The organism is Algoriphagus mannitolivorans DSM 15301, assembly GCF_000429425.1.
Lineage (GTDB): Bacteria > Bacteroidota > Bacteroidia > Cytophagales > Cyclobacteriaceae > Algoriphagus > Algoriphagus mannitolivorans.
Window position 1 is genome coordinate 7,071 of the sequence record NZ_KE386903.1, and the last position, 57,671, is coordinate 64,741.

Consider the following 57,671-nt stretch of genomic DNA (forward strand, 5'->3'; position numbering starts at 1 on the left):
CAATTCCTTAGATATGTAATAACCCATCCTAAGATCCTCCCTCGCTTTTTTCCTTGGTACTTTTGAAGGCCAAAAGTACCCAAAAGCCTTGGCCCAAGCCTAGACTTCAAATCGGCAAGCTTTCATTCCAAATTAGACCTTGGTTCGATTTGATTTTTGAGGTTCAATTCTTTCTAAAAATGGCCGGATCTCCCTCGCCCACTCGGGAGCTAGGCCATTTTCTTCACGAAAGAATTTTCACCTCAAAAACCGTCTATGCTTCAGGGCCGGCCTTCCAAACAAACTCCCTCCTATTTGAATGCTAAGATTTGAAAACGTGTGCGGTAGGAGGATTTGGCCGCGAGGTGTGGGTATGCCCTGCGCGGGGAACCCCGATCGCTATCGGGGCACATCTTGTCCCGATACCTATCGGGATGGGTACTTTTTTATCAAGAAAAAAGTACCGTGAGAAAAGCCTAAAGTATTTTCCCTCAAGGCCAATGGGGGAAAATTCCCTTGGCCTCAAAGCAACAGAATACCTATCTAATCAGAATTTACCTCCCTTCAAGCTCTGGTTTTAAAAGCAGAAAGATTTTACAATTCCTCTGTGACCTCTGTGGTTAAAAAAAACAGATATCATGACCCTCTAACAAAAAGATCCCTAAAACATTTCCAATCCCTCTAAGCTCTTTTCCAAGGGGTATTTGCGCCTAATGGGACTTTACCCCTTTTTATTAAGCTCCTTTATTTCTCGTACTCAATCTTCCTGATTTTCCAGGTCATCTGCATGACGGGAGTTTGGACCAGCACTTCGTCGCCTACTTCTTTTTTCAGCAGGGCCTGAGCCATAGGAGAATCGATGGAGATGTAATCCCTGCGTTCGATGATCTCCTCTCCTCCCACGATGCGGATGCGGATCTTATGTCCTTTGGCATTCTCGATCTCCACCCATGCTCCAAAAAGCACTTTTCCCTCCTGAAAGGGAGCATAAGAAATTACCTTCAGGTCATCGATGCATTTTCGCAGGTAGTGGACCCGTTTGTCAATTTCCCTTAATCTTTTTTTGTTGTAATGGTAATCGGCGTTTTCCGAGCGATCTCCCAAACTTGCCGCCCAGGCTACTTTTTGGGTAATTTCCGGGCGCTCCACCTTCCAGAGATGATCGAGTTCGGCCTTGAGCTTTACCAATCCTTCTGGAGTAATCCACATCGTTTTCATTTCGGTAATTCGGGTTGTATGGGCGAAAGGGTTTCTTGACTTTTTCTTAGAATAAGTCTGGAACCCAATTCCAAAAAAAGGGCAAATGTGTCAAATTCCCAATCGAAATTCCTATTTGCCTTTTGCTTCTTGCCTCTTGCCATTTACCTCTTCCCTATTGAAGAATAAATCCACTCAACTGGATTTGTAATCCACCCTAAAAAGTCTAATTTCCGCCGCATTCTTAAAAATTCCCCGATAATTATTCAGCTTGGGAATAACCCTGTCCGTTATTGCCTATTACATAGCCTAGAGAAAAGATGTTTTTATTTACCTATTTCCTGCTCTACTTTCTGCTTGTGTTTGTAGTAAGATCTGTTCTACTTTGGAAAAAGACAGGGATTAACCCATTGACTTTCAACAAGACTGATGATGCCCATGGATTCAACGGGAAGGTATTTACCGTAATTTCAATTATAGAACTGCTTGTTGTGGGGATATATGCCTTTCAGCCAGATTGGTATCAATACCTGCTTCCTTTTTGGTATTTGGAAAACCCCATCCTTCAAAAAATCGGATGGGGCCTCCTTATTTTATCCTTAGTGGTCGTTTGGATAGCCCAAACCCATATGGCAAATTCCTGGAGAATAGGCATTGACGAGTCCAACAAAGCAGAATTGGTAACCCATGGACTGTTCTCCGTTTCCAGAAATCCCATTTTTCTGGGGATTATGATCGCCAACATTGGGCTTTTTATGGTCATCCCGAATGCTTTTACCCTATTGATAATTTCACTGTCCACCATCAGCATCAACACCCAAATACGACTTGAAGAAGTTTTCCTAAAACAAGAATTTGGAAAAGATTACGAGGCATATTCCCAAAAAGTCAGGAGGTGGATCTAAAAATATTTCCGCACATTATTACTCTAAGGTTTAACAAGCTTGACTTTTGACAGTTCAAAAGCCATTTTTTTTCCCTAATCGCTTGCTGTCTCGAGAGAAATTAATCCCTCTCCAATTCTAACTATTAAGAATCAACGAAAAATCAACTAACCAAACCCCTTACCAGATAAGGAGAAGTTTGGGTCCCGGAAGAGTTATTCCCATAAACCCTTTGGTTGCTGTTTTGGGTTAATCTATTTGCTTTTTGCCTTTTGCTTATTGCCCATTGCCCTTTCCTCATTGCTCATTGCCATTTGCTCATTGCCCTTTGCTCTTTGCCTTTGCCTCAATCCCAACGAATTTTACCCATAGGATTATGCACGAATGAAGCCTAAATTGATATATGGGAAAATTGAAAATATTAATCATTGGCGCAAGTGGAAAAACCGGCATTGAACTGGTCAAACAAGGACTCGAAAGAGGCCATGAAGTCACAGCTTTGGTTCGAAATCCGGCTGATTTTAAATTGTCAGATCCCAGGTTGAAAGTCCTCCAAGGGAATGTCCTAGACCCCGAGAGCCTTCAAAGGGCAATTTCCGGTCAAGATGCCATACTTTCAGCTTTGGGACACAAACGATTTATTATCCCCAGTAGCATCCTGTCCGAAGGAACAAAAAACATGATCCAAGCCATGGAGAAAAGTCAAGTCAAGCGGCTGGTTTGCATCACTTCTTTGGGAGTCAATGACAGCAGATTTAAGCTTGGACTTTACTACACCCTTTTTACCATTCCTTTTATCCTTCTTTTTTACTTTTTGGATAAAGCCAAGCAAGAAAAGCTGATCATGAACAGCGATTTGGACTGGACCATTGTTCGCCCAGGCCAACTCACCAATGGGAAAAAACGAGCCAAGATCCATCATGGCACCCATGTGGGCAACTATATCCTCACCAAAATGATTTCCAGAGCCAGCGTGGCAAATTTCATGTTAAACCAATTAGAGGATGATTTTTATCTGAAAAAAGCGGTTGGAATCATAAACTAGAACCGCCAGCTATTCTATTTCTTCCAAGGAAAACCCTCGAATTGGTGCTGCCTGCCAGATACAATCCTATCATTTGCACATTTGCCTTTTTCCCTTTGCGTCTCCCCGTCTTTGCGAGAAATGACTTGTCCTGGAATGAGTTTACGCAATGTAAACTTCAATGAAACGACAAAAAGAAAAAAAGGCACGAGGAATTGGATCCTTGAGTTGGGCAGAACGAGAAGAAATGATCAAGGAGTATCTTTCTGGAAATTACTCTAAAGTTGAAATTTGGAGGAAGTATACCGGTCAAACTGTAGAACACGGGAAAATGCTTCACTGGATGCGGATGTTAGGTTATTCTGATCGAATCGAAAATCCAATTAAAAGACGATTATCTTTAGATTCTACTAAACAAGAACGATCAGTTTTGGCTACCGACGACAATCCGCAGGATCCCAAAGACCTTCAAAAACGCATTAAAGAACTGGAGCGTCAGCTTGAGAATGCCCAGCTGAAAGCCGAAGGCTATGAGCTGATGATCGAAATTGCAGAAAAGGAATTGAAAATTCCGATCAGAAAAAAGTCCGACACCAAGTAATTACCACCTTAAAGGAAAGGCATCAGCGACAGGCTCTGAGTCGTTTATGTTTATTATTTGGTATGACCAGACAGGCTTATTACCAGCACTATTGGCAAAAAGAAGAAACCAGCTTTGAGCAGGAGCTGGTGATCAAAGAAGTGTTACGAATCAGAAAAACCCATAAAAAAATGGGTTGCCGTAAGCTTCTGGTGAAGCTGGAAGTCTTCATGTTCGATCACCAGATCAAGATGGGTAGAGATGGGTTGTTTGATCTTTTGGCAGCAAATCAGTTGTTGATTCGCCGCCGAAACAGACGGGTAACTACAACTTATTCAAGTCATTGGCTTCGAAAATATCCCAATCTGATCCGTGAGTTTGTTGCTGATGGAATCCATCAGTTATGGGTTAGCGACATTACTTATTGGGGGTTTAAGGATAAGTTTCTATACATCAGTTTTGTAACCGATGTGTTCTCACATAAAATTATAGGCTACCATCTGAGTGAATCGCTGGAAGCTGAATCATCCATCCATGCCCTTCAAATGGCTTTGGATCAGTTAAAAAAACCAGTAGAAGGCTTGATCCATCATTCAGATCGAGGAATTCAATATTGCTGTAAAGAGTATGTCAAGCTATTACAGGACAATAGTATAGCGATTAGTATGACCGAAAACGGAGATCCGTTAGAAAACGCATTGGCTGAACGAATCAATGGAATTATAAAAGGAGAATACCTGGATTGCTATGAAGTGAATTCCATTCAAGAAGCCAAGGAGTTGCTTTCCCAAGTGGTCAACCTCTACAACCGAGAAAGACCTCACATGAGTATAGGCAACAAAACACCTGAAGAAGTCCACCAAACCAATCAAAAATCAGATCGATTGTGGAAAAACTATTATCCCAAAAACCGTACACTTGTAAACCAATAAAAGGACTAAGAGAAATAGTAAATCAGTATCAGGATTTAAACACTAACCTGTAAACTATTTTCAGGACGAGTCAAAATTAACCAATCCCCCTTACCCCTTTCCTGAAAGAGGGAGTTTGAGGCGTTGAATAATCTTGCCAATAAATCCCTTGGTAAAAACGATTTTGGCTTGATCTATTTGCCATTTGCCTTTTGCACTTTGTCCCTTGCGCCTTTTGCTCTTTGCAAGAAAAGCAATCCCTATGTGCCAATGTGGTTCAATTCTCTTTTTCCCTTTGCCTTTTGCTTTTTGCCACTGGTATCTTTGGTAATTGCACCCAGACTTTAGGTTAAGGAATATTTAAACCTGAAAAAGTATTTTTCGTTAGTCCTGAAAAAAAAACATAATGAGGAGCTTATTTATACTTTTTTTACTTGGTCTTTTATTCTCCTGTACAGAGAAAGCAGAAGATACCCGCAGTGATAAATTTCTTATTCAAACTCTGACCAGTGAGCCATGGAAGCTCGAGCTTTTCAAGGAAAATGGACTAGACCGAGTTGGGCCTTTCGAAGATGTCAATTTTGTTTTTCTGTCCATAGGTCGGGTAGAAGTCTACCGAGGCACCCAATTGCTGGGAGAAGGTACTTGGAAGACCAAAACAGCCAATCAGCGTGTAGAATTTGAACTTTCCTTTGGGGACAACCCAAACTTCATGGAACTCAATGGAGAATATTACCAGACTTTTTTAACCAACAGCAGGCTTATGTTCAGGGAAATCAATGTAAAAACAGACAAACAAATCAGTTTTAAACGCTTGTAATAACCGTCGCCCCCTAAGCTCCTTTCCTGAAAGGGGGAGTTTGAGGCGTTGAATAATCTTGCCAATAAATCCCTTGGTAAACACGTTTTTGGCTTGATCTATTTGCACTTTTCCTCTTGCACTTTGCCTTTTGCACCTTGTCATCTTTGCGAGAGAAGCAATCCCTATGTGCCAATGTGGTTCAATTCTCTTTTTTCAATTGCTTTTGCCCAAATCCCTCATTACCTCAAAATACCCTAAATAGGGTATTTCTAGGAATTCAAAAATCAGGTTTATTGGGATTCCCATTTTTTAAAAGGGAACAAAAACATCAACCTAAACAACCCAAACTATGCAAGAACAAAACTTCACCGATTCCTCTGAGCAAATCTCCAAACCTGACTTAGTCATCCCGAGAACCTCTCTTTACCTACTGATGGAAACCGCCAAATGGGGGAAATTCCTTTCCATTGTGGGGTTTGTATTTGTGGGAATAGTCTTGATCATGGCCTTCGGTTTTGGGTATATTTTTAATCAAATCCAGTCAGAATTGGCTCAAAGTACGCCTGTGCCCCTAGGTCCTATGATGACGGGAATTTACCTTTTGATGGCTGTCCTTTATTTTTTCCCATGCTTATACCTTTATCGGTATTCCCGAAAAACCAAAACTGCGGTACTAGAGAGGGATCAAATTCAATTAACCGAAGCTTTAGCAAATCAAAAGTCACTTTATAAATTCATGGGAATCCTGACTATAGTCGGATTGTGCTTTTATGCTTTTATTTTCCTGTTTGCCGCAGCCGGAGCCATGATTTCGTAATTCTCTAAATTGATTAGAAATCCCCATTGAAATCATTCCCCTTTTGATTTCAAAGAATATTTATGGACAGGGTTTAAAACTCCTTTAACTCGTAAGAACATCTTCCTAAATTGAAAACTTCAATCGTCTTTTCAGTTTCTTGATTTTTCCAAAAGGGGAATAGAAGAGCAATTCAATGTTTTATCCATCTAATTTTTCACACCAATGCAAATAAGCCTTGACCGGAAAAAATTTATTCCAGATCCAACCCATCCAACTATCTTTCCTTGGGAAGATGTCATGGATTGTTTTGATCAATCTTTAAAAAATGAGGATTTCGAACATCATCAAAAATGTCCAAAATGCAATCGTCCGGCTGAATACCTAGCCTGGATTGAGTTCTGTAGTCCTAAATGGACCTGGGAAAATCTATGTGGAAGAAAAGGTCCACTATCCATCTGCCCCGATTGTAAAATTCAGGTGAGTTTTTGGTCCACCATAATCAGTTGAAAGCTTTTCGATAAAACTAAAAAAGCGGCCCGATTTCGAGCCGCTTTCCATTTTTTATGAGGATTGGATTATTTCAAATCAAATCTATCCAAATTCATCACCTTGTTCCAGGCTTTGACAAAGTCTTTCACAAACTTCGCCTTGCCGTCCTCGCAGCCATATACTTCGGCATAGGCTCTCAGCTCGGAGTTGGAACCAAAGATCAAATCAGCGCGAGTTGCAGTCCACTTAGGCTCTCCGGTTCTACGGTCGCTTCCTACAAATACATTCTGCTGATCGGAAGTGGCTCTCCAAGTAGTACTCATGTCCAGTAGATTCACAAAGAAGTCATTGGTCAATTTACCAGGAGTCGAAGTAAAGACACCATGCTTAGAACCATCCCAGTTGGCACCCAAAGCTCTCATCCCTCCAACCAGAACTGTCATTTCCGGAGCGGTCAGGGTCATCAGCTGGGCTTTGTCCACCAATGCTTCTTCGGCCTTCACTTCACAATCTGCACTCACATAATTTCTAAATCCATCTGCCCAAGGCTTTAGGAATTCGAAAGAGTCGATCTCGGTCTCATCCTGAGCTGCATCTGCACGTCCAGGGGTAAATGGCACAGAAATATCAAAACCGGCATCTTTAGCGGCTTTTTCTACTGCTGCACAACCTCCCAAGACGATCAAATCAGCCATAGAAACTTTCTTACCACCTGAAGCATTGCTGTTGAATTCACCCTGAATACTTGTCAAAATGCCCAATACTTTGGACAATTGGGCTGGATTGTTCACTTCCCAATGCTTCTGAGGCTCCAATCGGATTCTCGCTCCATTTGCGCCACCTCGGAAGTCAGAACCTCTGAAAGTTGAAGCAGACGCCCAAGCGGTAGTTACTAATTCAGAAACGGTCAATCCTGAAGCCAGGATGTTGGCTTTCAGTCCTGCGATATCTTTTTCATCTACCAAAGGATGTGTTACTGCCGGAATTGGATCCTGCCAGATCAAGTCCTCAGCTGGTACTTCAGGTCCCAGGTAGCGGGACTTAGGTCCCATATCCCGGTGTGTTAGTTTAAACCAAGCTCTTGCAAATGCATCGGCAAACTCATCCGGATTTTCGTAGAATCTTCTGGATACTTTTTCATACTCAGGATCAAATCTCATGGACAAATCCGTGGTCAGCATGAAAGGCTTGTGAAACTTACCTGGAATGTGCGCATCAGGAATGATAGCTTCAGCATCCTTTGCTACCCACTGATGAGCTCCTGCCGGGCTTTTGGTCAACTCCCACTCGTATTCGAAAAGGAACTTGAAGTAATCATGTCCCCACTTCGCAGGAGTAGAAGTCCAAGCGCCTTCCAACCCAGAGGTAATGGTGTCGGCACCATTTCCTTTTCCATAGGAATTGTTCCAACCCATACTCATGTATTCAATGGAAGCAGCAGCTGGCTCAACACCCACGAATTTCTCAGGATCAGCAGCTCCGTGTGTTTTTCCGAAGGTATGACCACCGGCTATCAAGGCAACGGTTTCGTAGTCATTCATAGCCATTCGGCCAAAAGTCTCACGGATAGCTTTAGCCGCCAAAAGCGGATCTGGCACCTTATTAGGTCCTTCCGGATTCACATAGATCAAACCCATTTCTGTAGCTCCAAGAGGATTTTCCAAAGCCTCTGGGCTCCTGTGGGCAGTCCATTCTTTTTCCGAACCCCAATAAATATCCTGTTCTGGTTCCCAGATATCTGCTCTACCTCCACCGAAACCAAAAGTCTTGAAGCCCATGGATTCCAAAGCAACGTTACCGGTCAGGATCATCAAGTCAGCCCAGGAAAGTTTCTTCCCATATTTTTGTTTGACTGGCCATAGCAGGAGTCGAGCCTTGTCTAGATTGGCATTATCAGGCCAGGAGTTCAAAGGAGCAAAACGCTGGTTGCCTGTACCTCCTCCACCACGTCCATCCTGAACACGGTAGGTTCCGGCACTATGCCATGCCATTCGGATCATAAACGGACCGTAGTGTCCATAATCTGCAGGCCACCAATCCTGAGAGGTAGTCAATGCTTTTTCAATATCAGCCTTTACTTCTTTCAAGTCCAGAGACTGGAATTCTTTTGCATAATCAAATCCCTCATCCATAGGGTCGGAAAGAGAGGAGTGCTGGCGAAGAATATTGATGTTCAGCTGATTAGGCCACCAATCTACATTTTGAGTGCCTTTGCCTGCGGCGGCCGACATCGAGCCATTGTGGAAAGGACATTTGCTGATGTCTCCACTTTTCATATCATGATTTTCCATATGCTGTTTTGTTAGTATTAAATTCAACAACACTAATTTACCAAAAAGAAACTGTATTTAATTTTTTTTCCGATAGATAAAACCTATGACCCTTTCTTATTCTAGGAAAAAATTGGTTTCTAAAAAGAAAAAACCTCATTCCTGATAGGTGGAGTGAGGTTAAAGTTTGGATAGATAAAAATCCCTGATCAAAATCACCTATTAATTAAAGGTAAAGGATCCAGAAAAAAACCAGAATTCCAAAAGCCATCCCTAGGATAAAAACCATGTAGGCTTTATTCAAAAGGGAATATTTTCGGTTTAGTATTTTCCCCTGGTAATAAAGAGAAATGGACATCTGATCCATGATATCTTTTTTATCATTGAGGAGTCGATGTGTTTCTTCGAGAAATTCTTCCATGGAATAATATTCTGTGGACCCAAAAAACAGCACACTGAATTTGGGCTTTTCCCCCGGATTTTTGGGCTTGCCCAGAATTTTTGGCCTTGCTACCTGCACCGCCAGAATAGTGGAAGAGATGATAATTGCCAAAAACAACAGGATAGGAATCAAAACTTCAAAATTATCGACTTGGATTTGGGAGGAAATGCTCCCATAACTCACCAAAGCGATCATGGAAGAAATGACCAGCGCATTGATGCTGATGATAATATTGGCTTTATTATCAGCGATCTGCAGCAGATTGGCGGAATTTTGAAAAGCCACTCTGTAAAAGGTCTGCCTTTCCCTAGAGGTTTTATCCTTTGGTTCCTTGAAAATATTCTCTTCTGTCATTGGTTGCATGGCTGATTTGAAGTTAATTATTTTTTTGGAATGGAGGTATTCTAATCACCAGTAGATTGGAAGGCTCTTTTAAGCTTCTCTTTCCAAAATCAACCTTTTGTCTATCAAAAACCCGATCTTTGAAAAAAAACATCCTTTTATGAGTAACAATGATCTCCTCAAAACGCTTCGATATACATTTGATTTCAATGACTTTGTCATGATCGAAATATTTGGTCTTGGAGGTCTCGAGACTACCCGCGAAGAAGTCAGCAATTGGTTAAAAAAAGAAGATGATGAAGCGTTCAAGCCCATTTACGACAAGCAATTGGCTTCATTTTTAAACGGGCTGATCATTTTGAAAAGAGGAAAAAAGGATGACAACATCCCGGCAGCCGAAAAATCCCTGAATAACAACCTGATTCTTCGAAAACTCAAAATCGCTCTGAATTTTAAAGAAGAGGATATGTTGGAGGTATTCGCCTTAAGAAGTTTCAGAATCAGCAGACATGAATTGAGTGCCTTTTTCCGCAATCCTTCTCAACCCCAGTATCGGGTTTGCAAGGATCAAATTCTACGCAATTTCCTCATGGGCTTGCAGCAGAAGTTTCGTCCAAGTGCTTGAGAAACCCCATTCGTAGATCAAATTCAGGGTTTGGGCGATTTTAAGTTTTATTTTTCCTGAAATGCCCTAACTTTTAATTAACCAAAAAAGCCAAATCATGGAAAAACTCAAAAAAGAAGATATCCCTCAGGGAGCTTTTGATCTATACGATTACTACTGTCACAATCGATTGGACAGAAGAACTTTTGTCGAGAAGCTTTCTGCCTATGCCGTTGGAGGGATCACCGTCACTGCGCTGATGAGTTCGATGATGCCTGATTATGTCAACACCCGAACCATCGAACCCACGGATGAGCGGCTGCAAAGCTCGGATTATGTCATGTACAATTCCCCCAAGGGTGGTGGACAAATCAAAGGATTGTTATCAAAGCCGGCTGGTTCAGGAAAATTCCCCGGGATTGTTGTGGTACATGAAAACCGTGGATTAAATCCTTACATCGAAGATGTAGGAAGACGATGCGCTGCTGCCGGGTTTATTTCCATTGCTCCGGATGCCCTGACTCCTTTGGGAGGTTATCCGGGAAATGACGACGAGGGACGAGCTATGCAGTCCAAAAGAGGCCGAGATGAGATGCTCGAAGATTTTATAGCTGCATTTGAGTATTTGAAAAACCATCCGGATTGCGACGGAAATGTCGGGGTGGTTGGATTCTGCTTCGGAGGATGGATTTCCAACATGATGGCGGTAAGAATTCCAGATCTGAAAGCCGCTGTACCCTTCTATGGTGGACAGCCCGATGCGGCAGATGTTCCTAAAATCAATGCTCCTCTCCTAGTAATCTATGGAGAACTGGACGAAAGAGTCAATGCAGGCTGGCCGGCCTATGAAGCCGCACTCAAGGCAAATGGTAAAAAATATGAAATGATCAATTATCCGGGAGTGAACCATGGCTTTCACAACAATACCACACCGAGGTATGATGAAAAAGCTGCCACACAGGCTTGGGATAAGACCATAGCTTTTTTCAAGGCAAATCTCAAATAAAGAAAGGGGCTTCGGCCCTTTTCCTTTGATATCCCCATTTTATTCTTCAGTTCTGCAGGTCTAAATCATTTATTTTTTGGGAAAAGAAGAGTAGATTAGGAAATCACCTAAAAGACCCAAAGCCAATTTTGGAAACTTTACTGATCGATTTAGACTCTTTTTCACTGTCTCAGAGAGACTTCTTTATCCGTTTGGCGGTCGCATTGGGAATCGGAGCCGTCATAGGTCTGGAAAGACAATACAGTGCGATGAATGAAAACTCCACAGGATTTTCTGGAATCAGAACTTTTGTCATTCTTACCCTGATGGGCTTTACGTCCGGAATATTTTACCACCTTTTCTCGATTTGGATTTACGCCGCCATCCTTCTTGGAATCATGGCATTGATCGCATCCTCTTATTGGTACACTGCCAGTCAGGGGGATCGGGGCTTGACGACCGAGTTGACCTCGATTTTTGCATTTTTGATGGGAACCCTGGTCTTGCATGGCTATGTAGAAATCTGTCTGACTGTGACGGTGATTCTGGTGGTTGTACTTTCATCAAAGTTTAGATTGAAGGCGATCGTTGGCAAGATTACCCCCACAGAGCTTTATGATTTCATCCTTTTTGTAGTTTTGGCGCTTTTGGTTTTGCCTTTTCTACCCAATCAGACATTTGGACCTGCGCCCTTTGACGTCATCAATCCCCGGGAGATCGGCTGGGTCATTATTCTGACATCCGGATTGGGGCTATTAGGCCACATTCTGATCAAGTTTCTAGGGGCAAACAGTGGGATATTACTAAGCGGAATACTGGGTGGTTTGGTATCAAGCACTGCGGTAACTTGGATTTTTTCCAAAAAAAGCAAAGAAAACAAAAGCCTATCCTCCCAATGCGCAACAGCTATCCTTGCGGCATCCTCGATCATGTTTTTCCGGGTATTGATCTGGACCTTTATATTCAACGCTAATCTATTCACCAACCTACTGCCTGCCTTGGTCTTTATCCTAGGCTCCGGTATGGGTATCACATTTTACATTTATAAGAAAAAATACGCCACCGAAATCAAGGACGCTGAAATACCACTTGGCAAGCCCATGGATCTCAAAGGAGCATTAGTCTTCGGTTTGATCTATGTTGCCATTTTACTGATCGTCAGTTATGCCAATCAAAATCTCGGCACAGCCGGAACATTGATATCCAGTGCCATTGCCGGCCTATCGGATGTGGATGCCATCACGATATCAGCCTCTAAACTCGCCGAGGTCAAGCTCGATATCAACACGGCTTCCCTCGCGATCCTAATCGCTGTGATGACCAATACTCTTGTAAAACTTGGCATTGCCAGTTACGCGGGATCCAAAGAGCTTAGAAAGCTCCTGTTTCTCGGCTACGGCGTTCTCCTTGTATCTTCCCTAATTTCCATCTTACTCTTACTCTAAATTCTATGCCCTCCCACAAAACCAGCTTTCAGTTTATCAGCGAACCCGGAGACGTCAATTTTGGCGGAAAAGTCCATGGAGGCACTGTCATGAAATGGATCGATCAGGCTGCCTATACCTGCGCTAGAAACTGGGCAGAAAGCTATTGTGTCACGGTCTATGTGGGTGGAATCCGATTTTATAAGCCCATAGGGATTGGAGAATTGATCAAAATTGACAGTCAGGTGATCGTCACCGGTAGCTCCAGTATCCATATCATGGTGGAAGTCTATTCCAGAACCTTTGAGCAAAAGAAATTCGAGAAAAAGACTCACTGCATCATCATTTTTGTAGCCGTGGATCAGGAAGGAAATCCCAAGAAAGTTCGTCCCTGGGTACCAAAAACTGACCAGGAGAAAAAGCTGGAAGAATATGCTCTGAAGCTCAAAAAGCTACGGGAGGATATCCATGAGGAAATGAGGCCGTTTTTTAATGAATAAAAAAAGCCACTCGAAAGCGGCTTTGAAAAAGATTCAGATTGAATCTACCAGGTTGTATGTTTTAGGCTTGGAAATGCTCGTATTACATCACTTAAACTAATCTGACCCACGAGTCTTCCTTCTTTGAGCACCGGAAATCTTCTAATCTGATAATCCAGAAATTTTTGTGCGGCATCAAACAAGGAAATATCCGGGCTGAGAGTAATCACATCTTTGGTCATCAGCTCCTCCACCCGGGCAGGGAATCTCACTGTATTGGTGTATTTTCCTTTGATAATCTCTTTAAGACAATCCACTTCTGAAATGATTCCAACCAATGCTCCCGATTCATCCACAACGGGAGCACCAGAAATTTTTCTCTTGGTCAACTCCTCCATTACTTGGTCTATGGTCTGTGAAGGACGGAATGTCACGAGCTTTGTGCTCATGTGATCTTTTACCAAAATGGGTTGAACTTTAGACTTTGGTTCGACTACTCGAACACCTTGAAAACTTTTTACCATAGCATATATATTTAAAATCAGAATATATAAGCTACTGAAAAAAGCTAAAAAATAAAATTTAAATCACATAAAATTATCTAATTCAATTCTTTATTTCTTATTTATATCAAATTACGAAATTTTATTTCTTAGTATTTTTCAATATCAAAAAGGGCTTCCAGTTTTCACGAGGTGCTTGATAAAGTTGGTTAAACTCAAAACCACCAATAACCAGGTCCAAATCTCCATCTAAATCCAAATCTCCTTTGGTAATGGTCAACCAATGAAATTCAGCATTCTGAGCCAAAGAATAGGGCCGGAATCCGCCCGAAGTGTTTTCAAAATACACCAAGTCTTGCCGTGGCTTTTGCATAGGATCAGGAAAAAACGAAATCACAACCAAATCCTGGTCTCCATCCTGATCAAAGTCTCCTATTTCTAATCCGCTAGCTCCATACATGGGGTAAAACCAGTGCTCTTCAAATTTCCCTTTCCCATCATTTTTAAAAATCCTAACCCCATGGTAGTACTTCAGGATTTGAGACTGATCTGCGTTGTCCCCATTCACCAATACAATGTCTTTGAATCCATCTCCGTCCATGTCTTCAAACTTGAAATCACTGGATCCAAAAGCAGGCTGAAAAGCCAGCAAAGTCTCTTCCCGGAACTTCCCTTCTCCTTGGTTTTCAAAAAGTAAAATGGATTCTTTGGCCTGAGTCATTTGAACCAGAATATCCAGATCCCTGTCCTGATCAAAATCCACTGCTATAGATCGGCGTGCCCCCGGATCTTTTTTTAGATCTATTTCTGAATACCCCTGTGAACCGCTCAGAAACAAGCTGAATTTCCCTAGGTGATTCCCAAATTGAGCAACCGCGAAATCTTCCTTTCCATCTTTGTTCCAATCCGCTACCTCCACATGCACGGGACGCATCATATTGGATATGACTGGTTGAGAGTCCCATTTAATTCCTTTTTTCTGGAAGAGGGACAAAGTTCCCAAGGAATCATTGGCTGGATCCATTAGGCCCATGGTCAGCAATTGGAAGGAATTTTGGTCTTTCCAGAGTAATTCAGCTGGAGCTACATCAGTGGGGATTGAGTCCAATTGTCGAAAGTTGTTTTTCGGATCTAAAACAAACAATGCCCTGAATCTATGTCCCAACCACAAATGCCCCGTTTCAGGGTGGATTTTGAGCATCGTGGTCAAGCTTGGCCGGATAAATTCGAAAGAAGGAATTTGAACTTCAAATCCTGGTATCCCGGGAATCGGATTTAATTTTTTCTCCTGTGGAAGGGGATTTTCAGGGGCATTTTCAAGGTAATAAGCCACCAGCTTTTCCCAGTTTTCCCGGGAAATCATCTGAGTTTTGGAATAAATTCCTTCCGGAACTCCTTCGTCTTCTGGCAAGGTGGTGCCGAAATCCTCGGGAAGGTATAGCCCCATCCGCTTTCGCATATCCGGAAGAAGCTTTTCCCAGGTTTTCTTATCCAAAACCTGTGGCTCGGGCTTTACATGGCATGCTGCACAGTAGCCATTGGCCAACTGCTCCCCACTCAGATTGAGGTCAGACTGGGAAAGTTGGTACAAGCTCGGAGGGGGCTGCTTTCGCTCTCCGATCTGTCCACATCCTGCCAAAGACAGGAAGGCGAGCACTTTCCAAATTCTCCTCATCCTTTTGCTTACAATACTTGCTTAAAACCTTGGACCAATTCTGGATCTACACCCAGATGCTGGGAAAAATCTACAGGCTGGCCCGAGAAGTTCAGATCCGGATTGATGTATTCATTAGTGGAAGGCTTGGTCATCTTGCAGGAAGAATGCACTTCCTGAAGAAAACCTGTCTTTTTCAGCACTGGGATGTGTTCTGCTTTAGTCCCTCCTCCTGGCATAATAATGATACGATCCTGTGCTTTTTCCAATAAAGATAAAACTGTCTCCATTCCCTCAGAAAGAGAATTCTTACCTCCAGAAGTCAGGATTCTCTGAAATCCCAAGTCAATGATTTTCTCCAAAGAATCATGTAAATCTGCCGAAGCGTCAATGGCCCTATGGAAAGTACATGGCTTATCATTTGCAGCTCGAAGCAGCATTTTATTAGCCGATTCATTGACTTTTCCCTTCTCATCCAACACTCCAAACACAAACCCATCCGCACCCAACTCCGCCAGGAGCTGAATGTCCTGCTTCATGACAATGAGTTCCTTTTGAGAATAGACGAAATCACCTCCTCTGGGACGGATCATCACAAAAACAGGAATATCCACCTCACTCTTTAGAAAGCGAAGCATACCAGCGCTGGGAGTCTCGCCTCCTTCAGGAAAATTGGCACAAAGCTCCAATCGGTCTATCCCGTATTGAGCAGCTTCCAAGGCTCCCTGAAGGCTGAAAACCGGGGCTTCTAATAGAATGCGACTCATGGAGTAAAATGACTTTTGGAATCAATCAACACATTTCCTTGGGAAGTAGCCTGGGCATAATTGAACCCCGGGTGAACGGCATACGCACCGACTTCTCCATATTTATTGATCGCCAGGAAACCTGCCTGAATGTCATTGATCCCCTTGTTTTTGGCCACCAATCGCTTGACAGCTTCTTCACAAGCCTCTTGGGGAGTCCGTCCCTGACGCATAAGTTCAACAATCAAAAAGCTCCCACAGATCCGGATGATGGATTCCCCCAACCCGGTTGCAGTTGCTGCCCCTACTTCATCATCCACGAATAAACCTGCACCGATAATCGGACTGTCTCCGACCCTTCCGTGCATCTTGTAAGCCAAGCCACTGGTCGTGCAGCTACCTGCGAGTTTACCATTGGCATCAATTCCGATCATTCCAATGGTGTCGTGATTTTCGATATTGATAATCGGCTTGTATTGGCTGGTAACCTTCCATTTGTCATAAGCTTCTTGGGCTTTTGGACTTAGCTTTTCCTCTTCCATCGGAAATCCCTCCGCGATGGCAAACTGCCTAGCACCCTCTCCCACCAGCATGACATGGGGAGTTTTTTCCATCACCGCACGGGCCAAAGAAATCGGATGCTTCACTTGTCTTACAAAAGCAACCGTTCCACAAGAACCATCTCCTGTCATAATCGAGGCATCCAAAGTAGTAATCCCTTCCCGATCCGGAAGTCCTTGAAGACCTACTGATAGGTTTTCCATGTCCAACTCCGTATTGCGTACTCCAGCTTCCACCGCATCGAGAATACTCCCTGTTTCCTGCAATTTGGCCCAAGCATCTGCATTCGCCGGGATGCCATGATTCCAAGTGGACAAAATCAGGGGTTTCTCACCGGAGGTATTTTCTTTTGGAGAAACTTGAGCACAAGAGGCCGCCACGCCGGGCAAAAATAAGGCAGAGCCCATTAGGGATTGCTTGATAAACTTTCTTCTTTGGGACATGAAATGTATTTTAGAAACTGGCTTTCAAATTATGACATTTGGCCCAGAATCCCCCATCCTTTTATCCAAAAACCCATGAGACCCTACATCCTGAAAGAAGCAAATTGGAAAGATCTAAAAACCTTCCGATACGATTTGGCAATTCTGCCTTGGGGGGCAACTGAAGCCCATAATTACCATATGCCTTATGGTACAGATATCTATGAAGCCGATTACATCAGCGCAGAAGGTGCTCGAAAGGCCTGGGAAAAAGGAAACAAAGTGGTGGTCATGCCCACGATTCCTTTTGGAGTCAATACTGGCCAAAGCGATATTTATTTGGACATCAATCTCAACCCGAGCACTCAACTGATCATTTTACAGGATATCCTGGAAGTCCTCAATCGCCAGGGCTTGAAGAAATTTTTGATAGTCAACAGCCATGGAGGCAATAATTTCCAGCCCATGCTTCGGGAATTGGGACTGAAATTCCCGGACATGATGCTCTTCACTTGCAACTGGTTCCAAGCCTTGGATAAAAGTCAATATTTTGAGGAGTCAGGAGATCATGCTGATGAAATGGAAACTGCCCTGATCCAGTTTTTTCATCCAGAATTAGTACTTCCCTTGGACCAAGCTGGAGATGGAGCTGAAAAAAAATCAGTGATCAAAGGAATCCGCGAAAAATGGGCTTGGGCAGAACGAAAATGGTCTCAAGTCACCGAAGACACCGGAATTGGCAATCCAAAAAAAGCCTCCCCTGAAAAAGGGAGGCGATATTTTGAGGATGTCACAGACAAATTAGTTGAGCTGATTGAGGACATTTGCCAAGCCAAACCGGGGGAACTTTACCGGTAATCAGTTTCGGGTTAAAATCTCCAAAGGAACCGTTTCTCCTTTATAATTAATCATATTGGCAGAGACGGCGTCCTTGGGTATTGTTATTTCCCGGGATGATTGAGAACCAAAACCTGAACCGATTCCCAAATCAAATCTCTGGAATTTTCCTCCCGGTAGCTCCACCAATACCGCCATCGCATCTTGAGGAAAGGAAAATACCTTGGTTTCGGCTAATTTGGATTGAAAAGCCAAGAGCTTGCCACGGTTTTGGGAAGCAAAGAAAATCGGAGCTCCTTGAGCTGGAGAGAGTTTTACCAAGGCTTTGGCATCTCCAGGAACTATAAATCCACTTTCTCTTGGATTGACTGCCTTGAACCCTCCTTTTCCATCTCCTAAAAACACTCCTCCTACAGAGGCATCCAATCGACCGATAAATATTTCGTTCCCATAGTTGTTTCCAACCAAAAGAATGTCGGAGAATCCATCACCATTCAGGTCATCGGTCACGATCCCATTAACTGGTGCTAGCTGAGCCAATGTCGGTAATTCATGGACTTTAAACTTGCCATCACCCAAGTTTTCCACCCAGACGCTCCGATCAAAATTACCGGTCAGGATCAGGGCATCTTGCTTTTCTTCCTCCTTAAATAAGGATTGCTCAGTAGTCAAAGCATAGTATTTGTACCGCTCAAACTTCCTTCTGAACAAAGTACTTTGCCCATACAAATCATCCCAAAAATGACTTGGGAAGGATTGATAGGTTCCTCCGATTCGGTCTTTGTAATAGGCAAAAGTCACCGGATCAATACTGCCGTTGTTATCAAAATCCTTGGCATAAATTTTCACCGGTCTATCAAAAGTCGGGTGATGGGCATTGTTTGCCCCGATATTTCCGACCACCCAATCCGTATCTCCGTCTTGGTCAAAATCCGCTGTGGCAATGGAGTTCCACCACCCCAGGTAATTTTCCAAGCCAGTATCCTTCAATTTTTCGAACCGGTCACCTTTATTTTCAAAAACGGTGATGGCCATCAATTCTCCTACCACGACGAGATCAACCTTGCCGTCTTTATTCACATCTGTCCAGACTGCATCGCTGATCATCCCCATATTTTCAAGTTCGGGTATCCAGTTTTTTGTGACATCGACCAAGCTCCCATTTTCATTTTTATAAAGGAAACTCAAATCCGGGTAAGGAAATTTCGTCACTGGGGTTCTACCTCCAACGAATAGATCCACAAATCCATCCCCATCAAAATCGGCTCCTCTGACTACACTTCCGTTGGACTTTTCGGGAGAAAAGGACTCCATCAAGCTGAAGTTTCCTTTCCCATCATTTAGAAAAATCCTGTCCGCATATTCGACTGAATTGGGAGCAAACTCGGCACTTCCACTGACCAGATAAAGATCTTGATCTCCGTCATTATCCAGATCAAAAAGCAGGATACCGGACTCCTCAAACGAATTCGGGTACCCGGGAATCAGTTCTTTCTGAGAAAAGGTACCAGTAGCGGACTGAAGAAATACTTGTGGGTTTTGCCCAGAGGAAGAACCTACAATTAAATCTTCGAGTCCATCCCCATTGACATCCCCGACAGCTAAAGCAGGTCCGTATTGTGATAATTTATGGGGAAGGGTGCGCTGTACATTGTAGTCAATTTTATCTTCCTCCAAATGGGTAAAATCTATTCCCAATTGCCCGGAAACTTCGGCAAAGAAGGCCTGAGAGTTATCAAGATTTAATATTGCTACGGAATTGGAACCAGCCTTCGCTTCTGCATAGGAAATTTTCATTATCTGATTCGCAGCAACGTCTTGGAGTACATTCTCTTTCCCATCCGGCCAGATTACTTTTAGCTCTTTGACGGCGGTATTTTCTCCCAACCCAAAATGAAGTACATCTTCAATGGAGGACATATAGCCCCGAATCACCTGCATTTCCTGGAAAAGAAGCTGATTTTCACCGAATTTGAGCAAAACCTTGGCCCCTAAACCACTAGGATTTGAGGATTTTCCCTGCAGTTGGACGCGGAGATAATTAGGCTTTTCTTTTTGTTGATTCAGCGTGTTTTCAAACACAAAGGCCGGATCATTGATATTATTGACTACATAATCCAAATCTCCGTCCAGATCCAAATCTACCAAAGCAGAGCCGTTGCTGAAGGAAGGCACATTCAATCCCCATTTTTCGCCACTATCCTCAAAAGTCAGATCTCCTTTATTGCGGTAAGAGTAGTTCGGGATTTTGACGATTGGAATGGAGTCCAATAATTGCCGAACAGTAGCAATACTGCCCACATCAGCCCGATAGTTTGCAAAATCCTTATCGGTGATATCTCTTGGGAATCCATTGGTGATCAATAAATCTCGAAGTCCATCATTATCCACGTCTCCAAACAAAGGTGCCCAGCTCCAGTCAGTTTGGTACACCCCGGACATCAGCCCAATTTCGCTGAAGGGTATTCCCGGTCCATTATTCAAATGAACCATATTCCGAACATATTGATACTCGTATCCGAATTGCTCGTTATTGAGATAAGTCTGGTATATATTTTTTCCGATGGTGGTCTTTTTTCGATAATTGTCTTCTCCGAGCATATCGATCGTGATCAGATCTGGTAGTGCATCGTTGTTGAAGTCAGAAATATCAGAACCCATCGAAAACTGGCTTTGGTGCCGAAGATTTTCTTTGGTTTTGTTGGAAAAAGTTCCGTCCTGATTATTGATGTACAGGATATCATTGGTAATGTAGTCGTTGCTGACATGGATATCCGGCCAGCCGTCATTATTCATGTCTGAAAAAGCAAGGCCAAGTCCAAACCCTTCAAAAGTTATCCCGGCCTCAAGGGTTACATTGGTGAAAGTCCCATCACCGTTATTTCTATACAAAGCATCGTTATTAACAGCCGAACCATCGGTGACTTTTTCCCTGAAATTTGTGGGCTTGGCGGTTACTTGTTCATTGTTTAACACGTACAGGTCCAAATCTCCATCCAGATCGTAATCAAAAAAACCTGCTCCCATGGCATTACCTGGATCGGCAATTCCGTAGGCTTCTGCCATTTCCTTGAAAGTCACTGAGCCATCTGCTCCAAGGCCTTGATTGACAAAAAGAAGGTTATTTCTTTCTCCGGGACCTTTTTTCATAGCTGCTGCCACATATAAGTCCGGAAGGCCATCCTCATTGATGTCCACCACGGCCACTCCGGTACACCAGCGATTCTCAGCCATAATTCCAGATGACTCAGAAATATCCTTGAATTTGAAATCACCTTGATTTAGGTATAGGCGGTTTGGAACTTGATTTCCTGTAAAAAAGAGATCTGGTAGTCCATTTTGGTCAAAATCCGCAACAGCTACTCCTCCCCCGTTGAAGATGTATTCATCGGTCAAAATATTAAAGGAATCGGATTCAATGATCTGATTGTTGAAATCAATCCCGGTTTCATCGGAGGATCTCAACTGGAATAGACGCTCATCCTTTTTACAGGACGAAAGCAAAATTAAGAATAGGGTAAGACTAGGTAATAGGTAAGACTTCATAGGTAATTTGGGTGGGTATAGGAAATTGAAAAATACTATTTTCCTCGGGTAGTAAGAAAAAATTAAAGAATAAATGCATGCAAAAACAAAAGGGAAGGCCATTCGACCTTCCCTTTTAAATTATAATCTAGTTTGATTTAGAAACCTGGGTTTTGGGCAAGAATATCTCTTCCTACCAAGTCAATTTGATCTTGAGGAATTGGCACCCACTTATACTTTTCAGTGTACTTAGCTCCACCCAAAGCAGCTGGAAGCTTAGCAGCATCGTAAGCTAAATAGAAATCCAATTCAGCTTGAGCAGTACCCCATCTCTGAAGATCGTAGAATCTATGACCCTCCATACCTAATTCAAGTAGTCTTTCCATTCTGACGGCACTTTGTGCAGTAGCCTTGTCTGTCCAAGGAGTACTGTAAGTTTTGATGTCATAATTAGCAGCTGGAGTTCCTCCACTTCTAGTAAGAATAGAATTCATGGCTCTAGTTCTTACTCGGTTTACATATTCACGAGCCTTTTCCAATGAACCTACTTCGATTTCAGCTTCTGCAGCCAAAAGTAGGACATCAGCAAAACGGATGATCATAAAGTTGATACCGGTGTAACCAGGAGTCCAAGAGGAGTTATCCTGGAATGAACCCTGCTCTGATTTAGCATAGACATACTTTTTAGGAGAATATGGTCCTGCATTTGGTTGGTTACGAATCCAAGCCTGGCCTGGATGATCTTGCCAATCCAAATATGGAATACCTCTTCTACCTACAGTATGATCCAATCGAGGATCCAAAGGACCAGCATCTGGAGTAAAGGCTGCACCGGAAGATACTCCCATGTCATTCTTCACTTCATTGGCAGCACTGTTGTAAGACTTATCCAAAAGAGGAAGGCCATTCTTAGTTCTAAATGCGTTCACGAAAGTAAAGCTTGGCTGGAAGAATCCGCAGCAATTACCAGGACCTGCAGGACCGGTGTTGTAAGGGAAGTTCAAGTCAAACTCAGGATTTGCGTTCAACACAGAACCTGTGTTTGCTGCAGCTTGATAAGCCCAAACAGACTCTTCATGGTTATCATTTGCAGCACGGAACATGTTCTCATAGTAAGGAACCAAACCATACTTTTTGCCATTTGAAGTCACTCCGTTTGCGATCACATCGTCAAACATTGCCTTGGCTTTAGTAAAGTCCTTTTGGTACATGTACACCTTGGCCAAATAGGCCTTAGCTGCCCAAGAATTAACTCTACCTACCTGAGCCTGAGTAGCTGGAAGATTTTTCACAGCAAAGTCCAAATCTGCAACTACAAATGGAAGAAGGTCCTTGTCATTTTTCACAGATTCTAGACCGGAACCGTAATCCACATTTTCGTCCACATAAGGAGTTCTGTTGTAGTCACGGTACAATTCAAAATAGAAGTGAGCTCTGAGGAATCTAGCCTGAGCTGATAGTCTTGTGATATCAGCAGGTGTAACGTCTGGACCTGGGTTTTTCAACAGTCTCAAGACGTTGTTAGCACGGGCGATACCCTCGTAACAAACATTGTATTTAGATCCCATTTCGCCACCAGCCGCATTATTCTCATAACGCTGGATTGGGTTAATGGTACTAAAATCACCTGGGTCAGTGCCTTTATTTGCCTCTCCCCCTCTAATACTTCCCCAAACCCAGTTGGATGGAGAACCTAATCTGTTTCCTCGGCCGTTCACCTGAGAGTAAGCAGCAATCAAAGAAGCATCAAGACCTGCAAGAGTTCTCAACTGGTTTTCTGACAACTGACCTACCGGTGGAACCTCGAGAAACTCTTCGCTACAGCTCACAGCTACCATCATCGCAGTAGATGCTAGTAGGGCACCGATTTTTAATTTAAAATTCTTCATGTTGTTAATCTATTATAGTTTCTATAACTCGATTCATTTTTTTTAAAAGATTAGAAGCTCAGGTTTAAACCGAAAGTCCATCCTCTAGTTACTGGGTAGTTACCTACGTCAATACCGAAAGTCAAATCGGCATCACCACCTACTGCAGGATCCAATCCTTCATATCCGGTAATGGTAAACAGGTTGTTTACTGAACCGAATACTCTCAGTCTTTCCATCTTCAATTTTTGAAGCAAGCTTGCTGGAGCAGAATAGCCCAAAGTCAAGTTTTGGAATCTCAAATAAGATCCATCTTCCACGTAGAAAGAGTTTGCCACATCAGAAGTTGAGAAGTTAGCTGTTCTTTCCACAACTGGAATAGTAGCGTTTAGGTTTTCAGGAGTCCAAGCATTTTTCAAACGCTCGGAAATTGCAGCACCTTCGAAAGTCTGGAAGAAATCGGTAAACCATCTAGACTGGTTCCAAATTTCGTTTCCTAGAGAAGTATAGAAGTATGCAGAAAGGTCAAATCCTTTGTAACCAATAGTGAAATTCATACCACCTGTAAAATCAGGAACCGGACTACCCAAGAAGACCCGGTCATCAGGAGTAATTTCTCCATCTCCGTTGACGTCTTCGAATTTGAATCGACCTGGAGCCTTACCTGCCTGAATGGCGTGAGAATTCACATCTTCCTGGTTTCTAAACAATCCCAAAGTATTGTAACCAAAGAAAGAAGACAATGGCTGACCCACTGCATTTCTAATTGGCTGAATACCTCTGTAGGATGGGTTCACCGTAGTGATGAAGTCCAATCCAGGAGCCAAGGAAACAATTTCGTTTTTCAAGGTAGAACCTGTCACGGTCAATTCATAGGTCAAATCACCGGTAAGGTTACCTCTGGTAGATACCAAAAGGTCCAAACCTCTATTCAACATTTCACCGATGTTTACGGCTGGAGCAGCAGCATTACTACCTGCGGTCAAAGGAATTGGAACGGTGAACAACAAGTCCTTGGTATCCTTTTTCCACCAGTCGAAAATCACATCCAAGCGACCATTGAAGAATGTACCATCAAAACCTACGTTTTGAGTTACAGCAGTTTCCCACTGGGCATTAGGGTTACCAATTCTGGATCTTCTGAAACCGATAAGTGCATTGGAGTTAGAGCCAGTAATATCATATGAAGATGCTCCTACGTTACCAGAGAACAAAGAATACTGGTTGTTAGGATCTACGTTGTTGGAGTTACCCATTTCACCCCAACCACCACGGATTTTCAAATCATCAATCCAGGTAGCGCTTTGCAAGAAGGATTCAGAAGAAATTCTCCAAGCTGCAGAGAATGCAGGGAAAACACCATATCTGGCATTTGCACCAAATCTTGAAGAACCGTCACGTCTTACCACAGCACTTACGATGTACTTGTCATTGTAAGTATATTTCACCTGACCGAAATAAGAGGCAAAGTTTACACCCTTAAACTGACCAGAGTTAACTTGACGAGTACCTACAGGCAAGTTGGAGATAGTGATGAAATCTGGATCTTGAGAGAAAGGATTTTGACCAGATGCATCAATGTTTCTACCAGCACCTGAATTAAGTGCTTCCTGACCTACTAAGAAATCAAAAGCATGCTTGTCAATTGTCTTTTTATAGGACATGGTATTGGTGAAAGTCCATCCAAAGGAAAACCCTGAGCCTTCATTGTATCCAAATGCAGAGTTGTTTTCTGAGTTTTCATACTGCAATCGGGAATATCCCCAATAGTAGTAGTTGTTGTACTGACCACCGATAGAAGATCTGAAAGTCAAATTATCAATGATGTCCCACTCGGCATACACGTTACCAAATGCATTGGCATTGAAGTTTCTGTTGTCATTTTGACCATCTCTGTTAGCAACTGGGTTTCTTGGGTTGTTGAAACCTCTGGAAGCAGTACCAGCATAACCACCAAATTCATCATAAATAGGGATGATCGATGGCATACGGAAAGCCTGAAGAATATCGTTTTCGTCATCGGAAACTCCTCTACCACCGGTACCACCTTGCTGACCCAATACTTGTCTATAGGTAGCTTGGAAGTTTTGACCAACTCTGATTCTATTGGTTACATCAAATTCAGAGTTTGCTCTTAAAGAGTATCTCTTAAAGGTGTTACCAATCATGATACCATCTTGTTCCTGGATACCAAGTCCGATAAAGTATCTCGAAGCTTCTGATCCTCCGCTAAAGCCAAGTGAATGTCTTTGAAGAGGGGCAACTCTTGTTAATGCATCATACCAATCAGTTCCTTCACCGGTCATAGCTCTGGTCAATTGACGAACAGTGCCTTTGGTTGGATCGATGTTATACCATTCTCTTTGCTGCTCGATCTGAGCGGCAGTAAGTGGACCTGGCTGTCCTGAAGCAACACCAAATGCACCAGTGGTTGGGTTACGAGTAATTACACTAAGGTAATAAGGCATAACAGGTGACGAACCGGTACCAAACTGTGGATGTCCATAGCTAGGAGCTCTGTTGTTAAGTCTTGCAGTGTTCGTTTCTGCCAACCAAGTATAGGTAGCATAATCCTGCGGGTTCATCATATCCAATCCTTTACCAGGATCAGTTACACCGTACATACCATTGTAATCCACTCTTAATTTTTTGTTTCTAGCACCTCTTTTAGTAGTGTAAACGATTACACCGTTAGCTGCACGAGCACCATAGATTGAAGCTGCAGCAGCATCTTTCAATACGGTGGTTGACTCGATATCATCAGGGTTGATGAAATCAGTTGATGCTGTTGGCAAACCGTCCACAATGTACAATGGCTCGTTACCACCGAAGGCACCAAAACCACGAACACGGATGATAGAAGAAGTACCAGGTTGACCATTGGTAATTACAGTAACACCGGAAACACGACCCTGAAGGGTTTGTTCTACGTTACCAGTTGGAATTACTGTCAAGTCTCTTGGATTTACTGTTGCGATCGCACCGGTGGTCTCTCTTCTTGAATCGATAGAGTAACCGGTAACAACCAACTCAGTTAGGGTTCTTTCATCTGGCTTCATCGTCACGTTGATCACGCTTCTGGCGCCCACAACTTGTTCAATGGAAGAATATCCGATAAAAGAAAAGACCAATGTCGATTGGTCACTTGGGACACTGAGGGTGTATTTCCCGTCAATATCAGTTGCAGTTCCGGTGGTAGTACCTTTCACGAGGATAGATACCCCCGGAAGACCTACACCGAACTCATCTAGAACCGTACCCGAGACGGATTTCTGCGCGAAGGCAGATCCTGCGGATAGGACTAAGAGCGTTAGGCACACACTTAGAATTTTGTAAAGGTTTTTCATATACATAGATAGATTGGGTAACAAGATTAATCTCAAAACTTGTTTGTTAATTGAACGCAATCGATTGCGATTATTCTCAAACTAATAGCAAGAAAATTCAAATAGAGCTGTTCTGAATTCAATTGCGACTATACCTGGGCAAAAAAGACCCCGCGAACTAAATAACCAATAGGTTTAAATGCATCGGACGATGCAAAGAGAGAGTAGGATAATGCTAAGTAATAAGGATCATAGGCTAAGAGATTGGGTTTAATTGTTAATTCTTAATCTTCAATGTTAAATAATCTAAAACAATTTTCAAATTCAAAACATCAAATAATATTCTGAAAACAGGCTTTTTTTCGTTTTTTTCTTGCCTATCCTCCAAAATCGCTAGAATATAATCTTTTAACCCCCTCTTGTAAAAAAACCTCATCCCCTGAGAAACAGAAACCTATGAGCTTTTCCTGAGGCTACCTCAATCTTTTATGGAAAAAAATTCCTTGTCTTCCCGGATTTCTTGAAAAATAGGATCCATGTACGCTCGATTTGCCAGCTGATTATTTGACTGGATTGCTTTCTTGAGTTGAATCAATGCAATTTCCTTTTGTCCGGATTCTGCTGCTATCATCGCCAATCCATAATACCCATACCCAAAATCCCGACCCACAATTACAGACTCTTCAAAAGCCATATTGGCCAGGCTATATTCTCCTATTAAAAAGTAGGCTAAGCCCTGGTTGAAATAGTCTTTAGGATCATTGAATTTATACTGGAATCGTAAGGTTGCAAGCTTGTAGTCCCCTCTCAAAATATCCAATGCTCCTCGTAAAGACTCATTGGCGCGGACAAATTCAGGGTTCTGAACCCCTGTACTTGCATCTGAAAGTTTCTTGTAGGCTTCCCAATATTCTCCTCTTAAAGCTAAAATCTGCCCCAAGTTGTGCAGGCTGTATGAATTTGGTTCTATTCTCATCGCCTGTTCCAATAATCTTTCCGCTTCTTCCCATAGCACTTCCTTGGATTGATTATCCAAAGTTCGCTGCGCCTGCCTCATGCGAACCACTGCCACATTGTTGTAAGGTAAGGGAGACCTAAACAACTCGGTCATTTTGGAATAAATCGAAGCTTTTTCTTCCAGACTATTGGAAGCTTCCGCAGCTAAAGCCCACTCCGCAAAAGAAAGCTGACTTGTGGCAGAAGGATTTTTCATTGCCTCTAGCAATCTGGTGGTTTGCTCCAAATTCAAGCCCTGTCTCGGTCTGGCGACTATTTCAAGCTTGGCTGACCGGAGTGCGGGAAACAGATCCCTTTCAACTTGAGAAAATCCTGAAATCTTTCTCAGTCTTGAGCTCTGCTCCAGATAAGACTCCCCACTTGTCAAAACGGCATACATCTCATCCTTTTTTTGCGTGGAGATCCCTTCGTAATCTCTCAAAAGCAGACGTAGGTCAAACCAGTCATTCCATCGTGAATTGACAATAATGGAAGAATCCGGAAACGAGCGGAGTTTGTTTTTGAGGAATTTGAATAGATTTTGAGCCCGATCCATTCCAAGTTTGCTGCTTTTGCCCTCAGAAGATTCGGGTGATTGAATCCCGGTGATTTTGACTGAGATCAGATTGGGATATTCTTTTAAAAACTCATCCAGCTTTTTAAGCTCATTTTGGAAAGCCAAACTGGACCTTACCTGTGAGGAACCCATGTCAAACGGGAAAGAAAAAGTCCCTCTTTGCTCCATTTCTCGATCCAACTGGCCTGTGGTGATATACAATCCCACATTGGGAATGGGTTCATCTGGATACACTTCCCCAAGTTTTACCATTAATTGAGGAGCAATTATCCCTTTGGCAATTGTCTTTTTCTCCAAAGCAGGAGAATTAGCCTTTTTCCCTTGAAAATATTGCAGTTCTAAAGTCCCTGAATTCATCCAAGGCTGAAACCCCAGATTTATTTTTTTTGAAAATTCATAATAAGCCAAATCCTTACGCAGAGAAATTTCCCCTAAATCCAACTTTTGGTTTTCATCAAAGTAAACCAGCTTTAATCTTGGGGACTTAGCTGCAATGCTGGACTCTACTGGTATTTTACCTCTGATTTCGAATCTTATAGAGTCCCCTTCCAACTTTAGCTTGCTGGGAGATAGCTGAGTATTTTCTAAATATTTAAACTCCTGAGATATCTGAAAGCCAAAAACCGGAACGGTAATCAGGAATAAAAAAACAACTGGAAGGACTCTAAACATTCTGATATCCAATGGACTTATAGAATATACTCGCATTTTTTATATTTTTGGAACGACTAAACCACCACAAACCATGGAAAAGCTGAAATTATTCTTCGAAGAAAGAGCATTTGGGGTCTGCTCAAAGCTGGGGGAAAAGCTAAATTTCCCTATAGACAGCATTCGTCTCTTCTTCATATATTCTTCTTTTGTCACTTTAGGATCACCGGTGATAGTCTATGTGACACTGGCCATGACAATGAAAATCAGAAAATTCTTCCGTAAGATGAACAATCCTGTGCTTTTCGACTAAAGATCTGCGAAGGTCTTTTTTCTTAAGACAAAAAAGTGCCAAAAAATTAAATTAACCGAGCCTGAACGTGGAATTACTTGTTCAGGCTTTTTTATGTGGGTTTTTGAAAAAAGATGCCTGGTCTGAAAAAAATCCCGATACCCCTTTCCTACCGCTCTAGCCAAATCCATCTTTCCGGCAATCAAATATCCCAAAGCCGAGGCAAGCTCGATCCCAATTTTTATCAGGAACACTGCCCAGAACTTTCCAGAAGCCTGGTTCTTATAGAGCATACTTAAACTATTCCGAATATTCAGATACAACTTTCTCGGACTAGTCCTCGCAAGGGTGGCTCCACCTTGATGATAGACAGCGACCTTTCCCAAATACCCAATCTTCTTTCCCTCGAGTCTCAATCTCCAGCATAGATCTATTTCTTCCATATGGGCAAAAAAATGAGCATCGAAGCCATCCTGTCTAAAAAAATCAGCTGCTTTGATGACCATACATGCTCCAGATGCCCAGTCCACCTGAGCCTCATCATTGTATTGGCCATGATCATCTTCCAGCACATTCCAAATCCTTCCTCGGCAATAGGGATATCCCAAGGCATCCAAATATCCTCCCCCAGCACCTGCGTAGTCGAATTTACCCTTGTCTTGCCATGAAAGAATTTTAGGCTGAAGAGCCGTGTATTCCGGGTGAGCATCCATCCAGGACACCATATCAACATCCCAGCTACCAATTACCTCCACATCGGAATTCAACAAAATAAAATACTCGTACTGTCCCCGCAACTGCTCTAAACCCCAATTATATCCACCTGCATAGCCAAAGTTGGAAGCAAGTTCAATCAACCTTATTTGTGAAAATTGATTTTTGAGAAATTGAACCGATGAATCTGTGCTGGCATTGTCAATCACCCAAACGTCAAATTGGCTGAACTTAACTACCGATGGCAAAAACACCGGCAAGACCTTTTCACCATTGTAGTTCAGGATGACAATAGCACATTTTTTCATGTGTGGGTTATTGGTTTTTAAGAAGCTTTTTGGAATCTGAAAAGAGAAATTTTCATACCACTCCTAAGGTTCGGAATCCTGTTCAGTATCATCCGAACATATTTCCCAAATCCATTCCAGGGATATTAGGAATCATACCTTCAGTAGCAGTCTTCATTTCGGCTTTGATTTTCAGTTCAATCGCCTCCATAGCTTTGTTGGTAGCTGCAACAATTAGGTCTGACAACATTTCTTTGTCTTTTGGAGTCAAAAGAGATTCATCCATCTCGATTTTTAGGACTTTTCTGGCTCCATTGACTTGCACTTTCACCAATCCGGCTCCGGCCTCTCCTTCTGCAGTCAGGTACACCAATCTGGCCTGTACTTCTTTAATTTTTGCTTGGGCTTCTTTCACTTTGCCCATCATTCCCATGAAGTCAAACATTTCTTTTTTATTCAAATATATCGTTTAAAACATCTGTAATTCCCCAGAATAATTTCCGGTCATTGGAGATGGAAGATACTTTAAAATAATATCCTTCCGTTTATGAAAATACCTAAGGATATTCCTTTAATATCTCCAACCCCCAAAAGATTTATTCGTCTTTATTATCAATTACCCAAAAACAATCAACCTATGAAAACCCTTGAAATAATCGAAAAAGAAGCGCTTCCTAATTTGAAATTCTCGAAAATAGAAGTTCTCCAAGATCCCGAAAAAAGGAAATTAAGAGCTGCTAGCCTCGATAGAGCACAAACCTTAGGTAATCTTTCCCACACCAAAGTCAACATTACTTTCGAAACTGAAGATCACCAACATTATGTAGTAAACACTACTGTCTGGGCAGTTGGAAGCGACTTCATTTCTCTGAAAAGCGGCATTTTCATCCCGATTCAGTGTATTCATGAAGTGAATTAACTTCCTTGAATCAGTTGGATAGCAGCTTCGATTTCTAAGTTTACTTGCTCCCCTGTACTGAGGTTCTTCACAGAAACAGAATTATCTTTGATTTCATTATCTCCACAAATCCCCACAAAGGGGATTTCTTTTTTTGCAGCAAATTCCAATTGCTTTTTGATTTTGGCCTGATCTGGATAAATCTCGGTTTTCACTCCAGCTTTTCGAAACTGATTCAAGAGAGAAAGTGCATATCCAAAACCCTTCTCATCAAAATAAGCAAGCAGCAGTTTGGTACTATTCAGGCTGTCTTCCGGGAAAAGTTTAAGTTCTTCCAACACATCGTACAAACGATCCACTCCAAAAGAAAAACCTACTCCCGACACGCCTGGAAGGCCAAATACCCCGGTCAAGTTATCATATCTTCCTCCTCCACTGACCGAGCCAATGGATACTCCATTCACTTTTACCTCGAATATGGCTCCGGTATAATAAGACAAGCCACGAGCCAGCATGATGTCAAAATCAACAAAATCCAGGTTTTCCCCCATTTGATCCAGAATTTCAAACACCTCCTCCAGTTCTTCTACGCCTTTTAGGCCTGTTTCGGAATCTTTTAAGAAAGTTTTTAGAAACTCAAGCTTCCCGGAGAGATTGCTTTCCAAGGAAACCAAAGGAGCTAATTTCTGTATAGCATCTATTCCAAAACCTCGCTGTGCCAGCTCTTCCTGAACTTTTTCCCAACCAATCTTATCCAGCTTATCAATTGCTACGCATAGAGGACCTTCTTTTCCTGCCTCCCCGATCGCTTCGGCAATTCCGGTAAGGATTTTTCGGTTATTGATTTTGATTTGGTAATCGGCCAGTTTCAGCTTAGCAAATACCTTTCGGATCATCAGGATGATTTCCGCTTCGCAAACCAAGCTTTCGGTACCCACTACGTCTGCATCACACTGATAAAATTCCCTATATCTTCCCTTCTGAGGTCGATCAGCTCTCCAAACTGGCTGTATTTGATACCGCTTAAAGGGAAAAGTCAATTCATTCCTATTCATCACCACATAGCGGGCAAAAGGCACCGTCAAATCATACCGCAAGCCTTTTTCGGACACCTTCGGCAAAACCGCCTGAGTTCCTGCACTGAGATCTTCCAGATTTACATCTTTTAGAAAATCACCGCTGTTAAGAATTTTAAACAGAAGTTGATCACCTTCGTCTCCGTACTTCCCGGTAAGTGTGCTGAGATTCTCCATTGCCGGAGTTTCTATCTGCTGGTATCCAAAAAGCTGAAAAGTTTCTTTGATGGTATCCAAAATATAAGTTCGTCGCGACATTTGGACAGGTCCAAAATCACGGGTTCCTTTGGGAAGACTAGGCTTTTGCATGAGCTAATTTTGGTGAATGAGGGCCAAATTTAAGCCAAAATCCCAAAAAACCGGCCCGGAAGCTCCAATAAGCTCAGAATAAAGTTTGAAGATTTTTAGGCAGAAAGAATTTGTATTTCTATCTTTGCGCCTCATTTCGAATCCAAAAACTTAAACATATACAGCCATGGGTGTTACTACTCTTAAAAGAAAATTGAGAAGAAAAAGACAGAGCCAAAATGCTCGAGTGATCAAAATCAAGCAGTTGAGCGCTAAGCCTGTAATCAAGAATGTGGACATTGAAGAGCTTAAAGCTTCTTTCAACAAATAATTCTTCCTCACTGAAAGGAATTAAGCCTGAGCAATCAGGCTTTTTTTATGTCTATTTTAGACCAGATTCGAAAGATTTCCTCTTTTTCCAAGCTCCACCACTCGCAGGTTTAGGATCTTACCACCATCCAGCTCAAAAAGCATCATGGTTCTCATGTGGTGAAATCCCTGTTGTCCTATCGCTCCGGGATTTAAATAAAGACAGTTTAAAGCCTTGTCAAACTCTGCTTTGCAGATATGGGAGTGACCACAGATGAATACCTGAGGCCGGAATTCCTTTATTTTTTCTTTTACTCCCTTCGCATACCGGGGTGGCTTGCCCCCAATATGGGTCATCAGGACTCTAACTCCCTCCACTTCAAAGTCCAGCCACTCAGGAAAAACCGACTGGACTTTTTGATCATCAATATTCCCGAAAACACCTCTTAGGGTCTTCTCAGCAGGTAATTGATCCAAGATCGAAACATCTCCCACATCTCCGGCATGCCAAATTTCATCCACATTCTCTAAATAGGTAAGCGTTTTGTGATCTAGGTAACTGTGAGAATCTGAAATCAGGGCGATCTTTTGAGGCATTTTGAAACGAAAGGCTGTAAATTTTCATTTCAATATGCAGGACCTAACTCAAAAAGACAATAAATCATGAAAAGACAATTTTTCCTTATCCTAGTCCTCAGTATGCTAAGCGGAATCGCTTATGGACAAACTGCTGAAAAAGACTCCATTCAAGTGATCTCGATCGAGAAATTTGAAAAAATGTCCTTCAAGAAAAAAAATATGGTAGTGGATGTCCGAACCCCGGAGGAAATTGCAGAAGGGCATCTGCCCGGCGCATTGAATATCAATTTCCTAGGTGACAACTTCAGCTCAGAAATAAACAACCTAAATAAAAACAAAACTTACCTCCTCTATTGCTGGTCCGGTAGTAGAACCCGAAGAGCGGCCGACCAAATGCAAAAAGCCGGATTCAAGAAAGTTTACATGCTTGAGGGAGGAATTACCGCTTGGAAAGAAGCAGGAAAGCCAATTGAACAATGAAAGTGATCCAATCTATCAATCCTTATTCTGGAGAAATCCTAAAAGAATACCCACTTTTTTCTGAAAAAGAAATTGAAACTCATTCCGAAAAAGCACAAAAAGCTTTTGAGGATTGGAAAAACACGCCTTTAAAAGAAAGATCTTCTTTATTGAAGAAAGCAGGGGCAGAACTTCGGGATAATATGGAGCATTATGCCCGGTTGATTTCACTTGAAATGGGAAAAGTCATCCAAGAATCCCGTGCAGAAATCGAAAAATGCGCCTGGGTTTGTGACTTCTATGCAGAAAATGGAGAAGATTTTCTCCAAGAGGTAAAGATTGACCTTCCGGATGGAAAAAAGGCAAAAGTGGTTCACCAGCCCTTGGGAGTCATTTTGGCTGTAATGCCCTGGAACTTCCCTTTTTGGCAGGTTTTTCGTTTTGCTGCTCCTACTTTGATGGCAGGAAATACAGCTCTTCTCAAGCATGCCTCCAACGTTCCACAATGCGCCTTGGCAATTGAGGAAGTTTTTAAAAATGCCGGATTCCCTGAAAATATTTTTAAATCCTTATTGATAGACTCCAAGGCTACTCTGAAGCTTTTGGAAAACCCCATCATCAAAGCGGTCTCCCTGACTGGCAGTGAAAAAGCCGGAGCTGCAGTAGCTTCCACAGCCGGAAAACATATCAAAAAATCTTTGCTTGAGCTGGGAGGAAGTGATCCATTTATCGTGCTATCCGACGCTGATCTGGAAAAAGCTGCTCAAACTGCCGTCAAATCCAGGATGATCAATTTTGGCCAAAGTTGTATCGCCGCCAAAAGATTTATTGTAGAAGATAAGGTTTACGACCAGTTTTTGGATTTATTCAAAAAGCATCTCAGTGCTTTGAAAAAAGGTGATCCTCTCTCAGGAAATGCTGATTACGCCTGCATGGCAAGACCTGATTTGGCTCAGGAACTCTACGAGCAAGTTCAAAAATCTGTAAATGCGGGTGCCAAAATCGAACAGGGTGGCACAGCACCTACTGAAGGAAAGGCAGAATTTGAACCGACCATATTGACCCAGATCCCTGAAGACGCTCTTGCCTATTCCGAAGAACTTTTTGGACCGGTGGCTTCCATTTACAAAGTAAAGGATGTAAATGAAGCGATCAGGCTGGCTAATGCTACTGAATTTGGGCTGGGAGGCTCCTTGTGGACTCAAGACCTTGAAAAAGGCAATCAAATCGCCATGAAAATTGAAACCGGAGCAGTATTCCTGAATTCCATGGTAGCTTCAAATCCTTGGCTTCCCTTTGGAGGCATCAAAAAGTCAGGGTATGGCAGAGAATTGAGCCGACATGGCATTCTCGAATTTGTCAACGCCAAGACCATTTATCTGGGTTAATTTCCTTCGAGGACAAAGAATCGGGCAACTTTTGCAAATGCCCGATTCCTTCCTATTTTTACGAGCCAAAATTTTGTCATTAAACCATGAGAGAAATACAATTTCGGGAAGCTTTGAGAGAGGCTATGTCCGAGGAAATGAGACGTGATAAGAACGTTTTTTTGATGGGGGAAGAAGTCGCCGAATACAACGGGGCCTACAAAGTATCCCAAGGAATGCTGGATGAGTTCGGACCGGAGAGAGTTTACGACACTCCGATTTCTGAGCTTGGCTTTGCAGGTTTGGGTGTAGGTGCAGCTATGAACGGTCTTAAGCCAATCATCGAATTCATGACCTTCAACTTTTCTCTGGTAGCAATCGACCAAATCATCAACTCTGCTGCTAAAATGTTCTCAATGTCAGGAGGAGCTTACTCGGTTCCGATTGTATTCCGAGGACCTACCGGTAATGCGGGCCAACTTGGAGCTACCCACTCTTCCAACTTTGAAAATTGGTTTGCCAATACTCCAGGTTTGAAAGTGATTGTACCTTCCAACCCCTACGATGCCAAAGGTTTGTTGAAAGCCGCTATACGAGACCCAGACCCAGTTATTTTCATGGAATCTGAAGTTATGTATTCTGACAAAGGTGAAGTGCCAGAAGCAGAATACCTACTTCCAATCGGGGTAGCAGACATCAAGAGAAAAGGAAAAGATGTTACCGTCATTTCTTTTGGTAAAATGATGAAAGTAGCTTTGGAAGCTGCCGAGGAAATGGCCAAGCAGGGAATTGAGTGTGAAGTGATTGATTTGAGAACAGTCAGACCAATTGACTATGCTACCTGTGTGGAATCCTTGAAGAAAACCAACCGTGTAGTGGTCGTGGAAGAGGCAAATCCAATTGCTGCAATTTCTTCCGAATTGGCTTATCACTTCCAAAGACATGCATTCGATTATTTGGACGCACCTGTAATCCGGGTAAACTCCATGGATATTCCATTAAGTTATGCTCCGACCTATATCGATGTCACTATTCCGAATGTAAAAAGAACGGTGGACGCAATCAACCAAGTACTTTACAAAGCATAACATCAGAAAAGCCCGGTTATTCGACCGGGCTTTTTCATTGAGTTTTACTTGATTTATTTTTATCTACTTGGCATTTAGAGAAAAACTCTGTCGCCTAGAGAAACAAGTTTTTTTTATTTACTGGCTGTATTTTTGTCTAAAAGAGGGAAAAAATCCACCTTTTGTCCAACTTCATATTTCCCTTTGTGATCCAATTTCCAGGTAGGCCTGGCATTGATATTCCCGGGGTTAACGGGGATAATCTTGTACCCTACCAATCCATTGAACTTTTCTTCATTGGGAACATAAATCTCTGACACCACCCATATGGTGGGTTCTTGAGGGATGATTAATTTTTTTTCTGGGGTACAAGAAAAAATCAGTGAAGAAAAGATGGTAAGGGATACTAGCTTAAAAAGAAAAACAAAAGAATCAGAAAACATTTCTAGGGCTTGGTTTTGCTTCATCTTTGATCTTCTTTTTTGGGTTTTAGTTATTAGGACATGAATTATTACACACTTTAAAGCCCCCCAATTACTTTTCGGGGCAGCTAAATCAAGTTTCAGAACTTTTTTCGATTTCATAGCTCCAATTACCATACCATCTATTCAGACTTTACTCTGAACAGAAAAGTATTCGAATTGAAAAATGAAAAGGCTGGAATGTAATTAGGTGGAGATTGGGTGATTACCTAAATACTAATCCTGAGATGGGAACCTTCACAGGAACCACTGCAAATTAAATACTATAAAATTCAAATTGTTTAAGATGAAGTAAAAAAAAAACCAGACTTATTAAGTCTGGCATTTTTGTTACCCAATCTATCTATCTATTTCTTACTCAAACCTTCTGATGAGGTAGAATTGACTATTTCGTATTTCTAACCGGGGCCGAACCAGCATTGTTTTCAATCTGGCCTCCCTCTCCTCCTCCGTCCTTCAAGTCATCGTTGTTGATGGACTTTCTTCTTCTAGGTCTTTGATCCATGCTCAATTTTCCTAAACGGTAGCTAAAGTTGACCTTGAAATTCATATTTCTAAGAGCAGAGGTACTGTTTTGAACAATTGTCGGAGTGATAATTTCGTTTCTGATGATAAATTCTTTGGCTAAGAAATTTTCTGCTCCGAATCCAATGGAACCTCTTTTCTCTTTCAACTGCTTGTTGAGGTTCAATCCATAGGCTGCAAATCCACCAGAGGATCCCTGAAGCTGTACCTGACGACCTCTTGCAAAAGTGAAGAGCTGTACCTGCCAATCTTTTGGAAGCGTATAGTTTCCAAACATTCTACCACTGATTACCCAGCCTTCATTTTTTGCTGCAAACTTTGGATCGGTAAGACCATTATCCAGCATAGCATAGTAGAGGTCCATTCCCCCGTTGAGAGAGAATTTGTTGTTGATGTTTACATTAAAGAATAAGTTGGTTCCCAGAGCCTGTTCCTGACCAATATTTTCGTAGGTAGTGAAGATTATTCCTGAAGGCTCAACCGTCCGGATTGGCTGAATAGATCCAGTCGTATTTCTGTAGAAACCGGTGAAGTTTAAGGTGGTACCCTTAATGAAAGTACTGTATCCCAATTCATAGTTGTCAGTCATCTCAGGCTCCAATTCCGGGTTACCTTGAGAAATCAACTGCGGGTTGGAAACGTCAATATTTGGATTCAAGAATCTCAAGGAAGGACGCTGAATTCTTCTGTTATAGGCAGCTTTGATCATATTGCCGTTTTTCAGCTTTCTGCTTGCATTTAAGCTTGGTACCAAAGTTCCGTAGGACGGAATCTCTGCTTCAAAATCTGTTTTGAAATCGGCGTTGATCGTAGTGTATTCATATCTGAGGCCGGTTTTCAAAGTGTAGTTTTTGAGTAAAGGGAAGGTATAAGATGCATAACCTGCAGTTACATTCTGATCATAGCTAAACTCATTGCTCAAGGTAGGGTCTTCCAACTCTACAAATTCACCGTTGGCACCAGTGGACTGGAAATAGGCGAAATCAGAGAATGCTCTTCTAAGGATATTTTTTGCTCCGTATTCCAAAATCTGATTTCCTTTTTGATCCAATGGAGTCACATAATCCAACTGGACGGTAAATTCCTGATTTCTACTTGGATTTGAGTTTCTCAATCTGGAAGCAATCTCTTCCATATCCTCCTCGAAAAGAGAATTGGTAAAGGAGTTTTCTCTTGAATTGGTAGAATACAAGGTAAGCAAACTCAATTCTCTGCCTTTTTTCTCGTAGGTTCTGACGTAGTTTACACTTACATCCACAGAGTTGGAGTTATCCAGCGTATTTGTCTCTCTCAGTTGACGGCTGATCAGCTGGTTATCGATAAAGGTGCTGGTCAAGAAGTCATTCTGCCAGTTTTTAGAATTTCTGATTCCGAAGTTCACAGAACCTGTCAAGAAATTATACTTGTCGATCTCGTAATCCACCCCAAAGTTGTATCGCCCGAAAATGTCTCTACGCTCAGTATTTGCCGTTTGAAGAGTGCTTCGAACAGTCCCGTTTGGATTGGTGGTCAATTGCTCGTTTTCAAACCTTCCCAAGATATTGTAGCCAGATCTGCCAAATCCTCCTAATGAAAATCCAAACTTTCCTTTTCTGGCGCTTCCCTGAAGACCCAAGTTGGATCCTCTTAAGCCGAAGCCGGAATTGATATTCAAGGTCATGCCTTGCAAGTTGTTTTTCTTGGTCACGATGTTAATCACACCGGAAGTACCTTCCGCATCAAATCGGGCCGAAGGAGAAGTGATTACCTCTACGGCTTTGATTTCATCGGCTGGAATCTGTCTCAAGGCATCCGCAATAGAAGACGCGGCAATCGCTGAAGGTCTATTATCGATCAATACCAGAATATTGGAGCTACCTCTCATGGAGACGTTCCCGTCCAAGTCAACAGATAGCATTGGCACTCTTCTCAACACATCAGTTGCATCACCACCGGCTGTAGTTTTGTCGTTTTCAGCCTTGTAGATAGTCCGATCTACTCGCTCTTCAATCAATTCGCGCTGTCCCTGAACAGTGACTTCTTCCAAAGCAACTCCTTCGTCGCTCATTCCGATTTCACCCAAGTTGATATCTGTTTCTAAGGAATTGACAGTGATCGATCTTTTGACTGTCTCATATCCTATGAAGGAAACTTGGAGTTCATAAGTCCCCAGATCAAATCCGGTGATGTAAAAAACGCCTTGTCCCCCTGCCACAGCACCTGCGATGCTTACTTCAGAGCCAGCCTTATATAAGGCTGCGGTAGCATAACCTACCGGCTCTCCTGTTTTGAGGTCTTTGGCTACACCAATGATTCTGGCAGGAGTGTTAGCCCCGCCTGCTTGTTGTTGGGCTGTTGAAAGGCTCGTTCCTACAAAGAAAAAAGCGAATACTAGATGGAGTAAATTTTTCATGGTCTTGTTTTCAAATCGGGCATTTGCCTATTGTTACCCCAAAATTGAAGGCATTGTTTCGCCTTTTAAAATGTAATAGACCACCTCCTGACATTCATCGACCAAACCTAGGCTCAAGGGGATAAAACCACCAAATGGATAGACAATGGGCATTCATCCCCATTATCCAAAGATTCATAGGGTTAATGTCCTGATTAGTAGATTTGATTTGAGACATAAAAGTAAAATGCCTTAGTTTGGATACTGAAAACCAATTCAATGGCAACTTTCACCCCCAAAAAGAATCTTTCGATCCTCGTCCATTTACTCGGCTGGATCATGCTCTGTGTGGTTTTGTTACTCCTCTCCCCTCTTTCCTGGAAAATGGGAGAAGTGTCTTTACCTTATCAGTTTTGGCTCAAGCAGATCTTTCTGATCGGTATCCTGATCACTATTTTTTATTCCAACTCCTCCATCTTGGTTCCCAATGTCCTTTTAAAAGGCAAAAACTACCTCTACCTGCTTATCATCATTCTGGGAGCGGTGCTCTTTTATGGACTGATCGTTTATTTTGAGCAGTTTACGGGCTATGGAAGAGCCATGCATCAAGTTTTCAATCCAGAAAAACCTTTCAATCCTGGCAGAAGGTGGTTGCCGGGAGACGTATTTCAACTCCTACTGTATGTGATTTCCATAGGATTAAGCACTTCAGTGGCTTTGGTGCAAAAATGGCAGAAAGACGATGCCCTAAGAAGAGAAATGGACCGTCAGCGAATCAATACGGAACTTTCCTATCTCAAAGCGCAAATCAATCCCCATTTCTTTTTCAACACCCTCAATAATATCTATGCACTCACCAATCTGGATGTAAGCAAAGCTCAGGAGGCACTTTTGAAGCTTTCCAGAATGATGCGCTACGTGTTGTATGAAAATCAAAAGAATGAAACGCTACTTTCCAAAGAGATCAAATTCATCGAGGATTACATCGAATTGATGAAAATGAGACTTTCTTCTAAAGTAAAACTCAATATCCAAATTGAAGAACCTAAGGAAGACTTGATCATAGCTCCCATGCTTTTGCTTCCATTCCTGGAGAATTGCTTCAAGCACGGAGTCAGCTCACAGCAGGAAAGTGAAATTTTGATCAAAGTGGAAATCATGGGAGACACGCTCTTCTTTGAAACCCGAAACCATATCTTTCCGGTAAACCAAGACAGTCCCGAAGCTCATGAAAACGGCATTGGCTTAACGAATACCAAACGAAGACTGGACTTGATCTATCCTGAAAAACATCGCCTAAAATTTGGTAAAGACGAATCCAAGCAAGAGTATTGGGTAAATCTGACCATCAACCTCGCATGAAAATCAAATGCATTGCCGTAGATGATGAGCCCCTGGCTTTGGAGCTCCTGTCCAAATTCATCGGACAGACCTCTTTTCTTGAGCTAATCGGCAAGTTTTCCAATGCCATTGAAGCTCTGGGATTTATCAACCAAAATGAGGTTCAGCTGATATTCATGGATATCCAGATGCCTGATCTTTCGGGAATGGAACTGGCAAGAATCCTCGATGGCAAAAAAAAATCCGATCAGACTCGAATTATCTTTTGCACGGCATATCATCAGTTTGCGATAGAAGGGTATAAAGTAGACGCCTTGGATTATCTTCTGAAGCCTTATAGCTATGAGGATTTTTTGGCTGCTGCCACCAAAGCCTACCAGTATTTCGAAAAACTCAAAGAAAATTCCAGTGCTACTGTCGCAAAGGAATCCTCCTCTCCTCAGGAATATATTTTTCTAAAAGTTGAATATCAACTCGTCAAAGTGATGCTGAAGGACATCACCCATGTAGAGGCCTACAAGGACTACGTGAAAGTTCACCTCAAGTCTAAACCCAATCCCCTTCTTTCTCTGACCAGTATGAAAAATATGGAGGAATTGCTTCCCTCAGATAAGTTCATGCGTGTTCATCGCTCCAATATCGTGTCATTGGATCATATTGATTCCGTCGCAAAAAACGTCATCCACATCGGCAATCATCAGATTTCTGTCGGGGACAATTACAAAGAGCCTTTTTTGGAATTTCTGAGCAAGTGGATTAATTGATTCAGTTTTCAGTAATCAGTTCAGTACGCAGTCTCAGAAGGAAGAGGCAAACTGGCCTACTGGAAACTGGCCTCTGATCACTATCTTTAGGTATGGACGATTCTCAAAGACTTTTTATGCGGGAGGCCATTCGCCTGGCTAAGGAAGGTGTGGTTTCCGGAAATGGAGGCCCTTTTGGATGTGTCATTGTCAAAGACGGCCAAATCATCGGGAAAGGCTCCAACATGGTTCTAAAAACCAACGACCCCACTGCTCATGCCGAAGTGGTGGCAATTCGGGATGCCTGCAAAAATTTGAATCATTTTCAATTGGAAGGTTGTGAGGTCTATACCTCCTGCGAACCCTGCCCCATGTGTTTGGGGGCTATTTTCTGGGCAAGACCTGCTAAAGTATTCTATGCCTGTACCAAGGAAGACGCAGCAAATGCAGGATTTGATGATGAGTTTATCTATCAGGAAATAGACGTGACCCCTGCAAATCGAAAGATTCCCATGAATTCCCTTCTTCGGGAAGAAAGCTTGGCAGCCTTTGAAATCTGGAAAGAAAAGGGAGATAAGACACTTTATTAAAGAAATTTAGGCTATTCTGGATTTTAAAAAGTAGCTTAAACACTTTAAACAAAGCCTTCAATCTTCGCCTATTTACCATGAATATTACCAATCGGGACATCAAATATCCCCTAATCTTTATTCTATTTTTCCTTTCAGGAAACCTATTTGGCCAAGAAACCCTAAAATCATCCTTCAATTATGGTAAAATTGTGGCTGTATTTGGAGGTTCGGTATCAGTCATCCCACCTAGTGACAGCGCGAAGATTTTATGGGAGGAAAGACTAGGACTGAAAATCACTAACTATAGAGTTCCTGGAGCAGGGTTTTCTTCTCTTCAAGGTAAATCATTACAAAAGCAGGTAGATGAAGCTGGAGTATTTGATATATATATCCTTTGGGCCTCCACCAACGATTACACCAACAAACGAGAAATCGGAAGCTACACAGACTATACTGAATTTGACGGATATGATAGCACCAAACTAACTAGTCAAGCTGGAGGAATAAACTATTGCATCAAAAAGATCTATGAGCTAAATCCTGAGGCTCAAATCTATTTTTTCACTTCCAGCAAAGCCTTCAATGATCGTGGCGCTTATGATCCTTCGATGCCTAATGGAATGGTCAAATACGTGGAAATACAAAAACAAATCTGTGAGCTTCATGGCATCCCCTATCTGGATCAATTTACTTTGGGGGGCTATAATGTGTACAACAAACATCTCTACTATGTAGACCCTATTCACATGAATGCGGAAGGTTATAAAAAACTGGGTGAGCTACAAGTAGCTTTTTTAGCATCTCCAAATTAAACAGGAGCAAAAAAAAGCGGATTTTCATCCGCTTTTTTCTTTTATCTCCTCCCCATTCCTGGAGGCATCATTCGGCCTAGCGCCTGCTTGGCACCGCCCATTTTGTTCATCTGTTTCATCAGCTTGCGCATATCGTCAAACTGCTTCATCAAATTATTTACCTCGGTAATGGATCGACCTGAACCATCCGCGATTCGTTTTCTTCGGCTTCCGTTGATCACGTCCGGATTCTGACGTTCAGCCGGAGTCATACTTCGGATGATCGCTTCAATGGGTTTGAAAGAGTCGTCATCGATGTCCAGACCTTTCAAAGCTTTCCCCATTCCTGGGATCATGCCCATCAGATCTTTGATATTTCCCATTTTCTTAACCTGCTCGAGTTGAGAAAGGAAGTCATCGAAATTGAAATTGTTTTGGCGGATTTTGGCATTGATTCGCTTAGCTTCATCCTCGTCAAATGCTTGCTGCGCACGCTCCACCAAGGAGATCACGTCACCCATGCCGAGAATTCGCTGCGCCATACGATCCGGATGGAACACATCCAGATTCTCCATTTTTTCCCCAGTGGAGATAAACTTGATCGGCTTATTCACCACATGGCGGATGGAAATCGCAGCACCGCCTCGGGTATCACCATCTAATTTGGTCAGGACAACTCCATCAAAATTCAATCTTTCATCGAAGGTCTTGGCAGTATTCACCGCATCCTGACCGGTCATGGAATCCACGACAAACAAAGTTTCGGAAGGATTAAGCGCCTTTTTCAATTGCTCAATTTCCTGCATCATTTGCTCATCGACTGCCAAACGACCCGCTGTATCGACAATTACGGTCTTCTTACCAGTCTTTTTCGCATGGGCAATCGCATTATTGGCGATTTGGAGGGCATTTTTATTTTCAGGTTCGGCATAGACCTCTACTCCGATCTGCTCTCCCAAGACTTTCAACTGGTCAATCGCAGCCGGACGGTAAATATCACAAGCAACTAAAAGGACTTGGCGGCCTTGTTTCTTTAAAAAGCTACCAAGTTTCCCTGTAAAGGTGGTTTTACCCGAACCTTGCAAACCAGAGATCAAAATAACAGCTGGATCTCCGCTTAATTTGATATCAACTTTGGATCCACCCATCAGCTTGGTCAGCTCCTCTTGGGTGATTTTGACTAAGAGCTGTCCAGGAGAAACAGAAATCAGGACATCCCGGCCCATGGCCTCTTCCTTGATTTTGTCAGTGACTTCCTTGGCGACTTTATAGTTCACGTCGGCATCGATCAAGGCTCTTCTAATCTCCTTGACGGTGGTAGCGACGTTGATTTCGGTGATTTTTCCGGTTCCTTTCAGGGTTTTGAAAGCCCGGTCCAGCTTCAAACTTAAATTATCAAACATGCTGCTTTTCGGCTATTTGGTGCAAAAGTAATGATTTTAGGCATTTGAGAAGGAAAATATGATGGAAATGAGAGGGAGATGGAAGACAGGAGACGGAAGACGGAAGTCCGATGTCTGTTGTCTGTTGTCAGTTGTCAGTTGTCAGGCTGAGCGAACTCAACTTTGTCAGACTGAGCGGAGTCGAAGCACAGAAGACGGGAGATGGAAGACGGGAGTCTGATGTCTGTTGTCAGTTGTTAGGCTGAGCGAACTCAACTTTGTCAAACTGAGCGGAGTCGAAGCACAGAAGACGGAAGACGGAAGTCCGATGTCTGGTGTCAGTTGTCCGATGTCCGATGTCAGGCTGAGCGGAGTCGAAGCCCATTTAGTCCACCGAGGATAGAAGACCGAAGCCTGTTGTCGATTGGCCCTGTCCGGTAGGCAGGCAGTCGAGGCCACCTCATCTGAAATCATGTTTGATCACCCGTGAGATTCACCCCAAAATCATTTCCTCTCATTCTTTCCGACGAATTCCCTAATTTGCAGGCTAAAATTTTGACCTCAAATTCATGAAGCTCAATTTTCAAAAAGACCTCCTACCGCATCTAATCGGAGTAGCACTTTTTTATGCCATCGTAGTCTTCTACTTCTCTCCAATGGTTTTTGATGGGAAAATCATTTTCCAGGGTGATATACTTCAGTGGGAAGGTTCAGCCAAGGAAGTCTTGGATTACCGCGATGCCACTGGAGAGCAGGCTCTTTGGACCAACCGGATGTTTGGGGGAATGCCGACTTATTTCATCAGTCTGGAATTCGCCGGTGATATCACCAATGCCCTGATTTCAGGTTTGACTTTGGGACTTCCACATCCCATAAATGGACTGTTTTTGGGAATGGTCAGCTTTTACATTTTGCTTTTGACCTTCGGAGTCCGGCCCGTTTTTGCCATGGGAGGAGCTGTGGCTTTTTCTTTCAATACTTACAATCTCCTTTCTCTGGCGGCAGGTCACAATGCTAAAATCTGGGCGGTCTGTCTGATTCCTTTGATTCTGGCTGGGATTCATTTGTCCTTTGAGCGAAAAAGAATCTTGGGCGCCTCTCTCTTAGGCTTGGGATTACTTTTACAACTCAAATTCAATCACCTCCAAATCACCTATTACACGCTGATAATTTCCGTGATTTATGTCTTGGTCAGATTGATTTTTGACTGGAAAAAAGAGGGCTTGCCGAGCCTGGTAAAAAGTATCGGATTTCTGGTCATAGGTGCCGCACTGGCGGTTGGTGGAAATCTGGGCCGCTTAGCGACTGCTTTGGAATATAGTCCCTACTCTACCCGGGGTAAGGCTACTTTGGAAACAGAATCTGCCGGATTAGACCGGGAATATGCCTTCGGCTGGTCCAATGGAATAATGGAAACTTTGACCTTGGTTGTCCCAGACTTTTACGGTGGGGGGAGCAGTACTCCACTCCCCAAAGGATCAGAATCCGAAAAAGTCTTGCGAGCACAGGGCATTGATCCTGCCCAAGTCAACGGCTTTGTGAAAGGAGCTCCAACTTATTGGGGCGATCAACCCTTTACCGGCGGGCCGATTTATGGAGGAGTGATCCTGGTTTTCCTGGCCATCCTGGGTTTTTGGGCTGCGCCAAAGGAAAGCTTGATCGCATTTGGCACCATTATCATTTTCTCCCTGATGCTGAGTTGGGGCAAAAACCTGGCTTGGTTTAATTACCTTCTCTTCGACATTCTCCCGGGCTATAATAAATTCCGAGCGGTCTCCATGGCATTAGGAATGACACTTTTTGCCATTCCTGTTTTGGGGATGATTTCTTTGGAAAGAGTCGCCCGACAAAAAGATCTCAAGCCTCTATTGATTTCAGGAGGCATAGTTGCTGGACTCACTTTGCTACTAGCCGTAGCCTCAGGAGCATTTTTCAGATTTGAAGGTGCTGGAGACGTAAACCTTCCAGACTGGCTTATCTCAGCCATAAAATCCGACCGAAAAGCAATGCTGTCTTCCTCTGCCTGGAAAAGCTTGGCCTTTGTGATTTTGGCATTCGGGCTGATTTATTTCTATTTGAAAGGAAAAATCTCCGACCTGATCTTGGGTACTGGGCTGGTAGTCCTGATCACCGTAGATGTCTGGACGATCAACCGAAGATACCTCAACGAAGAGTCCTTTCAGGGAAATCCTTCCCGGCAATTTTTCGCAGAAACCCCTGCTGATCAAAAAATAGCTCAGGACAAGGGATATTTTAGGGTGCTATCCTTGGCAGGATCCCTCACGGAAGATGGAAGAACCAGCTATCGATTCAATAGCTTAGGTGGGTACCATGGCGCTAAGCTCAGAAGATATCAGGACTTGATCGAAAACCAGCTTCAGCCAGAAATCAGAGAATTTGTAGGCAAAGCGCAGGAGGGAGAATTTGACTGGGAAGGAATCGGGGTGATCAATATGCTGAACACGAAATATTTCATGGCAGGTGCAGAAGCTAGTGCAGTTTTTGAAAATCCTGAAGCCAATGGCCCGGCTTGGGTTCCTACAGAGATCGTCTCTGTGACTTCTAATCAGGAAGAGATGGACCGGTTGGGAGAAATCAATACCAAAGCCGAAGCCACCCTGAACGTTCAAGAATTTGGGCAGATTCAGGCAGGGGCTGGACAGATTTCTTTGGTTTCCAACCAACCCAATTCCTTAAAATATCAAGCCGAAATGAGTAAAGGAGGCTTGGTGGTTTTTTCGGAAATTCACTATCCTGAAGGTTGGATAGCAACAATTGACGGTAAAGAAGCTCCGATTTTACGAACCAATTATCTTCTGAGAGGATTGGAAGTTCCTGCGGGTAGCCACGAAATTGTCTTTACCTTTGCTCCATCGAGCTTTTATTCCACCAAGACTGCAACCGTCATTTTCCAATACCTGATTGTATTGACCTTAATTGCGGGTATTGTGGTAACCTATAGAAAAGAAGATGAAGTCTGAAGAAAAAGACAAAGTCGTTAGTTTTTACGACCAGTTTTCCGAAAAGCAACAAAAAACCGGAATCAATTCCCGGCATTTGAGCATTTTGGACAAAGTCAAACTGGCTGGACTAAAGGATAGCCATAAAATCCTGGAAATTGGATGTGGCATAGGTACTGTCTCCCACCTTTTGGCAACACAGGTTTCGAAGGGGGAAGTGCTTGCAGTGGATATTTCTCCAGAAAGTATTGAAAAGGCAAAGAAACTTTGGAAGAAACAAGAAAATCTGAGCTTTGAAGTTTCGGATATGTCTGACTTTGAAAAGCCAAATGAGAAATTTGATTTCTTCGTTTTTCCTGATGTTTTGGAACATATCCCTACAGATCAGCATTTTCGCCTTTTTCAAAATATCCAAAAGCATGCTCACCAGGACTCGGTGATATTTATCCATATTCCAGCTCCGCGGTACCTTCAATGGATGATCGAAAATGAGCCTGCTAAACTTCAGGTAATAGATCAACCTTTGGACTCAGGGGATTTGATCAAGAACATCACAGCAAATGGTTTTTTCTTGGAAAAAATGGAGACCTACTCTCTCTTTTTTGAAGAGAATGACTACCAATATTTCATTTTCCGATCGGCAAAACCCTTGTCAAGCTCCACTCCGAAAAGTAAATGGAGTGTTTTGAAAGAAAGAATTAGAATCCGCCTGAAATATGGCTTAACCCAATAAAAATCATGAATATTCAGGCAAATGCAGTGGTAGGTTTGACCTACGAGCTTCAAGTCTCAAAGTTGGAAGACGAAATCGAGTCAGCGCCATTCAGTGTCGAAATCCGGGATGAAGAAGATCCCTTTTATTTTCTATTTGGGCAAAGTGGGCTTCCTGAAAAATTCGAAGAGCTTTTGCAGGGAAAAAAGGAAGGGGATGATTTCACCTTTACCCTTAGCGTGGAGGAAGCCTATGGAGAACCTGATGAAGACTTGGTTATCACCTTGCCTAAGGAGCAGTTTTCCAAAGAAAGGGGCTTTTCAGAAGATATGCTGGAAGAAGGCAACTTTCTCCCATTGATGGATGAAAACGGATACAGCATGCAAGCCAAGATTTTGAAAAACCTTGGAGATCAGCTTTTACTGGATTTCAATCATCCCTTGGTAGGCTTTGACCTTCATTTTGAAGGAAAAGTTCTAGAAGTACGAGAAGCGACCAAAGAAGAGCTTACCCACGGACATGTCCATGGAAAGCACGGAGAGCATGAATAAAAAGTGAATTAGCCTCAAAGAAAAAGCCACCTCAACAGACGTTGAGGTGGCTCTCTTTTTGAAAGCAATTCTTTAACCCAGCAACAGGGTTAGATTACGATGAATAGAATTGTGACCGATGTAGTTATACCCGTTGGTAGTCCGAGCCGAAGCCGTAAGCACAAAGCTATAGGCACAACTCTGAGGAGGTCTCCAATTACCGGAAGCTGGGACAAGGTGATTCGTATAACCTCCCCAATTGCCCTTTGCAGGGGTATATCCTTCGCTGAAAATCCCAACAGACTGCCCTGCTCCATAAGTGGCATAGAAATTAATCCCCAAAAGATTTCCCTCTGGGTCATTGGCAGAAATCCGGAAGTTTAACCCATCCGGAGCAGCGCCAATAGTCTCAATCGCACAGGCCGAAACTTCAGTACGTCCATGCTTAATGCTGTCAATATTTACAGCCGGCAGGGAATTGTCAATAAACAAGCCCAAGGTTTGGTTTGCATCCGGCACATCCACTGCTCCTACTCTTTTGTAAAAAATCACCTTGATTTGATACAAACCAGGAAGTAGTGCGGTAGTCGGAAACTGAATCAATAAATCATCAATGGAATAGTCTTGGGCCGGATTGGTCAATTCATAAAATCCCAAGGTAGAAGCCGAAAATGACTCTAATACGTAGGTGGAACCATTCCATCGGTAATTTGACCAATTTGAAATCAGCTTTTGTGCAGAACCACCAGGAGGAGTTATTTCTACCCGATATTTCTTAATCCCCTGATTCCAGAGATCTTGAATTTTTGCCCGGTTTCCGATGAGATTCAAAGTTCCGCCGAAGGCAGCATTTTGCACAGCCACATAATATCCCGCATCCGTGGTAGCTCTTCCTCCAGCATCGATTTTAGTGGTTGGAATCAATCCTACACTTCCAACCAGTGGCCCAAGCTGAGCAGAGGGTATGGTAGGCTTTCTGGATAAAATCAACTGCCTGAGTTTGGTAAAATCTTTAAAGAAATTCCCTGGGAAATCGGTGGTAAATGAGGGATTGGTGGACTTTACTCTAAATCCAAAATAGGTAAACGGGGTGGACAAAGGCCAGGAGATTGCCACATTAATCTCCTTGAGATCAAGTTTGAATTTCCAAATCCGATGGGGAGTTGAAGAATTCATACTCGGACCAAATTCCTGTCGAACCTCACTCAATGATGGTGAAGACTGAAGTCCGGTCCATGAGCCCGGTCCTAAGTAAAATTGCCTCCCCAACTTATCGGGTTGACCGGGATATAGCCCGTAATTGATATCCTGATTGGCTGTGATTCCCCGGTCACGGTTGACATCAAATGACAACCAGAAGTAATCATTTGTACTGGAATCATTGCCTGTGTCTTGGACTACGTCCAAGGCTAGGTAAAGGAATTTGGCATCGTTTTTTGCCAAAACAACCCCTCTTGAGAAAGACAGGGTACCGGCATCATCCCAAGAACCTGAATTCAAGGGAGAGTTCAAATCAATGGGCTGCTGTGCCCACTCACTCTTAAATGGCATTGCAAATACCAACGGTGAGGTAATCGAAAGGCTTCTGAGTTTAGCCATAGCAACATGTGTGAATAAAAATGAAAAGAAGAAACAATCTGCCTTCCACAGTTAGGAAGGTCTGAAATTACAATCTCCGAATAGGTGAGACCCCTATTTGGAGAACCTAAAACATTTGTTAAACTATTTTAACAAATAATTGAAAATCAATAAGATATAAAGCTAAACTTTATTAGCACTTCTCAAAAATTATCTACCGGAAAATCCTAGAATGGAAGGACTTATCGCAAAATAACAATCCCTTAATCTGAATTCTGAGGAGATTTTCTACATTTAAATTACATTTTAACCAGTCTTATGAATCTTCTAAAAAACACTTTTCTTCTTTTTTGCTCGGTATTTATCAGTATTACTTGCCTTGGACAAATGAAATTTAACTCCAACAAAGTCATCGCACATCGGGGAGCTTGGAAGGCAAATTCATTTCCACAAAACTCACTCGCTTCACTGAAAGAAGCAGTGAAACTTGGCTGCGAAGGCTCAGAATTTGATGTCTGGATGACGGCAGACGAGGTCCTGGTCGTCAATCATGATGGAGATTTTATGGGAATGGAAATTGAACATTCCACCTATGCGCAACTCCTTTCCCAAAAGCTACCGAATGGAGAAAAAATCCCAACCTTGGAAGAATACCTCAAGGCAGGCAAAAAACAAAAGACCACCAAACTGATTCTGGAATTCAAGCCTTCTAAAATCAGTGTAGAAAGAAGTGAAAGGGTGGGAGAAATGGCCGTGAAAACCGTGCATAGGCTTAAGGCTCAAAAGTGGGTGGAATACATCACTTTTAGTTTCGAGGGAGGGAAAAAAGCCATCGCTACTGATCCTAAAGCAAAAGTCGCCTATCTCAATGGAGAAAAATCCCCTGCAGAATTAAAGGAGGCGGGGTTTTTCGGATTTGACTACAATATCCGAATTCTCAGACAGAAGCCAGAATGGATCCAGGAAGCAAAAGCGCTGGGTTTGACCACCAATTCCTGGACGGTCAATACTGCCGAAGATATGATTTGGCTTTTGGATCAAGGAATCGACCTGATTACCACAGATGAACCTGAATTACTTTTCAGGATTTTGAAGGATAAAGAATAAGCATTAAAAAAGGCTCTGAGGTAAATTCAGAGCCTTTTTTAATTAATTTTTTGCCGGAAGAATTTGTCCGGCAACTTCTCCGAAGCCAACCCTTATTCCGTCTTTTTCGGCAAATCCTTTCATAATCACAGTATCTCCGTCTTCGATAAACTTTCTTTCTTCTCCATCTTCCAAAGGAACAGCTTTGCTCCCTTTCCAACTCAGTTCAAGCATGGATCCGTAGGAATTTTCGGTAGATCCGGAAATTGTCCCGGAAGCCATCATGTCTCCGACATTGATGTTACAGCCATTTACGGTATGATGAGCCAATTGCTGAGCAATGTTCCAATACATGTGTTTGAAATTGGAAGTACAGACTTTCGAGGCTTTTTTGCCTTCGGGCTGAATAAAAACTTCCAGATTGATATCAAAGCTGTGGCTTTTTTCGCATTTCAGGTAATCCAAGACCTCAGGTTCTTGAATAGGCCCCTCCACTCGGAAAGGTTCCAAAGCCTCCAAAGTAACCACCCAAGGAGAAATGGAGGATCCGAAATTTTTCCCTAAAAAAGGACCTAGTGGCACATATTCCCAAGCTTGGATATCCCTTGCCGACCAATCATTGAATAAAACCATCCCGAAGATATATTCCTCAGCCTCGCCAGTGCTGACTGTATCCCCAAGTTTGGTTTGTTTCCCGGTGATAAACGCCATTTCCAGCTCAAAATCCAGTCTTCGACTTGGACCAAATGCCGGCTTTTCCATATCTGGGTCTTTAAATTGACCTTTGGGTCTGTGAATTGGAGTTCCAGACACCACAATGGACGAGGCTCTGCCATGGTATCCAACCGGTAAATGCTTCCAATTGGGAAGTAGGGCATTTTCCGGATCTCGGAACATTTTCCCCACATTGGTGGCGTGCTCTATGCTGCTGTAGAAATCCGTATAATCGCCGATTTTTACAGGAAGAAGCATTTCAGCCTCCTTGCGGTTAACCATTACTTTTCCCCGAGCAGAGTGATTTTTTAGCTCTTCATTTTCTTCCAACAGAAGGTTTTGCACCCGCTCTCGAATCTTTTTGGTCTGGGCCTTCCCAAGCGCAATCAGCTCATTGAGAGAATCGTTCATAAAAATTCCCTCCGGGAGAAACAAAGAAGAGAAGAAACCTTCCTGATCCAGTACGCTAAGGTCTACAATCTTATCTCCGATAGCCACTCCGATTCTCGGACTAAGCTTCTTGTTTTTGAAAACACCGAAGGGAAGATTATAAATGGTGAAATCGGAATTTTTTGGAATTTCCACCCAAGTATTCAGGGTAGGCAGGGCACTTTCGCTCATGATCAAAAATTGTTGTGGGCGTAAAATTACTGCATTCAGGGGAAATGAAAAATCATTCTCCGGTTCATCCCAAATAAACTTGCCTCAAAACACCGAAGATCAACCGTAAATCAAATATTTTCACACAATATTATTTGGCTACTTAAATTTCAATAGTAAACCTTACTCTATATGAACTCAAAAATCAGAATTCTTTACTTTTTCCTATTCCTCTTTTTGGCTCAGGTGGCTATTGCTCAAGAGAAGCCAATTCTTGTTCAGCTCGACGAGGTAGCTGTCATTGACCAAAAAATTATGATGCCCATGCGTGATGGTACTCGCCTGGCCACGGACATTTATCGACCAAAAGGAGACGCGAAAGTTCCTATCGTGTTTTCCAGAACTCCCTACAACTTCAATACCTATGGAAATGGGGAAATGAATGAAAGAACTCTCCAAACAGCCCTTTCGTGGGTGAAAAAAGGCTATGCCTATGTGGTGCAGAACGAGCGTGGAAGGTTTTTCTCAGAAGGAAACTGGGATATTTTGGGCACTCCCCTGACAGATAGCTACGATGCCTTTGACTGGATGTCTAAGCAAGCCTGGAGTAATGGCAAAATCGGTTTGCTCGGTTGTTCCTCCACTGCAGAATGGCAAATGGCGGCTGCATCTCTCAATCATCCTGCATTGGCGGCCTTAGTTCCTCAGGGTTATGGTGCCGGTGTGGGAAGAATCGGAAATTATTATGAGCAGGGCAACTGGTACCGAGGCGGTGCTGGGCAAATGCTGTTTACTGCTTGGCTGTATGGAACCCAACACGATCCTATGGCCCCTAGGCTTCCTCAGGGAATCGAGCAAAAAGATCTGTTGAGACTGCAGCGGTTCTATGATATGGCTCCTGAATATCCAAGGGTGGACTGGAAGGAAGGCCTAGCTCACTTGCCAGTACAGGACATCATCAAAAATGTGAACGGACCTAAAGGGATCTATGAAGAAATGATTACCCGAAAGCCCAATGATCCCAGATGGTATCAGGGAGGACTGTTTCATGATGACATGCCCTTTGACAAGCCTAGTATGTGGTTTGTTTCTTGGTACGATGTTTCCTCCTCTCCAAACATTGCGCTTTACAATCATGTGAGACAGAATGCCATCAGTCAAATGGCAAGAGACAACCAATACCTAGTCATAGCCCCAGTTCTCCATTGCTCATACACCAGAGCTTCGGAAAACACCGTGGTGGGCGAAAGAAGTGTGGGTGATGCCCGCTGGAATTATGATGAAGTGATCACAGCTTGGTTTGACCTTTGGCTAAAAGGCAAAGATGATGGGACCATTTCTAAAATGCCAAAAGTCACCTATTTCACCATGGGAACTAATCAGTGGCAATCCTCAGACGTTTGGCCGCCTAAAAATGCGGTGATGACTCCTTTCTTCCTGGATTCAAAGGGCATGGCAAACACCAGAAACGGGGACGGTAAGTTGGTGGCTAAAGCTCCTAAATTAGAGGCTAAAGACACTTTCAAATACGACCCAATGAACCCGGTGAATTCCTATGGCGGAAATGTCTGCTGTACTGGAAATGCTGTTCAGGGTGGGGCATTTGATCAAAGCGAAATGGAACTGAGAGACGACATCCTTGTGTACACTTCAGAGCCTTTGGCTGAAGGAGTGGAAGTCTCCGGATTTATCGAAAGCTACCTTTACCTTTCTTCAGATGTCCTGGATACAGATGTCACTATCAAATTGATCGATGTGTATCCTGATGGAAAAGCATACAATTTGGATGAAACTATCCAGCGCGTGAGATACCGGGAAGGATACGACAAGGAAGTTTTTATGGAAAACGGAAAAGTCTATGAAATTAAAATGACCCCGATGAGTACCTCTAATTACTTCGAAAAAGGACATCAAATCCGCATCGAAATCACATCTTCCAACTTCCCTCGCTTTGATAGAAACATGAATACGGGAGGAAACAACTACGACGAGACGGAAGGAAAAGTCGCTACAAACAATATTCATCACGGAGGAAAATTCCAGAGTAGAATTGTCCTACCGATGTTGAAAAAGTAAAAACAGAAATCACCCTAGAAAAGGCAGGAAGTTTTCCTGCCTTTTTTCGTTTAGGTGGATCAGTTTTCCTACCAGTAGGCTATACCCAATGCATAATTTCCCACATGAAGTTCAGCATTAGCCATTTTTTGGCTTCGGCCATTGGTCTTAAGACCGCTAAACCAAAGGAATTTTGGATTTTGGTTCAATTTCGGATAATCATATTTCGTTTATACCAGTTCTCAACTCGATTTATCAGGCCAAAAACCCGTTCGTAATTATTTTAATGCAACCTCCAAAACATTGAAACGAGGTTATTATTTTTACTAAATAGTATTTTTCAAAACATCATAATCCTATGTTCAAATTTTACAAAACACTCCTATCCCTGGCTTTGCTTTTGGGGTCTGTGGGTTGGGCTTTTGCCCAATATACAGTCTCAGGCAAAGTGTCAGATGATCGAACTGGAGAGCCATTGATTGGCGCCAGTATTTTAATTAAGGGTACTACATCAGGAACAGTCACAGACCTTGATGGAGGATTTTCGATCAATATGCCGAGCAACGAACCCGGCACATTGGTTTTTTCATCAATCGGCTACCTTTCCCAAACCATCAATGTGGCTCCGGGGGTAAGCATTTTAAACGTTAAGCTCAAGCAAGATGCGACCAACTTGGAGGAAGTGGTTGTTACAGGTCTTGCTACGTCTGTAAAGCGAAGTAACCTTGCCAATGCGGTGACTTCTGTATCTTCCAGAGACTTGACAGGAACCACCACAATTCAAACTACTGACGGTGCGCTTTATGGAAAAGTCCCAGGAGCAACTATCCGATCCAATGGTGGAGCTCCCGGCGGGGGTATTTCCATCCAGCTGAGAGGTATTTCCTCCCTCACAGGAGCGTCTCAGCCTTTGATTATCGTGGATGGAGTCTACATCAGTAATGCCTCTCAAAGAACCGGTAGAGCGACAGTTTCTGGAGCAGGAGCCAGCAATCAGGATGATGGATCCAACCGTCTCGCTGACCTTAACCCCGCAGATATTGAAACCATCGAAATTCTGAAAGGCCCATCCGCTGCAGCGATTTATGGAACTCGGGCTAATGCAGGGGTTATCATCATCACCACCAAAAGAGGACAAGAAGGCAGAACCACAGTTTCTCTTTCTCAGGATATTGGATTCGCATCTCCGCTTCGATTATTAGGAGTGGATAGCTGGAGCGAGCAGAAAATCAATTTCTTCTTTCCAGAATCAAGAAGGCCGATAGAATTGGAAAGATTCCGTGCAGCTCAGGCTAGCGGTACCTTTATCGATTATGAAGACTACTTCTACAACAACCAAGCGACTCTTCTTAACTCCAGGCTAACGGTAAGTGGTGGGAATGAAAAGACAAAGTATTTCGTGTCCGGTAACTTTACAGATGAAGAAGGTACCGTAAAAAATACAGGCTTTAACCGGTATTCCATTCGGGCCAACTTGGATCACAAAATCTCCAATTCCATCAAGCTTGGGGTGTCTTCAAATTACCTCAGATCCGAAACAGACCGGGGCTTCACTGGCAACCAAAATAACACCGGTGCATCCATTGGTTATTCCATTGCCTATGTCCCTAACTATTTTGATTTAAGAAGAAATGCTGACGGCACCTATCCGGTAAACCCATACTTCTCGGATAACCCGGTAGCAGTTACTGACAATGCCATCAACAACTCATTGGTCAACCGATTTATCCAGTCCTTCACCTTGGATGTGGATTTGTTAAAAACTGAAAATAGCTTCTTGAAAGCTCAATTGTCCGGTGGTCTGGATTTCTTGCAAAACAGCACCATGATTTACTTACCTGAATTTCTTCAGTTTCAAAGAGCTCAGGCAAATCCAGGGGACGTTTTGAAAGGCAAGCAGGAAAGCTTCAACACTAATATCCAAGCTGCATTGGTGTACAACTGGAATCTTGGAGCGGTGAATATGAATACCTCTGCAGGTTTGGTAAGACTTGACTTTGACAACAGTGCCTTATTTAACAGAGGCCGAGGCCTAGTGCCGGGTCAAACTAACTTGAACCAAGCTGCTATTCAGGAAATTAACCAGGAGTTTACCAGCAGAATCTCTGATGCTGGGGTGTTTATGCAACAGGAAGCCAACTGGGAGGATAAAATCATCGGTACTGCCGGTATCAGATGGGATAAGTCAACCTTGAATGGAGATCCCAATAAAATGTATGCATTCCCTAGAGCATCGGTAGCATTTAACATTGCCAATTTCGACTTCTGGAATGTTGGATTCATGAACCAGTTGAAACCAAGAGTAGCCTATGGTGAAACAGCCGGTCCGGTAAACTTTGGAGCTACCTTTACTCCATTAGGCGGAACCAATATCGGCGGTCTTTTGGGATCAGTAGTCAGCACTCAGATTGGCAATACCCAAATTCTTCCTGAGACTGCCCGAGAAATTGAATTTGGTGTGGATGCGGGCTTCTTCAATAACAGACTTAGCCTCGAAGCTACCTACTACATCAAATCCACCAAAAACAATATTCAAAACCTTAACCTCTCTCCTTCTACCGGGGTAAACACTACACCAAGCAACGAAGCTGAGCTGGAAAACAAAGGGATTGAATTATCTCTTTCCGGTACTCCAATCGAAACTGCCAATTTCAGATGGTTTAGCCGCGTCATGTTCTGGAAAAATGATCTTCTAATGACCAGATTAGGAATTCCTACCTATATCTCAGGTGCCTTTGGATCTGGTCTAGGTACATTCTTGTATGCTGAGGGTTATTCCCCGACCACCATCGTCGGTACCCCTGCTGATGCCAGTGTTCCAGGTGGATTTACCATTTGGGGAGATGCTCAACCAGACTTCAACATGTCATTCTATAACACCATCAGCCTGCTGAAAGGCCTGGAGTTTTCTTTCTTGATTGACTGGAAAAAAGGAGGTGACAACATTAACTTGACTTCATTCTTGACAGACGGAGGAGGAACTACCAATGGCTGGTTTAATGACGATAACGGAGAT

At 42.8% G+C, this 57,671-nt stretch carries 47 protein-coding genes (1 of these 47 only partly in view); 27 read left to right on the top strand and 20 right to left on the bottom strand.

The window, feature by feature from the left end:
* Nucleotides 1-723: 723 nt before the first annotated feature.
* The gene (greB, locus tag G458_RS0119260; protein WP_026953351.1) at nt 724-1,197 is read right to left on the bottom strand and encodes a transcription elongation factor GreB; all 474 of its coding nucleotides are present in this window, start codon (nt 1,195-1,197) and stop codon (nt 724-726) included.
* 299 nt (nt 1,198-1,496) lie between these two features.
* Between greB and G458_RS0119270 the strand changes: the two genes are divergently transcribed.
* The 6 genes from G458_RS0119270 to G458_RS21210 all read left to right on the top strand — a co-directional run bounded on the left by G458_RS0119270 (nt 1,497) and on the right by G458_RS21210 (nt 6,194).
* Nucleotides 1,497-2,081 carry a methyltransferase family protein gene (locus G458_RS0119270; RefSeq protein WP_026953352.1) on the top strand — a complete coding sequence of 195 codons (585 nt, stop codon included), beginning with the start codon at nt 1,497-1,499 and terminating at the stop codon, nt 2,079-2,081.
* Between the two features lie 382 nt (nt 2,082-2,463).
* Nucleotides 2,464-3,105 (top strand): NAD(P)-dependent oxidoreductase, encoded by a 642-nt coding sequence (locus tag G458_RS0119280; protein ID WP_051287465.1) that lies wholly within the window; start codon nt 2,464-2,466, stop codon nt 3,103-3,105.
* Nucleotides 3,106-3,265: 160 nt separating this feature from the next.
* Complete coding sequence (locus G458_RS0119285; RefSeq protein WP_026953354.1) at nt 3,266-3,685, top strand: hypothetical protein; 420 nt, start codon at nt 3,266-3,268, stop codon at nt 3,683-3,685.
* 35 nt (nt 3,686-3,720) lie between these two features.
* Nucleotides 3,721-4,596 carry an IS3 family transposase gene (locus G458_RS0119290; RefSeq protein ID WP_026953355.1) on the top strand — a complete coding sequence of 292 codons (876 nt, stop codon included), beginning with the start codon at nt 3,721-3,723 and terminating at the stop codon, nt 4,594-4,596.
* 385 nt (nt 4,597-4,981) lie between these two features.
* Complete coding sequence (locus G458_RS0119300; protein ID WP_026953357.1) at nt 4,982-5,395, top strand: hypothetical protein; 414 nt, start codon at nt 4,982-4,984, stop codon at nt 5,393-5,395.
* 331 nt (nt 5,396-5,726) lie between these two features.
* A complete protein-coding gene (locus tag G458_RS21210) occupies nt 5,727-6,194 on the top strand; it encodes a DUF5362 family protein (RefSeq protein ID WP_051287467.1) in 468 nt (155 codons plus the stop codon).
* A 557-nt stretch (nt 6,195-6,751) separates the two neighbouring features.
* On the opposite strand, the gene katG is transcribed toward G458_RS21210, so the two are convergent.
* Both katG and G458_RS0119325 read right to left on the bottom strand, forming a co-directional pair.
* Nucleotides 6,752-8,956 (bottom strand): catalase/peroxidase HPI, encoded by a 2,205-nt coding sequence (katG, locus tag G458_RS0119320; protein ID WP_026953359.1) that lies wholly within the window; start codon nt 8,954-8,956, stop codon nt 6,752-6,754.
* 205 nt (nt 8,957-9,161) lie between these two features.
* On the bottom strand, nt 9,162-9,740 hold the full coding sequence (locus tag G458_RS0119325) for a Pycsar system effector family protein (protein ID WP_245579302.1): 579 nt from the start codon (nt 9,738-9,740) through the stop codon (nt 9,162-9,164).
* A gap of 139 nt (nt 9,741-9,879) precedes the next feature.
* On the opposite strand from G458_RS0119325, the gene G458_RS0119330 reads away from it, so the two are divergent.
* From G458_RS0119330 to G458_RS0119345, 4 genes are all read left to right on the top strand, one after another.
* Complete coding sequence (locus tag G458_RS0119330) at nt 9,880-10,344, top strand: YehS family protein (RefSeq protein ID WP_026953361.1); 465 nt, start codon at nt 9,880-9,882, stop codon at nt 10,342-10,344.
* Nucleotides 10,345-10,441: 97 nt separating this feature from the next.
* Nucleotides 10,442-11,329 (top strand): dienelactone hydrolase family protein, encoded by an 888-nt coding sequence (locus G458_RS0119335; RefSeq protein ID WP_026953362.1) that lies wholly within the window; start codon nt 10,442-10,444, stop codon nt 11,327-11,329.
* A 128-nt stretch (nt 11,330-11,457) separates the two neighbouring features.
* Complete coding sequence (locus G458_RS0119340; RefSeq protein WP_051287469.1) at nt 11,458-12,753, top strand: MgtC/SapB family protein; 1,296 nt, start codon at nt 11,458-11,460, stop codon at nt 12,751-12,753.
* Nucleotides 12,754-12,758: 5 nt separating this feature from the next.
* Nucleotides 12,759-13,232, top strand: a complete 474-nt coding sequence (locus G458_RS0119345; RefSeq protein ID WP_026953364.1) for an acyl-CoA thioesterase — start codon at nt 12,759-12,761, stop codon at nt 13,230-13,232.
* Nucleotides 13,233-13,276: 44 nt separating this feature from the next.
* Here G458_RS0119345 and G458_RS0119350 read toward each other — a convergent pair whose 3' ends face one another.
* From G458_RS0119350 to G458_RS0119365, 4 genes are all read right to left on the bottom strand, one after another.
* Nucleotides 13,277-13,735, bottom strand: coding sequence for a CBS domain-containing protein (locus tag G458_RS0119350; protein ID WP_026953365.1), 459 nt, complete (start codon nt 13,733-13,735; stop codon nt 13,277-13,279).
* A gap of 121 nt (nt 13,736-13,856) precedes the next feature.
* Nucleotides 13,857-15,389: an FG-GAP repeat domain-containing protein gene (locus G458_RS0119355; RefSeq protein ID WP_051287471.1), complete on the bottom strand. Its 1,533-nt coding sequence runs from the start codon at nt 15,387-15,389 to the stop codon at nt 13,857-13,859.
* A gap of 8 nt (nt 15,390-15,397) precedes the next feature.
* On the bottom strand, nt 15,398-16,135 hold the full coding sequence (locus G458_RS0119360) for a copper homeostasis protein CutC (protein WP_026953367.1): 738 nt from the start codon (nt 16,133-16,135) through the stop codon (nt 15,398-15,400).
* Complete coding sequence (locus tag G458_RS0119365; protein WP_026953368.1) at nt 16,132-17,118, bottom strand: isoaspartyl peptidase/L-asparaginase family protein; 987 nt, start codon at nt 17,116-17,118, stop codon at nt 16,132-16,134. The genes G458_RS0119360 and G458_RS0119365 overlap by 4 nt, the downstream gene beginning before the upstream one ends.
* Nucleotides 17,119-17,193: 75 nt before the next feature.
* Between G458_RS0119365 and G458_RS0119370 the strand changes: the two genes are divergently transcribed.
* Entirely contained in the window at nt 17,194-17,955 is a 762-nt protein-coding gene (locus tag G458_RS0119370) for a creatininase family protein (protein WP_026953369.1), read from the top strand.
* Here the strand turns inward: G458_RS0119370 and G458_RS0119375 are convergent, their stop codons facing one another.
* The 4 genes from G458_RS0119375 to G458_RS0119395 all read right to left on the bottom strand — a co-directional run bounded on the left by G458_RS0119375 (nt 17,956) and on the right by G458_RS0119395 (nt 28,934).
* Nucleotides 17,956-21,480 (bottom strand): VCBS repeat-containing protein, encoded by a 3,525-nt coding sequence (locus G458_RS0119375; protein WP_026953370.1) that lies wholly within the window; start codon nt 21,478-21,480, stop codon nt 17,956-17,958. It abuts the gene before it with no gap.
* A 137-nt stretch (nt 21,481-21,617) separates the two neighbouring features.
* The gene (locus G458_RS0119380; protein ID WP_026953371.1) at nt 21,618-23,348 is read right to left on the bottom strand and encodes a RagB/SusD family nutrient uptake outer membrane protein; all 1,731 of its coding nucleotides are present in this window, start codon (nt 23,346-23,348) and stop codon (nt 21,618-21,620) included.
* Nucleotides 23,349-23,398: 50 nt separating this feature from the next.
* Nucleotides 23,399-26,680 (bottom strand): SusC/RagA family TonB-linked outer membrane protein, encoded by a 3,282-nt coding sequence (locus G458_RS0119385; RefSeq protein ID WP_026953372.1) that lies wholly within the window; start codon nt 26,678-26,680, stop codon nt 23,399-23,401.
* A gap of 451 nt (nt 26,681-27,131) precedes the next feature.
* A complete protein-coding gene (locus G458_RS0119395) occupies nt 27,132-28,934 on the bottom strand; it encodes a tetratricopeptide repeat protein (RefSeq protein WP_026953373.1) in 1,803 nt (600 codons plus the stop codon).
* Nucleotides 28,935-28,971: 37 nt separating this feature from the next.
* On the opposite strand from G458_RS0119395, the gene G458_RS0119400 reads away from it, so the two are divergent.
* Entirely contained in the window at nt 28,972-29,190 is a 219-nt protein-coding gene (locus G458_RS0119400) for a PspC domain-containing protein (RefSeq protein WP_026953374.1), read from the top strand.
* On the opposite strand, the gene G458_RS0119405 is transcribed toward G458_RS0119400, so the two are convergent.
* Together G458_RS0119405 and G458_RS0119410 are read right to left on the bottom strand one after the other, a co-directional pair.
* Nucleotides 29,187-30,191 (bottom strand): glycosyltransferase family 2 protein, encoded by a 1,005-nt coding sequence (locus G458_RS0119405; protein ID WP_026953375.1) that lies wholly within the window; start codon nt 30,189-30,191, stop codon nt 29,187-29,189. The genes G458_RS0119400 and G458_RS0119405 overlap by 4 nt on opposite strands.
* A gap of 88 nt (nt 30,192-30,279) precedes the next feature.
* Nucleotides 30,280-30,615: a YbaB/EbfC family nucleoid-associated protein gene (locus G458_RS0119410; protein WP_026953376.1), complete on the bottom strand. Its 336-nt coding sequence runs from the start codon at nt 30,613-30,615 to the stop codon at nt 30,280-30,282.
* A 192-nt stretch (nt 30,616-30,807) separates the two neighbouring features.
* On the opposite strand from G458_RS0119410, the gene G458_RS0119415 reads away from it, so the two are divergent.
* Nucleotides 30,808-31,089 (top strand): hypothetical protein, encoded by a 282-nt coding sequence (locus tag G458_RS0119415; RefSeq protein ID WP_026953377.1) that lies wholly within the window; start codon nt 30,808-30,810, stop codon nt 31,087-31,089.
* On the opposite strand, the gene hisS is transcribed toward G458_RS0119415, so the two are convergent.
* Nucleotides 31,086-32,453: a histidine--tRNA ligase gene (gene hisS, locus G458_RS0119420; protein WP_026953378.1), complete on the bottom strand. Its 1,368-nt coding sequence runs from the start codon at nt 32,451-32,453 to the stop codon at nt 31,086-31,088. The two genes, G458_RS0119415 and hisS, sit on opposite strands and share 4 nt — an antisense overlap.
* Before the next feature lie 166 nt (nt 32,454-32,619).
* Here hisS and G458_RS21905 point away from each other — a divergent pair, with 166 nt between their 5' ends.
* Nucleotides 32,620-32,763: a hypothetical protein gene (locus G458_RS21905; RefSeq protein WP_169719285.1), complete on the top strand. Its 144-nt coding sequence runs from the start codon at nt 32,620-32,622 to the stop codon at nt 32,761-32,763.
* A 56-nt stretch (nt 32,764-32,819) separates the two neighbouring features.
* Here G458_RS21905 and G458_RS0119435 read toward each other — a convergent pair whose 3' ends face one another.
* Nucleotides 32,820-33,338: a metallophosphoesterase family protein gene (locus G458_RS0119435; RefSeq protein ID WP_026953379.1), complete on the bottom strand. Its 519-nt coding sequence runs from the start codon at nt 33,336-33,338 to the stop codon at nt 32,820-32,822.
* Between the two features lie 66 nt (nt 33,339-33,404).
* On the opposite strand from G458_RS0119435, the gene G458_RS0119440 reads away from it, so the two are divergent.
* The 3 genes from G458_RS0119440 to G458_RS0119455 all read left to right on the top strand — a co-directional run bounded on the left by G458_RS0119440 (nt 33,405) and on the right by G458_RS0119455 (nt 36,234).
* On the top strand, nt 33,405-33,800 hold the full coding sequence (locus G458_RS0119440; RefSeq protein ID WP_026953380.1) for a rhodanese-like domain-containing protein: 396 nt from the start codon (nt 33,405-33,407) through the stop codon (nt 33,798-33,800).
* A complete protein-coding gene (locus tag G458_RS0119445) occupies nt 33,797-35,167 on the top strand; it encodes an NAD-dependent succinate-semialdehyde dehydrogenase (protein ID WP_035468547.1) in 1,371 nt (456 codons plus the stop codon). The genes G458_RS0119440 and G458_RS0119445 overlap by 4 nt, the downstream gene beginning before the upstream one ends.
* A gap of 86 nt (nt 35,168-35,253) precedes the next feature.
* Complete coding sequence (locus tag G458_RS0119455; RefSeq protein WP_026953382.1) at nt 35,254-36,234, top strand: pyruvate dehydrogenase complex E1 component subunit beta; 981 nt, start codon at nt 35,254-35,256, stop codon at nt 36,232-36,234.
* Between the two features lie 113 nt (nt 36,235-36,347).
* On the opposite strand, the gene G458_RS21930 is transcribed toward G458_RS0119455, so the two are convergent.
* On the bottom strand, nt 36,348-36,680 hold the full coding sequence (locus tag G458_RS21930) for a hypothetical protein (protein WP_026953383.1): 333 nt from the start codon (nt 36,678-36,680) through the stop codon (nt 36,348-36,350).
* 400 nt (nt 36,681-37,080) lie between these two features.
* Nucleotides 37,081-39,612, bottom strand: coding sequence for a TonB-dependent receptor domain-containing protein (locus G458_RS0119465; protein WP_026953384.1), 2,532 nt, complete (start codon nt 39,610-39,612; stop codon nt 37,081-37,083).
* Between the two features lie 258 nt (nt 39,613-39,870).
* Here G458_RS0119465 and G458_RS0119470 point away from each other — a divergent pair, with 258 nt between their 5' ends.
* The 4 genes from G458_RS0119470 (at nt 39,871) to G458_RS0119485 (ending at nt 43,059) form a co-directional block, all read left to right on the top strand.
* A complete protein-coding gene (locus tag G458_RS0119470; protein ID WP_026953385.1) occupies nt 39,871-40,953 on the top strand; it encodes a sensor histidine kinase in 1,083 nt (360 codons plus the stop codon).
* Nucleotides 40,950-41,696 carry a LytR/AlgR family response regulator transcription factor gene (locus G458_RS0119475; protein WP_026953386.1) on the top strand — a complete coding sequence of 249 codons (747 nt, stop codon included), beginning with the start codon at nt 40,950-40,952 and terminating at the stop codon, nt 41,694-41,696. The genes G458_RS0119470 and G458_RS0119475 overlap by 4 nt, the downstream gene beginning before the upstream one ends.
* Before the next feature lie 92 nt (nt 41,697-41,788).
* Nucleotides 41,789-42,265, top strand: coding sequence for a nucleoside deaminase (locus G458_RS0119480; RefSeq protein ID WP_026953387.1), 477 nt, complete (start codon nt 41,789-41,791; stop codon nt 42,263-42,265).
* Nucleotides 42,266-42,342: 77 nt separating this feature from the next.
* Nucleotides 42,343-43,059: an SGNH/GDSL hydrolase family protein gene (locus tag G458_RS0119485; RefSeq protein WP_026953388.1), complete on the top strand. Its 717-nt coding sequence runs from the start codon at nt 42,343-42,345 to the stop codon at nt 43,057-43,059.
* 41 nt (nt 43,060-43,100) lie between these two features.
* Here G458_RS0119485 and ffh read toward each other — a convergent pair whose 3' ends face one another.
* Entirely contained in the window at nt 43,101-44,441 is a 1,341-nt protein-coding gene (gene ffh / locus G458_RS0119490) for a signal recognition particle protein (RefSeq protein WP_026953389.1), read from the bottom strand.
* A gap of 548 nt (nt 44,442-44,989) precedes the next feature.
* On the opposite strand from ffh, the gene G458_RS0119495 reads away from it, so the two are divergent.
* From G458_RS0119495 to G458_RS0119505, 3 genes are read left to right on the top strand one after another with little or no spacing between them, the layout of a single operon-like run.
* Complete coding sequence (locus G458_RS0119495) at nt 44,990-47,401, top strand: YfhO family protein (protein WP_026953390.1); 2,412 nt, start codon at nt 44,990-44,992, stop codon at nt 47,399-47,401.
* Entirely contained in the window at nt 47,391-48,113 is a 723-nt protein-coding gene (locus G458_RS0119500) for a class I SAM-dependent methyltransferase (RefSeq protein WP_035468548.1), read from the top strand. The genes G458_RS0119495 and G458_RS0119500 overlap by 11 nt, the downstream gene beginning before the upstream one ends.
* 5 nt (nt 48,114-48,118) lie before the next feature.
* Complete coding sequence (locus G458_RS0119505; RefSeq protein ID WP_026953392.1) at nt 48,119-48,643, top strand: FKBP-type peptidyl-prolyl cis-trans isomerase; 525 nt, start codon at nt 48,119-48,121, stop codon at nt 48,641-48,643.
* A 72-nt stretch (nt 48,644-48,715) separates the two neighbouring features.
* Here G458_RS0119505 and G458_RS0119510 read toward each other — a convergent pair whose 3' ends face one another.
* Nucleotides 48,716-50,221, bottom strand: a complete 1,506-nt coding sequence (locus G458_RS0119510) for a hypothetical protein (protein WP_026953393.1) — start codon at nt 50,219-50,221, stop codon at nt 48,716-48,718.
* A 366-nt stretch (nt 50,222-50,587) separates the two neighbouring features.
* On the opposite strand from G458_RS0119510, the gene G458_RS0119515 reads away from it, so the two are divergent.
* Nucleotides 50,588-51,307, top strand: coding sequence for a glycerophosphodiester phosphodiesterase (locus tag G458_RS0119515; RefSeq protein WP_245579303.1), 720 nt, complete (start codon nt 50,588-50,590; stop codon nt 51,305-51,307).
* 42 nt (nt 51,308-51,349) lie between these two features.
* Here G458_RS0119515 and fahA read toward each other — a convergent pair whose 3' ends face one another.
* On the bottom strand, nt 51,350-52,621 hold the full coding sequence (gene fahA, locus G458_RS0119520) for a fumarylacetoacetase (RefSeq protein ID WP_026953395.1): 1,272 nt from the start codon (nt 52,619-52,621) through the stop codon (nt 51,350-51,352).
* 171 nt (nt 52,622-52,792) lie between these two features.
* Here fahA and G458_RS0119525 point away from each other — a divergent pair, with 171 nt between their 5' ends.
* Entirely contained in the window at nt 52,793-54,676 is a 1,884-nt protein-coding gene (locus G458_RS0119525) for a CocE/NonD family hydrolase (RefSeq protein WP_026953396.1), read from the top strand.
* 337 nt (nt 54,677-55,013) lie between these two features.
* On the top strand, nt 55,014-57,671 hold the 5' portion of the coding sequence (locus G458_RS0119535; RefSeq protein WP_026953397.1) for a SusC/RagA family TonB-linked outer membrane protein. 321 nt of this gene lie beyond the right edge of the window; the window shows 2,658 of its 2,979 coding nt (coding positions 1-2,658); the start codon lies at nt 55,014-55,016; the stop codon falls past the right edge of the window.

Bases quoted from the DNA above. Each gene is read 5' to 3' on its own strand.
- greB (WP_026953351.1), bottom strand. From the start codon at position 1,197: ATGAAAACGATGTGGATTACTCCAGAAGGATTGGTAAAGCTCAAGGCC.
- G458_RS0119270 (WP_026953352.1), top strand. From the start codon at position 1,497: ATGTTTTTATTTACCTATTTCCTGCTCTACTTTCTGCTTGTGTTTGTA.
- G458_RS0119280 (WP_051287465.1), top strand. From the start codon at position 2,464: ATGGGAAAATTGAAAATATTAATCATTGGCGCAAGTGGAAAAACCGGC.
- G458_RS0119285 (WP_026953354.1), top strand. From the start codon at position 3,266: ATGAAACGACAAAAAGAAAAAAAGGCACGAGGAATTGGATCCTTGAGT.
- G458_RS0119300 (WP_026953357.1), top strand. From the start codon at position 4,982: ATGAGGAGCTTATTTATACTTTTTTTACTTGGTCTTTTATTCTCCTGT.
- G458_RS21210 (WP_051287467.1), top strand. From the start codon at position 5,727: ATGCAAGAACAAAACTTCACCGATTCCTCTGAGCAAATCTCCAAACCT.
- katG (WP_026953359.1), bottom strand. From the start codon at position 8,956: ATGGAAAATCATGATATGAAAAGTGGAGACATCAGCAAATGTCCTTTC.
- G458_RS0119325 (WP_245579302.1), bottom strand. From the start codon at position 9,740: ATGCAACCAATGACAGAAGAGAATATTTTCAAGGAACCAAAGGATAAA.
- G458_RS0119330 (WP_026953361.1), top strand. From the start codon at position 9,880: ATGAGTAACAATGATCTCCTCAAAACGCTTCGATATACATTTGATTTC.
- G458_RS0119335 (WP_026953362.1), top strand. From the start codon at position 10,442: ATGGAAAAACTCAAAAAAGAAGATATCCCTCAGGGAGCTTTTGATCTA.
- G458_RS0119345 (WP_026953364.1), top strand. From the start codon at position 12,759: ATGCCCTCCCACAAAACCAGCTTTCAGTTTATCAGCGAACCCGGAGAC.
- G458_RS0119350 (WP_026953365.1), bottom strand. From the start codon at position 13,735: ATGGTAAAAAGTTTTCAAGGTGTTCGAGTAGTCGAACCAAAGTCTAAA.
- G458_RS0119355 (WP_051287471.1), bottom strand. From the start codon at position 15,389: ATGAGGAGAATTTGGAAAGTGCTCGCCTTCCTGTCTTTGGCAGGATGT.
- G458_RS0119360 (WP_026953367.1), bottom strand. From the start codon at position 16,135: ATGAGTCGCATTCTATTAGAAGCCCCGGTTTTCAGCCTTCAGGGAGCC.
- G458_RS0119365 (WP_026953368.1), bottom strand. From the start codon at position 17,118: ATGTCCCAAAGAAGAAAGTTTATCAAGCAATCCCTAATGGGCTCTGCC.
- G458_RS0119370 (WP_026953369.1), top strand. From the start codon at position 17,194: ATGAGACCCTACATCCTGAAAGAAGCAAATTGGAAAGATCTAAAAACC.
- G458_RS0119375 (WP_026953370.1), bottom strand. From the start codon at position 21,480: ATGAAGTCTTACCTATTACCTAGTCTTACCCTATTCTTAATTTTGCTT.
- G458_RS0119380 (WP_026953371.1), bottom strand. From the start codon at position 23,348: ATGAAGAATTTTAAATTAAAAATCGGTGCCCTACTAGCATCTACTGCG.
- G458_RS0119385 (WP_026953372.1), bottom strand. From the start codon at position 26,680: ATGTATATGAAAAACCTTTACAAAATTCTAAGTGTGTGCCTAACGCTC.
- G458_RS0119395 (WP_026953373.1), bottom strand. From the start codon at position 28,934: ATGCGAGTATATTCTATAAGTCCATTGGATATCAGAATGTTTAGAGTC.
- G458_RS0119400 (WP_026953374.1), top strand. From the start codon at position 28,972: ATGGAAAAGCTGAAATTATTCTTCGAAGAAAGAGCATTTGGGGTCTGC.
- G458_RS0119405 (WP_026953375.1), bottom strand. From the start codon at position 30,191: ATGAAAAAATGTGCTATTGTCATCCTGAACTACAATGGTGAAAAGGTC.
- G458_RS0119410 (WP_026953376.1), bottom strand. From the start codon at position 30,615: ATGTTTGACTTCATGGGAATGATGGGCAAAGTGAAAGAAGCCCAAGCA.
- G458_RS0119415 (WP_026953377.1), top strand. From the start codon at position 30,808: ATGAAAACCCTTGAAATAATCGAAAAAGAAGCGCTTCCTAATTTGAAA.
- hisS (WP_026953378.1), bottom strand. From the start codon at position 32,453: ATGCAAAAGCCTAGTCTTCCCAAAGGAACCCGTGATTTTGGACCTGTC.
- G458_RS21905 (WP_169719285.1), top strand. From the start codon at position 32,620: ATGGGTGTTACTACTCTTAAAAGAAAATTGAGAAGAAAAAGACAGAGC.
- G458_RS0119435 (WP_026953379.1), bottom strand. From the start codon at position 33,338: ATGCCTCAAAAGATCGCCCTGATTTCAGATTCTCACAGTTACCTAGAT.
- G458_RS0119440 (WP_026953380.1), top strand. From the start codon at position 33,405: ATGAAAAGACAATTTTTCCTTATCCTAGTCCTCAGTATGCTAAGCGGA.
- G458_RS0119445 (WP_035468547.1), top strand. From the start codon at position 33,797: ATGAAAGTGATCCAATCTATCAATCCTTATTCTGGAGAAATCCTAAAA.
- G458_RS0119455 (WP_026953382.1), top strand. From the start codon at position 35,254: ATGAGAGAAATACAATTTCGGGAAGCTTTGAGAGAGGCTATGTCCGAG.
- G458_RS21930 (WP_026953383.1), bottom strand. From the start codon at position 36,680: ATGAAGCAAAACCAAGCCCTAGAAATGTTTTCTGATTCTTTTGTTTTT.
- G458_RS0119465 (WP_026953384.1), bottom strand. From the start codon at position 39,612: ATGAAAAATTTACTCCATCTAGTATTCGCTTTTTTCTTTGTAGGAACG.
- G458_RS0119470 (WP_026953385.1), top strand. From the start codon at position 39,871: ATGGCAACTTTCACCCCCAAAAAGAATCTTTCGATCCTCGTCCATTTA.
- G458_RS0119475 (WP_026953386.1), top strand. From the start codon at position 40,950: ATGAAAATCAAATGCATTGCCGTAGATGATGAGCCCCTGGCTTTGGAG.
- G458_RS0119480 (WP_026953387.1), top strand. From the start codon at position 41,789: ATGGACGATTCTCAAAGACTTTTTATGCGGGAGGCCATTCGCCTGGCT.
- G458_RS0119485 (WP_026953388.1), top strand. From the start codon at position 42,343: ATGAATATTACCAATCGGGACATCAAATATCCCCTAATCTTTATTCTA.
- ffh (WP_026953389.1), bottom strand. From the start codon at position 44,441: ATGTTTGATAATTTAAGTTTGAAGCTGGACCGGGCTTTCAAAACCCTG.
- G458_RS0119495 (WP_026953390.1), top strand. From the start codon at position 44,990: ATGAAGCTCAATTTTCAAAAAGACCTCCTACCGCATCTAATCGGAGTA.
- G458_RS0119500 (WP_035468548.1), top strand. From the start codon at position 47,391: ATGAAGTCTGAAGAAAAAGACAAAGTCGTTAGTTTTTACGACCAGTTT.
- G458_RS0119505 (WP_026953392.1), top strand. From the start codon at position 48,119: ATGAATATTCAGGCAAATGCAGTGGTAGGTTTGACCTACGAGCTTCAA.
- G458_RS0119510 (WP_026953393.1), bottom strand. From the start codon at position 50,221: ATGGCTAAACTCAGAAGCCTTTCGATTACCTCACCGTTGGTATTTGCA.
- G458_RS0119515 (WP_245579303.1), top strand. From the start codon at position 50,588: ATGAAATTTAACTCCAACAAAGTCATCGCACATCGGGGAGCTTGGAAG.
- fahA (WP_026953395.1), bottom strand. From the start codon at position 52,621: ATGAGCGAAAGTGCCCTGCCTACCCTGAATACTTGGGTGGAAATTCCA.
- G458_RS0119525 (WP_026953396.1), top strand. From the start codon at position 52,793: ATGAACTCAAAAATCAGAATTCTTTACTTTTTCCTATTCCTCTTTTTG.